This window comes from Micromonospora sp. NPDC048843 (genome assembly GCF_040649965.1).
Classification (GTDB): domain Bacteria; phylum Actinomycetota; class Actinomycetes; order Mycobacteriales; family Micromonosporaceae; genus Micromonospora; species Micromonospora hortensis.
This window is the reverse complement of record NZ_JBEZGJ010000015.1, coordinates 1-56,929: the sequence shown is the minus strand read 5'-3', so window position 1 is coordinate 56,929 and position 56,929 is coordinate 1. Positions and strand designations below refer to the sequence as shown.

Annotated in this window: 53 protein-coding genes, 1 tRNA gene and 1 other RNA gene (1 of these 55 cut by a window edge); 18 read left to right on the top strand and 37 right to left on the bottom strand. The window is 69.2% G+C overall.

Features of this window, described 5'->3' with window-relative positions:
* Both AB0C20_RS06210 and AB0C20_RS06205 read right to left on the bottom strand, forming a co-directional pair.
* A protein-coding gene (locus AB0C20_RS06210) for an epoxide hydrolase family protein (protein ID WP_357567493.1) crosses the window boundary here: on the bottom strand, nt 1–806 show its 5' portion. Its footprint begins 421 nt before the window's first position; the window shows 806 of its 1,227 coding nt (coding positions 1–806); it begins with the start codon at nt 804–806; its stop codon lies off the left edge, out of view.
* A gap of 155 nt (nt 807–961) precedes the next feature.
* Nucleotides 962–1,798 (bottom strand): SDR family oxidoreductase, encoded by an 837-nt coding sequence (locus AB0C20_RS06205; RefSeq protein ID WP_357181124.1) that lies wholly within the window; start codon nt 1,796–1,798, stop codon nt 962–964.
* A gap of 119 nt (nt 1,799–1,917) precedes the next feature.
* Here AB0C20_RS06205 and AB0C20_RS06200 point away from each other — a divergent pair, with 119 nt between their 5' ends.
* The gene (locus AB0C20_RS06200) at nt 1,918–2,556 is read left to right on the top strand and encodes a TetR/AcrR family transcriptional regulator (RefSeq protein WP_357181127.1); all 639 of its coding nucleotides are present in this window, start codon (nt 1,918–1,920) and stop codon (nt 2,554–2,556) included.
* A 40-nt stretch (nt 2,557–2,596) separates the two neighbouring features.
* On the opposite strand, the gene AB0C20_RS06195 is transcribed toward AB0C20_RS06200, so the two are convergent.
* Nucleotides 2,597–3,085, bottom strand: a complete 489-nt coding sequence (locus tag AB0C20_RS06195) for a hypothetical protein (protein ID WP_357181130.1) — start codon at nt 3,083–3,085, stop codon at nt 2,597–2,599.
* Nucleotides 3,086–3,262: 177 nt separating this feature from the next.
* Between AB0C20_RS06195 and AB0C20_RS06190 the strand changes: the two genes are divergently transcribed.
* Entirely contained in the window at nt 3,263–4,192 is a 930-nt protein-coding gene (locus tag AB0C20_RS06190; protein WP_357567492.1) for an expansin EXLX1 family cellulose-binding protein, read from the top strand.
* A gap of 52 nt (nt 4,193–4,244) precedes the next feature.
* Here AB0C20_RS06190 and AB0C20_RS06185 read toward each other — a convergent pair whose 3' ends face one another.
* Complete coding sequence (locus AB0C20_RS06185) at nt 4,245–5,795, bottom strand: hypothetical protein (RefSeq protein WP_357567491.1); 1,551 nt, start codon at nt 5,793–5,795, stop codon at nt 4,245–4,247.
* A gap of 6 nt (nt 5,796–5,801) precedes the next feature.
* Between AB0C20_RS06185 and AB0C20_RS06180 the strand changes: the two genes are divergently transcribed.
* Entirely contained in the window at nt 5,802–6,173 is a 372-nt protein-coding gene (locus AB0C20_RS06180) for a hypothetical protein (protein ID WP_357567490.1), read from the top strand.
* A 192-nt stretch (nt 6,174–6,365) separates the two neighbouring features.
* Nucleotides 6,366–9,161, top strand: coding sequence for a TIM-barrel domain-containing protein (locus AB0C20_RS06175; RefSeq protein ID WP_357567489.1), 2,796 nt, complete (start codon nt 6,366–6,368; stop codon nt 9,159–9,161).
* A 58-nt stretch (nt 9,162–9,219) separates the two neighbouring features.
* Here the strand turns inward: AB0C20_RS06175 and AB0C20_RS06170 are convergent, their stop codons facing one another.
* Together AB0C20_RS06170 and AB0C20_RS06165 are read right to left on the bottom strand one after the other, a co-directional pair.
* On the bottom strand, nt 9,220–9,483 hold the full coding sequence (locus AB0C20_RS06170; protein WP_357567488.1) for a hypothetical protein: 264 nt from the start codon (nt 9,481–9,483) through the stop codon (nt 9,220–9,222).
* Nucleotides 9,480–9,746 carry a hypothetical protein gene (locus tag AB0C20_RS06165; protein WP_357567504.1) on the bottom strand — a complete coding sequence of 89 codons (267 nt, stop codon included), beginning with the start codon at nt 9,744–9,746 and terminating at the stop codon, nt 9,480–9,482. Before AB0C20_RS06165 ends, AB0C20_RS06170 begins: the two co-directional genes overlap by 4 nt.
* Before the next feature lie 273 nt (nt 9,747–10,019).
* On the opposite strand from AB0C20_RS06165, the gene AB0C20_RS06160 reads away from it, so the two are divergent.
* Nucleotides 10,020–10,826: a helix-turn-helix transcriptional regulator gene (locus AB0C20_RS06160; RefSeq protein WP_357567487.1), complete on the top strand. Its 807-nt coding sequence runs from the start codon at nt 10,020–10,022 to the stop codon at nt 10,824–10,826.
* Nucleotides 10,813–11,004 (top strand): DUF397 domain-containing protein, encoded by a 192-nt coding sequence (locus AB0C20_RS06155; protein WP_357567486.1) that lies wholly within the window; start codon nt 10,813–10,815, stop codon nt 11,002–11,004. The genes AB0C20_RS06160 and AB0C20_RS06155 overlap by 14 nt, the downstream gene beginning before the upstream one ends.
* 281 nt (nt 11,005–11,285) lie before the next feature.
* On the opposite strand, the gene AB0C20_RS06150 is transcribed toward AB0C20_RS06155, so the two are convergent.
* Nucleotides 11,286–12,866: a hypothetical protein gene (locus AB0C20_RS06150; RefSeq protein WP_357567485.1), complete on the bottom strand. Its 1,581-nt coding sequence runs from the start codon at nt 12,864–12,866 to the stop codon at nt 11,286–11,288.
* Nucleotides 12,867–14,618: 1,752 nt separating this feature from the next.
* Nucleotides 14,619–14,780: a hypothetical protein gene (locus AB0C20_RS06145; RefSeq protein ID WP_357567484.1), complete on the bottom strand. Its 162-nt coding sequence runs from the start codon at nt 14,778–14,780 to the stop codon at nt 14,619–14,621.
* A 33-nt stretch (nt 14,781–14,813) separates the two neighbouring features.
* Here AB0C20_RS06145 and AB0C20_RS06140 point away from each other — a divergent pair, with 33 nt between their 5' ends.
* The 3 genes from AB0C20_RS06140 (at nt 14,814) to AB0C20_RS06130 (ending at nt 18,132) form a co-directional block, all read left to right on the top strand.
* Nucleotides 14,814–15,095: a hypothetical protein gene (locus AB0C20_RS06140; RefSeq protein WP_357567483.1), complete on the top strand. Its 282-nt coding sequence runs from the start codon at nt 14,814–14,816 to the stop codon at nt 15,093–15,095.
* A 223-nt stretch (nt 15,096–15,318) separates the two neighbouring features.
* Nucleotides 15,319–15,636, top strand: a complete 318-nt coding sequence (locus AB0C20_RS06135) for a hypothetical protein (RefSeq protein WP_357567482.1) — start codon at nt 15,319–15,321, stop codon at nt 15,634–15,636.
* 117 nt (nt 15,637–15,753) lie between these two features.
* Nucleotides 15,754–18,132, top strand: coding sequence for a restriction endonuclease (locus AB0C20_RS06130; protein ID WP_357567481.1), 2,379 nt, complete (start codon nt 15,754–15,756; stop codon nt 18,130–18,132).
* Between the two features lie 192 nt (nt 18,133–18,324).
* On the opposite strand, the gene AB0C20_RS06125 is transcribed toward AB0C20_RS06130, so the two are convergent.
* Together AB0C20_RS06125 and rnpB are read right to left on the bottom strand one after the other, a co-directional pair.
* Nucleotides 18,325–18,540, bottom strand: coding sequence for a hypothetical protein (locus tag AB0C20_RS06125; RefSeq protein WP_357567480.1), 216 nt, complete (start codon nt 18,538–18,540; stop codon nt 18,325–18,327).
* A gap of 407 nt (nt 18,541–18,947) precedes the next feature.
* Nucleotides 18,948–19,363, bottom strand: an RNA gene (gene rnpB / locus AB0C20_RS06120) — RNase P RNA component class A.
* 127 nt (nt 19,364–19,490) lie between these two features.
* On the opposite strand from rnpB, the gene AB0C20_RS06115 reads away from it, so the two are divergent.
* Nucleotides 19,491–20,252: a sulfite exporter TauE/SafE family protein gene (locus tag AB0C20_RS06115; protein ID WP_266304789.1), complete on the top strand. Its 762-nt coding sequence runs from the start codon at nt 19,491–19,493 to the stop codon at nt 20,250–20,252.
* Nucleotides 20,253–20,424: 172 nt separating this feature from the next.
* Here the strand turns inward: AB0C20_RS06115 and AB0C20_RS06110 are convergent, their stop codons facing one another.
* The gene (locus AB0C20_RS06110) at nt 20,425–21,657 is read right to left on the bottom strand and encodes an MFS transporter (protein ID WP_357181169.1); all 1,233 of its coding nucleotides are present in this window, start codon (nt 21,655–21,657) and stop codon (nt 20,425–20,427) included.
* Nucleotides 21,658–21,711: 54 nt separating this feature from the next.
* Here AB0C20_RS06110 and AB0C20_RS06105 point away from each other — a divergent pair, with 54 nt between their 5' ends.
* Nucleotides 21,712–22,173: a MarR family transcriptional regulator gene (locus AB0C20_RS06105; RefSeq protein WP_357181172.1), complete on the top strand. Its 462-nt coding sequence runs from the start codon at nt 21,712–21,714 to the stop codon at nt 22,171–22,173.
* Nucleotides 22,174–22,503: 330 nt separating this feature from the next.
* On the opposite strand, the gene mctP is transcribed toward AB0C20_RS06105, so the two are convergent.
* The 7 genes from mctP to AB0C20_RS06070 form a co-directional block, all read right to left on the bottom strand.
* Entirely contained in the window at nt 22,504–24,156 is a 1,653-nt protein-coding gene (gene mctP / locus AB0C20_RS06100) for a monocarboxylate uptake permease MctP (protein ID WP_357181176.1), read from the bottom strand.
* Nucleotides 24,156–24,398: a DUF3311 domain-containing protein gene (locus tag AB0C20_RS06095; protein ID WP_091409411.1), complete on the bottom strand. Its 243-nt coding sequence runs from the start codon at nt 24,396–24,398 to the stop codon at nt 24,156–24,158. Before AB0C20_RS06095 ends, mctP begins: the two co-directional genes overlap by 1 nt.
* Before the next feature lie 162 nt (nt 24,399–24,560).
* Nucleotides 24,561–25,730, bottom strand: coding sequence for a bifunctional RNase H/acid phosphatase (locus AB0C20_RS06090; RefSeq protein ID WP_357181180.1), 1,170 nt, complete (start codon nt 25,728–25,730; stop codon nt 24,561–24,563).
* Between the two features lie 3 nt (nt 25,731–25,733).
* A complete protein-coding gene (locus AB0C20_RS06085) occupies nt 25,734–26,471 on the bottom strand; it encodes a C4-type zinc ribbon domain-containing protein (protein WP_210783496.1) in 738 nt (245 codons plus the stop codon).
* The gene (locus AB0C20_RS06080; RefSeq protein WP_328652701.1) at nt 26,461–27,333 is read right to left on the bottom strand and encodes a Nif3-like dinuclear metal center hexameric protein; all 873 of its coding nucleotides are present in this window, start codon (nt 27,331–27,333) and stop codon (nt 26,461–26,463) included. The genes AB0C20_RS06085 and AB0C20_RS06080 overlap by 11 nt, the downstream gene beginning before the upstream one ends.
* Nucleotides 27,334–27,415: 82 nt before the next feature.
* Entirely contained in the window at nt 27,416–27,988 is a 573-nt protein-coding gene (locus AB0C20_RS06075; RefSeq protein WP_357181185.1) for a flavoprotein, read from the bottom strand.
* 16 nt (nt 27,989–28,004) lie between these two features.
* On the bottom strand, nt 28,005–29,234 hold the full coding sequence (locus tag AB0C20_RS06070) for a helix-turn-helix domain-containing protein (protein WP_091409394.1): 1,230 nt from the start codon (nt 29,232–29,234) through the stop codon (nt 28,005–28,007).
* A 248-nt stretch (nt 29,235–29,482) separates the two neighbouring features.
* Between AB0C20_RS06070 and AB0C20_RS06065 the strand changes: the two genes are divergently transcribed.
* A complete protein-coding gene (locus AB0C20_RS06065; protein ID WP_091409390.1) occupies nt 29,483–30,154 on the top strand; it encodes a bifunctional DNA primase/polymerase in 672 nt (223 codons plus the stop codon).
* Nucleotides 30,155–30,567: 413 nt separating this feature from the next.
* Here the strand turns inward: AB0C20_RS06065 and AB0C20_RS06060 are convergent, their stop codons facing one another.
* The 6 genes from AB0C20_RS06060 to AB0C20_RS06035 all read right to left on the bottom strand — a co-directional run bounded on the left by AB0C20_RS06060 (nt 30,568) and on the right by AB0C20_RS06035 (nt 37,145).
* A complete protein-coding gene (locus AB0C20_RS06060; protein ID WP_357567503.1) occupies nt 30,568–31,290 on the bottom strand; it encodes an FAD:protein FMN transferase in 723 nt (240 codons plus the stop codon).
* 49 nt (nt 31,291–31,339) lie between these two features.
* Entirely contained in the window at nt 31,340–31,957 is a 618-nt protein-coding gene (locus AB0C20_RS06055; protein ID WP_357181189.1) for an FMN-binding protein, read from the bottom strand.
* A gap of 13 nt (nt 31,958–31,970) precedes the next feature.
* Nucleotides 31,971–33,389 carry a ferredoxin reductase family protein gene (locus AB0C20_RS06050; protein ID WP_357567479.1) on the bottom strand — a complete coding sequence of 473 codons (1,419 nt, stop codon included), beginning with the start codon at nt 33,387–33,389 and terminating at the stop codon, nt 31,971–31,973.
* On the bottom strand, nt 33,386–34,768 hold the full coding sequence (locus AB0C20_RS06045; protein WP_357181195.1) for a DUF1501 domain-containing protein: 1,383 nt from the start codon (nt 34,766–34,768) through the stop codon (nt 33,386–33,388). The genes AB0C20_RS06050 and AB0C20_RS06045 overlap by 4 nt, the downstream gene beginning before the upstream one ends.
* 8 nt (nt 34,769–34,776) lie before the next feature.
* On the bottom strand, nt 34,777–36,858 hold the full coding sequence (locus tag AB0C20_RS06040) for a DUF1800 family protein (RefSeq protein WP_357181198.1): 2,082 nt from the start codon (nt 36,856–36,858) through the stop codon (nt 34,777–34,779).
* Between the two features lie 116 nt (nt 36,859–36,974).
* Nucleotides 36,975–37,145 (bottom strand): hypothetical protein, encoded by a 171-nt coding sequence (locus AB0C20_RS06035; RefSeq protein WP_357567478.1) that lies wholly within the window; start codon nt 37,143–37,145, stop codon nt 36,975–36,977.
* 144 nt (nt 37,146–37,289) lie between these two features.
* On the opposite strand from AB0C20_RS06035, the gene AB0C20_RS06030 reads away from it, so the two are divergent.
* A complete protein-coding gene (locus AB0C20_RS06030; RefSeq protein ID WP_091409372.1) occupies nt 37,290–37,547 on the top strand; it encodes a DUF3040 domain-containing protein in 258 nt (85 codons plus the stop codon).
* A gap of 46 nt (nt 37,548–37,593) precedes the next feature.
* On the opposite strand, the gene AB0C20_RS06025 is transcribed toward AB0C20_RS06030, so the two are convergent.
* From AB0C20_RS06025 to AB0C20_RS06015, 3 genes are all read right to left on the bottom strand, one after another.
* Nucleotides 37,594–38,502 carry an SWIM zinc finger family protein gene (locus AB0C20_RS06025; protein ID WP_357181201.1) on the bottom strand — a complete coding sequence of 303 codons (909 nt, stop codon included), beginning with the start codon at nt 38,500–38,502 and terminating at the stop codon, nt 37,594–37,596.
* Between the two features lie 34 nt (nt 38,503–38,536).
* Nucleotides 38,537–41,788 (bottom strand): DEAD/DEAH box helicase, encoded by a 3,252-nt coding sequence (locus tag AB0C20_RS06020; protein ID WP_357567477.1) that lies wholly within the window; start codon nt 41,786–41,788, stop codon nt 38,537–38,539.
* 512 nt (nt 41,789–42,300) lie between these two features.
* Nucleotides 42,301–42,819, bottom strand: a complete 519-nt coding sequence (locus AB0C20_RS06015; RefSeq protein WP_357181208.1) for a DinB family protein — start codon at nt 42,817–42,819, stop codon at nt 42,301–42,303.
* 82 nt (nt 42,820–42,901) lie between these two features.
* Between AB0C20_RS06015 and AB0C20_RS06010 the strand changes: the two genes are divergently transcribed.
* Nucleotides 42,902–43,108: a hypothetical protein gene (locus tag AB0C20_RS06010; protein ID WP_030488784.1), complete on the top strand. Its 207-nt coding sequence runs from the start codon at nt 42,902–42,904 to the stop codon at nt 43,106–43,108.
* A gap of 8 nt (nt 43,109–43,116) precedes the next feature.
* Here the strand turns inward: AB0C20_RS06010 and AB0C20_RS06005 are convergent, their stop codons facing one another.
* A complete protein-coding gene (locus tag AB0C20_RS06005) occupies nt 43,117–44,259 on the bottom strand; it encodes a polysaccharide pyruvyl transferase family protein (protein WP_238680330.1) in 1,143 nt (380 codons plus the stop codon).
* A gap of 93 nt (nt 44,260–44,352) precedes the next feature.
* Complete coding sequence (locus AB0C20_RS06000; protein ID WP_357181212.1) at nt 44,353–44,832, bottom strand: N-acetyltransferase; 480 nt, start codon at nt 44,830–44,832, stop codon at nt 44,353–44,355.
* A 122-nt stretch (nt 44,833–44,954) separates the two neighbouring features.
* On the opposite strand from AB0C20_RS06000, the gene AB0C20_RS05995 reads away from it, so the two are divergent.
* Together AB0C20_RS05995 and AB0C20_RS05990 are read left to right on the top strand one after the other, a co-directional pair.
* On the top strand, nt 44,955–46,220 hold the full coding sequence (locus AB0C20_RS05995) for a glycosyltransferase (RefSeq protein WP_357567476.1): 1,266 nt from the start codon (nt 44,955–44,957) through the stop codon (nt 46,218–46,220).
* Nucleotides 46,221–46,277: 57 nt separating this feature from the next.
* Nucleotides 46,278–46,871, top strand: coding sequence for a Pr6Pr family membrane protein (locus tag AB0C20_RS05990; RefSeq protein WP_357567475.1), 594 nt, complete (start codon nt 46,278–46,280; stop codon nt 46,869–46,871).
* A gap of 6 nt (nt 46,872–46,877) precedes the next feature.
* Here AB0C20_RS05990 and AB0C20_RS05985 read toward each other — a convergent pair whose 3' ends face one another.
* Nucleotides 46,878–47,510, bottom strand: a complete 633-nt coding sequence (locus AB0C20_RS05985; RefSeq protein WP_357567474.1) for an HAD-IA family hydrolase — start codon at nt 47,508–47,510, stop codon at nt 46,878–46,880.
* A 235-nt stretch (nt 47,511–47,745) separates the two neighbouring features.
* On the opposite strand from AB0C20_RS05985, the gene AB0C20_RS05980 reads away from it, so the two are divergent.
* Complete coding sequence (locus tag AB0C20_RS05980; protein ID WP_357567473.1) at nt 47,746–48,489, top strand: SDR family oxidoreductase; 744 nt, start codon at nt 47,746–47,748, stop codon at nt 48,487–48,489.
* 69 nt (nt 48,490–48,558) lie between these two features.
* Here AB0C20_RS05980 and AB0C20_RS05975 read toward each other — a convergent pair.
* From AB0C20_RS05975 to AB0C20_RS05945, 7 genes are all read right to left on the bottom strand, one after another.
* Nucleotides 48,559–48,630: transfer RNA gene (locus AB0C20_RS05975), tRNA-Val, on the bottom strand.
* A gap of 74 nt (nt 48,631–48,704) precedes the next feature.
* Nucleotides 48,705–49,169 carry a peroxiredoxin gene (locus tag AB0C20_RS05970; RefSeq protein ID WP_357567472.1) on the bottom strand — a complete coding sequence of 155 codons (465 nt, stop codon included), beginning with the start codon at nt 49,167–49,169 and terminating at the stop codon, nt 48,705–48,707.
* Nucleotides 49,170–49,256: 87 nt separating this feature from the next.
* Complete coding sequence (locus AB0C20_RS05965) at nt 49,257–49,694, bottom strand: DUF3052 domain-containing protein (protein ID WP_030330240.1); 438 nt, start codon at nt 49,692–49,694, stop codon at nt 49,257–49,259.
* A 112-nt stretch (nt 49,695–49,806) separates the two neighbouring features.
* Nucleotides 49,807–52,338 carry a thiamine pyrophosphate-dependent enzyme gene (locus tag AB0C20_RS05960; protein WP_357567471.1) on the bottom strand — a complete coding sequence of 844 codons (2,532 nt, stop codon included), beginning with the start codon at nt 52,336–52,338 and terminating at the stop codon, nt 49,807–49,809.
* Nucleotides 52,339–52,389: 51 nt separating this feature from the next.
* Nucleotides 52,390–52,794, bottom strand: a complete 405-nt coding sequence (locus AB0C20_RS05955; RefSeq protein ID WP_357567502.1) for a MarR family winged helix-turn-helix transcriptional regulator — start codon at nt 52,792–52,794, stop codon at nt 52,390–52,392.
* A 240-nt stretch (nt 52,795–53,034) separates the two neighbouring features.
* Nucleotides 53,035–53,439 carry a YjbQ family protein gene (locus tag AB0C20_RS05950; protein ID WP_167457620.1) on the bottom strand — a complete coding sequence of 135 codons (405 nt, stop codon included), beginning with the start codon at nt 53,437–53,439 and terminating at the stop codon, nt 53,035–53,037.
* Nucleotides 53,440–53,465: 26 nt separating this feature from the next.
* Nucleotides 53,466–53,939 (bottom strand): hypothetical protein, encoded by a 474-nt coding sequence (locus AB0C20_RS05945; protein ID WP_357181227.1) that lies wholly within the window; start codon nt 53,937–53,939, stop codon nt 53,466–53,468.
* A 178-nt stretch (nt 53,940–54,117) separates the two neighbouring features.
* Here AB0C20_RS05945 and aceE point away from each other — a divergent pair.
* Nucleotides 54,118–56,929 (top strand): pyruvate dehydrogenase (acetyl-transferring), homodimeric type (gene aceE, locus AB0C20_RS05940; protein ID WP_357567470.1); only part of this gene is annotated, 2,812 nt, incomplete at its 3' end.

Below are 56,929 nucleotides of genomic sequence, written 5' to 3'. Positions count from 1 at the left end.
CGTGTCGCCATCATGAGGGCGTAGGCGACGTGTTTCCAGACGAAGTTGACTTCCTCGGTGGCGCGCATTTCGTCGTCGGAGAGCCCGGATGGCAGCGAGCCCATGGCGTTGTTCGCGCCGGTGGTGTCGCCCTGGAACAACAGGTCGATCTCGGGTGGGACGGCACCGGGCATGTTGGTGTGGATGCCGAGCAGTTCCGGCGGCGCCTGGAGGCCCATCTGGTCGACGATGACAGCACCCCAGTCGCCGCCCTGCGCGACGAACCGGTTGTAGCCGAGCCGCTTCATCAGCTCTGTCCAGGCGGTCGCGATCTTCTGCGGGTTCCACCCCGACTCGGTCGGCTTGCCGGAGAAGCCGTGCCCGGGCAGCGACGGGATCACCAGGTGGAAGGCGTCCGCCGCGCTCCCGCCGTGCGCTGTCGGGTCGGTGAGCGGCTCAATGATCTTCATCTGCTCGATCACCGAGCCTGGCCACCCGTGGGTGACGATGAGCGGCAGCGCGTCCTCGTGCTTCGAGCGCACGTGGATGAAGTGGATGTCCACCCCGTCGATGGTGGTCATGAACTGCGGTACGGCGTTCAGCCGCGCCTCGACAGTGCGCCAGTCGTACTCTTTCTCCCAATAGCGGGCGACGGCCTGAATGGTCGCGAGTGGCACGCCCTGCGACTGGTCGTTCACCGTTTCCTTGTCCGGCCAGCGGGTGGCCTTGATGCGCCTCTTCAGGTCATCGAGGTCGGCCTGAGGAATGTCGACCGAGAACGGCCGAATCTCCGTGGTGCCCGGACGAGTCTTGGTTTTGACAGCCATGCGTGTTTCCTCTCCGTCTAGGTGTGCGCCTCGCGAGGAGAAATCATGGGTGAAAGGCTCTGCCCGGACTTATGTGCCAACGATGGGCACGCCGCCGCCATATCTCGGAGCCTAGAACGCCGCACCGGTTGCTCGTGGCGATACGAGCAGCCCTCTCATGTGTCAGCTCCGGGGGCCGCGACGGCGTGTTCGGCGGCGCGGCTGACCTGCTCCCAACCCGCCCAGGTGTCCATCCGCCGACGGGCGATGTCGAACGCCAGGTCGTACACCATGCTGCCGAGCAGGAGCCGCAGCGGCGGCTCGTCGCTGTCGACCAGTTGCAGCAGCGCCTCGGCGGCGAGCCGGGGCTCGCTGTCGATCGAGCCTTCCGCCCACTGGCGCTCCAGTTCGGCGCGCAGTGGCGCGTAGGCATCCATCGGCGTGGTGGCGCGCACGCTGGTGTAGAGGTCGGTCCAGTATCCGCCCGGCTGCACGATGCTGACGGTGATGTCGAAGGCCGCCGCCTCCATCGCCAGCGCCTCGCTCATGCCCTCCAGGGCGAACTTGCTCGCGCTGTACAGGCCGGTGCTCGGGAAGCCGCCGAGCGCGGCGATGCTGGAGACCTGCACGATGTGACCGGACCGCTGGGCGCGCAGGTGCGGCAGCACTGCCTGACTGACCCAGAGCGCGCCGAAGAGGTTGACCTCGAACTGGGCGCGCGCCTCGGCCTCGGTGAACTCTTCGATCATGCCCATGGACAGGGTTCCGGCGTTGTTGACGACGATGTCGAGCCGACCGAAGTGCTCGACGGCGGTGTCCACTGCCGCGATGACCGCCGCCCGGTCGGTCACGTCGAGGGTCAGGGCCAGCAGCCGGTCGGCGTACTTCTCGTCGAAGTCAGCAGCGGTGATGGTCCGGGCGGCGGCGACCACCCGGTCACCCCGGTCGAGTGCGGCGTCGGCGAAGGCGCGGCCCAGGCCGCGGCTGGCACCGGTGATGAACCAGGTACGCATGTGTTCTCCCAGCGCTTCAAGACGAGACGGTCCGTCTCGCGATGGACCGAGACTAGGCCCGTGACGTCGCCGCCGTCAAGACGAGACGGTTCGTCTCGTCCGCTGGTATGGTCGTGCTCATGACGCCCAACACGGCCCGCCGGAGAGAGACCTCCCGACGCGCCATCCTCACCGCGGCCTTCGACCTGCTCCAGGAAACGGGGTACGCGAAGCTCAGCATCGAGGGCATCGCCGCGCGGGCCGGCGTCGGCAAACAGACCATCTACCGCTGGTGGCCGTCGAAGGGCGCTGTCATCTTCGACGCCTTCCTCATGCTCAGCGAGGCCACCGAGGGTGGGCCGCCGGCGCTGCCGGACACCGGCGACCTGGCGGCGGACCTGACAGTGGTGCTGCGCGCGACGGTCGAGGAGATGAACGACCCCCGGTACGAGCAACCGATGCGCGCGCTGGCCACCGAGATCGCGCTCGACCCCGAGCTGGCCGCGGCGTACGCCGAACGGTTGGACGGGCCGTTGAAGGAGGCCAAGCGGCAACGCCTGCGCAGCGCCCAGCAGGCCGGTCAGATCGCCGACGACGTCGACCTCAACGTGGCGGTGGACATGATCTGGGGGCCGGTGCTCAACCGGTGGCTGCACCGCAGCGGGCCGCTCACCACCGAGTACGCCGACCTCGTCGTCGCCACCGCCCTCAACGGCCTACGCCCCCGTGGACAGGCCCGTTCCGCCCCGGTCAGCGTCAGCACGGTCAGGGATGCCTGATCCCAGGCGCTCCTGAACAGCGGGGGCATCGGCACCGATGTCAGGCGAACGGCTGCTCGGCGAAGCTGATCCCGGCGCGCTCGGCGGGGGTGAGAATCTGCTGGGGGACGTGCTGCGGCGGCATCCGAAGGAACTGGGTGTAGCCAGCAGCTCGAAGGCGGAGATCGAAGTTCTGACCCTCGATGTGCCACAACGGTTCCGGGCTGCTGTCCGGGGAGTCGAGCCGGTGCAGGTCGGCGATCTCCATAAGGTCGTGAAGCGGTCCGAGTTTGCCGTCGATGTTCCACGCGCCTTCGAACACCAGCGTCGCGGGCGCGATCCAGAAGGTGAAGTGGCGCTCCTCTCCCACGGGTTGCACCCACCGCACGATGTAGTCGAGGTCCAGCAGGAGCCTGGCGGGCGGAAGGGTCTCATCCACGCCGATGCTCACCGCATGGATCCGGCAGTCATGCCATCCCATGTTCGGGAAGTCGGCGTCGGTCCAGGTCGCCTTGGACAATCCTGAAGCGGCATGCGGCAAGCTGATCACCGGATCAGTATCCGGGACGACACGTTCGCGTCGGCGACCGCCAGACGCCACTCCTGCCGCCGACGCCGGTCTCGTCGCCACCAGCCTTCAACGGACTGCGCCCCCGCCGATCCGGCGAGTGACGATCGGTGGGACGGCTTTGCGCTGCCACAGCACGGTGCGGCAACATCAGGCGCCGTGACGGCACCAGGCACGGCTCCCGACAACGACATCCCGGCGGCCGACGACGGCACGCCTCGGTCGAGTCGGCGGGTCAGACACTGGCTGGCGGGTGCCGGGGTCACCGCCCTGGCCGCCGTCCTGGGCATCACCCTCGCCGTCCGGGGTGGCGCCACCCCGGCCTGTGCCGCGCCGCCGTCGGGCAACGCCATCCACAAGGGAACCGCCAGCTTCTACGACGCGGGCCGCTCGGGTGGCAACTGTTCCTTCCCGGGTCCGCCGGCGGACCGCCTCTACGTGGCCCTCGGCGCATCCCAGTACTCCGGATCGGCGGCCTGCGGCAGCTACCTGGAGGTGAGCGGCCCGAAGGGCAAGGTCCGGGTCATGGTGATGGACCAGTGCGGCGGCTGCGGACCCAGCAAGATCGACCTGTCCACCGAGGCGTTCACCAGGATCGCGGACCGGTCGCAGGGCATCGCACGCGTGACGTACCGGGCGGTGGTGAACCCGCCGCTCGACGGAGGGCTCACCTTCCGGATGAAGGGCGGCGCCTCGAAGTACTGGTTCGCGGTGCAGGTCGGCAATCACGGCAACCCGCTCCGCTCGGTCGAGGCGAAGGGACCGGGCGGCGGCTTCCGCAAGGCCGCCCGGCAGAGCGACAACCACTGGACCATCGAGGGCGGGATCGGCCCCGGGCCGTACAGCATCAGGGTCACCGACGTGTACGGACGCCAGGCGACCGCCACCGGCATCCGCATGGTCACCAAGCAGGTGCAACGCAGCACTGCCACCCTCGCCAGCGCCTCCCCCACGCCCAGCAACTCGCCCTCGGCCCCGCCGAGCCCCACCGTCGCGCCCGCACCGACGCCGGCGGAGTCGGTCGCGCCGACGGCGACAGTCGAGGCGCTCGCGGGTGCCGCCGCTCCACTCGACCGCCCCCGCTGCTGATCGAGCCGTGGCGGCACGATCGCCAGCCTTGCCGCGCGACGGGAAACCCGCCTCAGCGGAACACGCGCGCGACAAGCATCAGTAGCGCCCTGAGCAGCACCACTACGCGGTACACCGCGTAGACGATCCACACGACGAACATGCCGATGGCGCTGACGATCAGGGCGGGCCCCACGACTGTCGTTTCCTCGACCACCCAGCCGCCCGCGATCATCACTGTGACCACGACGCCGAGCAGCACGACAGCGCGTCCCACCCCCTTCGACGCCTGCCACAGGGCTGTCGCGTGCACGCGGGACGGCTGGGCTCCCGCTGATGGCCTGGCGGGCGAGGCGACGGATGTCGGTGCCTGCGACGCCAGTTCGTCGAGTTGCCGACCTGCGGCGCGGTCCCGTTCGTCGGCGGAGTCACGCAGGACCGCCTCCACGGCACGCAGGTCGTCCCGATCGCGAAGCAGTCCGGTACGCGGATCAGCGAGGAGCAGCAGGGGAACGGGAGGTTCCTCGTCTGCCGAGCGGGCCAGCACCCACGCTTCGCCGAAGCCCTTGAGCTGCCCCGGTTGCCGCACCGTGACGATCCCGGACACCAGGCTGATCCGGGGCGACTCCGGACCAGCACCGATGACGAGGTCAGTGCCGTCGATCCTCGCTTCGTCGTCGAGCAGGTCCCGGCAACTCTCGGTGAAGTGCCGAACGACAGTGGTGACGATGCCGACCACCACCAGGGACACGACCAACACGATGCCGCCGAGCAGCTCGTTGTGCTGTGTCGCCACGATGGTGAGCGACAGCAACGGAACGAGGACGAGCAGGTACCAGCCGACGAACAGCAGGGCCCTGCGCCGGTCCAGCCACCGCTTGAGCCGGGCACGGTCGGTCTGGTCCGGAAAGTGCCGCAGGGGAACACCGCTGGTCGGCGGGATCGGTGGCCGGAACAGGGGGTGGAAGCGCTCACCCGCCAGCAGCGCCAGGTCCCGCGTGAACTGGTCCTCCTTGTAGGCCACCTCACCGAGTTCGAACAGTTCGACGGCCGCCTGGCCGTCCACCGGGCTCTTCTCGGTCAGCGGGACGCCCAGGCTCACCCCGGCCGCAGGCACCAGGAGCAGACGTGGACCCCGCAGCATGCGTCGGACGGCGGTCGCGGGCGCGTCGGCGGTCCCGGGCGCGTCGGCGGTCGCGGGCGCGTCGGCGGTCGCGGGCGCGTCGGCGGTCCCGGGCGCGTCGGCGAGCACGACCGCGGCAACCTCGTCCCACAGCAGATGGCGGTTGAGCTTCGGAATCCGCACCGACAAGCCGTGCGAGTCGACGTCGACGCGGAACGGCAACACCGCGTCGCGCACCAGCCGGCCACCTGTCGCCAGGCCGAGCGCCACAGCCGCCGCGCTCAGGAACAGGCCGACCCAGGCGATGTCCATTAGTCCGTACGCGATACCGACAGCTCCGGCGAGCAGCAGCATCCCGAACACCAGGAGGGCGAAACGGTCGAAGTACGGTCGCCGTACCTTCACCAGCTCATCGTCCAGCACGAGGTCAAGCCGGCGTCGCGCTCGTACGCGCACCTGCGCCGCCACCGCCGCCTTCGGCCCTCGGACCCGCCGTACCATCCGACGATGATTTCGGAGACCTTCGATGCGCGCGGCGGGCTCACCTACGTTGACCGCCTCGACGTCACCCGAGGCAACCCCCTCAGGGCCGTTCGACGAATGGCCTGGCCGACAGTGACGCTGCACGCCGACGACAGGACGCTGACCTTCACGTCGCGTTCCGGATCGGACACCCTGGAGCAGTTCAACGTGGCGGCGCTGGCGCACCATCCGTTCTACCGACGGTTCCCGCTGCCGGCGACCGCCGTCTCTTTCGACGTCGAGGGACGCGACCAGATCCTGCTCTTCTGGACTCCCCGCGCGGGCGCGGTCCTGCGTGCACTCGACAGGCTGGGCTGGGACGCCGAACAACCCGAGCCCTGGAACCCGTACGTCTGAGCCGGTGGTCGTGCGGTAGCCCACGGCCCTGGCGACCCGCCTTCGTCACCGTGCGGAGCGACGCCTGTCGGACGAGTACGGACTGTCACGAAAGAGAGAAGGGACACCCTCCGAGGCCCGTTGACATGCGTTTCGAGCGAGTGACAGCGTTGTCATCGACTCATTTCCTCCATTTGAGACGAGGAGCGCATCTTGCTCTATCGGAACTCACCCCGCCGCAGCGCGACAGCAGCCGCCGCCGTCGGCATTCTCATCACGGGGCTGGCGCTCGCTCCGTCCGCGCCGGCCCAGGCGAGCCGCCACCGGGCGCAAGACGGAGCCGTACGGTCGGGTGACGCACGCTTCGAAGTGCTGTCCCCGACCCTGATCCGCACCGAGTACCAGAAGGACGGCAGGTTCACCGACGCCGCCACGTTCAACGCCATCGGGCGCGACGATTTCCCCCGCACGCGTTTCACGAAACACGTCGACAACGGCTGGCTCACCATCGACACCGGCACGATGACGCTGCGTTACCGGGTCGGCTCGGGCGCGTTCACCGCCGACAACCTCACCGTGCAGCTCAAGACCGGCAAGCAGGTCGTGCAGGGCCAACCCTGGGCCGGCCACACCGCCCCGACCTGCGCGTTCGGCGCGCTCTGCGAGGCCGAATCGCTGCAGTTGAACGGCCCCGGCGTGGCCACCGACCACCAGGGATTCACCGGACGCGGCTTCGCGGCCGGCTTCGCCTCGTCCGGCGACTCGATCACATTCGCGCTGGACGCTCCCGAGGGCGGCACGAAGCAGCTCGCCGTCCGCTACGCCAACAGCACCGGCGGCGACGGCCAGAACGTGGACCGCACCCTGACTGTCCAGGTCGACGGCGACGCCGGCCACACGCTGACGCTGCCGCCCACCGCGAACTGGGACACCTGGGGCCTGGCCACCGTGCCGGTCGACCTCACCGCGGGCCGGCACGAGATCAGCGTTGTGCGGGGTCCCAACGACTCCGGCAACGTGAACGTCGACAGCCTCGCGGTGGTCAACCCGGGTGATTCGTTCCCGGTGCCGACCCCGCCCCAGCCGCAGCCCCTGCGGTTCGGCACGCTGGGAGAGGCCGAGACCGGCGCGCTGACCGGCGGCGCGAGGCCCGCGAACGACCACAACGGCGCCTCCGGTACGGGATTTCTCGCCGGCCTGGAAAGCACCACGTCCGCCGACACGCTCACAGTGACTGATGTTCCGTCCGCCGGTGACTACCAGGTGCAGATCCGCTATGCCAACGGCCAGGCCGGCGCCCAGCCGAGCCAGACGCGCACCATGTCGGTCACCGCGGGAACGGCGGCGCCGGTCACGGCGACCCTTCCGCCGACCAGCGGATGGGACTACTGGAACACCGTCTCCGTCCCGGTCCACCTCAACAAGGGCACCAACACCGTGACGCTGGGGTGCCCCACGGATGCCAGTTGCAACGTCAACGTGGACACGGTCGCCGTCACGAGCAAGGGCTCCCCGCTGCTCGCCCCGCACGCGCCGCTTGGCGGCTACCGCCGGGGCCTGGACGGCGTGACCGGTTCCGCCCTCACCGCTCCGGGCCTGCTCTACCAGGACGGCTGGTACCTGCTCGACGACTCGGCCTCGGCCCTGAGCACCACCAAGCCCCGGCCCGCCGCCGAGCAGGACGGCTACGTCTTCGCGTACGGGCAGGACTTCACCCGCGCCCTAAAGGACCTGTCGACCCTCACCGGGCCCACGAAGCTGCTGCCGAAGTGGGCGTACGGGGTGTGGTACTCCGAGTACTACGACCGCACCGCCGCCGAGTTCCAGAACCTGGTGACCCGGGCCAAGGCCGAGGGTGTCCCGCTGGACGTGCTCGTCCTCGACACCGACGTCAAGGCGCCGGACAAGTGGAACGGCTGGAGCATCGACCCCACCCGCATCCCCGACCCGAAGGCGTTCTTCGACTGGGCCAGGAAGCAGGGCCTGCACACCGGCATCAACATCCACCCGAGCATCCTCGGCTCGGACCCGAAGTTCGCGCAGGCGCAGGCCACCGCGAAGGGCAAGCTCCAGCGCGTCGGCTGCAACGGCGGCCCCGACTGCTACGCGTTCGACTTCGGCGACCCGGACCAGCTCACTGCGTACATGCAGCTCCACGACGGGATGATCCCGAAGGGCAGCAAGGGCCCGGACCTCTGGTGGCTGGACTGGTGCTGCGACAACACGAAGTCCTCCCTCGCCGGGGTGACCGCTGACGCGTGGATCAACCAGCAGTACGCCGACAAGACCGGCTTCGCGTTCTCCCGGGCGTACGGCTCGTTGCAGGCCGGCGGCTACAGCAGCCCGACCCCGGTGTCGACCGGCCCGTGGGCCGACAAGCGCACCACGCTGCACTTCACCGGCGACACCACCTCCGACTGGTCAACGCTGCAGATGGAGGTCGGCTACACGCCGGGCGAGTCGGCCGCGACCGGGCTGGCCGCGGTCAGCCACGATATCGGCGGGCACACCGGCGGCCTCCAGGAGCCGGGCAGCGAACCGGGCAGCACCAAGCTGCCCGACGACCTCTACGCCCGGTGGGTGCAGTTCGGCACGTTCCAGCCGATCGACCGGCTGCACTCCAACCACAGCGACCGGCTGCCCTGGCAGTACGGCGCGGCAGCGAACGCGTCGGCCAAGAAGTTCCTGAACCTGCGGGAGAAGCTGCTGCCGTACACCTACGCCGCCGCCAAGGAGGCCACCCGCACGGGTACGCCCATCGTCCGCTCGATGTACCTGGCGTACCCGAACGAGCAGGCCGCGTACGCCACCGCCGGTTCGCAGTACCTCTACGGCCCGGACTACCTGGTGGCACCGGTGACGACGCCCGGCACCACCGCCACGACGTCGGTGTGGTTCCCGCCGGGCAACAGCTGGACCGACATCTTCACCGGGAAGACGTACCGGGGCGGCACCACGCAGAACATCACCACCACGCTGGACACCATGCCGGTGTTCAAGAAGCACTGAGACGGCGTTCCTGAGACCGGCCGGGTGGGGCGACCCACCCGGCCGGTTCGTCTGCCGGCTATCGGTGTGGCCGGCGGGCCAGCGACAGCCAGCCGAGGAACCTGGTGTGCAGCGCCGGCAGGTCCGGGCACAGCCCCAGGCCGTACGCGTCGTCGATCGCCTCTTGCATCGACGCGGCCAGGTAGAACGCCAGCGCGATCGAATGACCGTAGAACTCGGCCACGAGGGCGAGCTGCGCCGGGCTACACGGCCAGGGCGCGGCGCAGTTGCGGCACAGCCACGCCGGGCGCATCGGCAGGTGCGGGCAAGGGCGCGCGGTCATCCGACCCGCACCGGACGTCGCGGACGCTTGGTTGGCCTGGTCGCTCTGACGGGCAGGGGTTGCACCCGCACGCCCGCGCGCATCACGAACAACTCGCGCCGCGCCACAGCGTCGCCGGCCGCGTTCAGCTGGTAGCCCTCAATCCAGACCCACCCGTCGTACGTGTGCCGCTCGGGCAGCTCGCGAATGACGCGTACGAAGATCGGGCGCAGGAACTGCACGCTCGCCGCGGCGGTCAGGTGGACCACGTCACCGGCCTTCATCTTCCCGATCTTCTCGGGTTTGTCGTCGGGCACGGTATTCCCCTTGGTGCCGTTGGAAGGGGCCGCTCCCGTGAGTGCTCGCCCGTCGGGAGCGGCCCCGCTACGAACGCGACCGCCGGATTCCGTGGGCCTGCCAGCCGCGCCGCTTGGTGACACTCTGCTGTGGAGACCACTACGCTTGGAAGGCGTTCCAGGTGTCTGGGCCGGAGCTGGCAGACAGGCTCCAGACGTGTGGCACCTCGGGTAGTCGATCTCCGATTTGAGGAGAGATGTATGGCTGACGTGCCAAGCCCTCTCGCGGACTTCATCGTGAGCGAGATCCGCCGTGCTCGCGGAGCGTCAGGGATGACGCAAGAGTCGTTCGGCCGCGCTGCGGGCTTCAGCGCCTCACACGTCAGCGCCGTGGAAAGCGGCACCCGCGCCTTGACGATGGACTTCATCCGGGGAGCGGACCGCGCCTTCAGTAACGACGGGTTGTTCGGTCGCCTAGTGGTGAAACTCGGCGCACCGTCGTGGTTCCTGCCGTGGCTGGACGCCGAGCGTGGCGCACGACAGCTTCGTCTCTTCGAGCCACTACTGATCCCGGGCCTACTCCAGACCGAGAACTACGCCCGCGTCGTGATGCGCCTGAACGACCTCATGTCCGCCACCGAGGTAGACCAGCAGGTAAGCGCCCGGATGAGCCGACACAAGATCCTGACCGGCGACAGCCCGCCGCAGGTGGTGGCCGTGCTGGATGAATCCACGCTTCGCCGCGCCGGCGACGAACACGCCGGCATCATGGCCGAGCAGGTCGCCCACCTCATCACGGTCGCCGAGCTGCCACACGTCCACATCCACGTGATCCCGGCTGGCGCTGGCCTCCACATCGGGCTGTCCGGGCCGTTCGCGCTGGCGCGGGCCGGCGATGGAGCCTGGGTCGGGCACCTCGAAAATCAGCTAGGCGGGATCGTGGTCGATAACGAAGATGGGCTACATACTCTTCAGACGAGGTGGGAGAACGTGAGAAACGAGGCACTCCCGCGCCGACAGTCCAACGAGCTGATGAAGGAAGTGCACAGCCATCATGGACCTCACTAATGCCATCTGGCGCAAGTCCCGGCGCAGCGGTTCGTCTGGGGGCAACTGCGTCGAGGTCGCCGACAACCTGCCCGGCGTCATCGGTGTCCGGGACAGCAAGGACCCTGTCGGCCCGACCCTGACCTTTGGTCCGGCGGCCTGGCGGGCGTTCGTCACCCAGGTCGCCGTGCGGCGCTAACCGATGCCAGGCCGCGCGCAAGGGCTTCGCACCAGGCCAGAGTGCGTAGTTCGCCGGCGCCCCAAAGCGCTCATCTCCGACTTTGAGGCGAATGCAAGGAGTGGCTTGGCCCGGTATGCGTCGACGGGATAGCCGTGGGAATGCTTACCTCCCGCCGGGATCGTTTCGTCGCAACCCGCGGCCAGACTGACCGATTGACCGAACGCCTAGCGCCTGTCCTAAAGACCACGGATGCGAACGCCGCCCAAGACGCGCACGACGACTTGCCGGGTGGCATGCCTTCATACTGCCGATACAGTTGTTGCCGCGCTGCTCGCCTTGGCCACAACGGAAGGCGGGATCCAAACCAGCCTGGAGGCGCGTGGCGCTACTACCTCAACGTCGAAGTAACGGTAGACGTTCACGCCTACACTGGCGCGCAGATCCTCCTCGCTCATGTGAAGTTCAGGGTCGTACCGCTTACGTCTTTTCCATCCAGCCAGAATCTCGGCCGCCCTCGCCTTATCAATCGCTTCGACCTCACAGACGACATCCGAGCCTTCCGCCTCAGTGACCTCACAAACCTTTAGGAACGCCGCAAAATCTAGCACGCATATTCGGTTCGCCTCAAACCTTCTCGCCTCCACGACCGTGAGGCCGAGGAATTCTCCAGCGATAGAGCGCTCGAAGCCGTTAGTTTGAAAGCGTCGCCGCCACTCGGGAGCTAACCCCAGAGCGATTAACATCCTGTGATCCCGAGGAACGATCATGACTGAGGGGGAATAACCCTCTGCGGATATCTGCTCGATCGCCTGAGACACCCTGTCGCGAACTCCGCCCTTCCCCCTTAACTTCGGCGACGCTTCCTGAATTTTGGAGATTACCGCGCTAAATTCCGAGTGCGCCAAACGGCGCCCGTAATCCCTTGCATGATGGTCCAATCCGACCATCTTCGAGGGCGTAACGAACAACGACTTGTTCTCGAAGTGAGGGCCGAAGCCGAACCTCATGCCAGCCCAGCTCGCGATGGGACGAGAGGATAAGGAGAGGCCTCCCACTTCCAAGAATTCTGGTAGGACACGCGTTGCAGCCCACCCCTTCAACACCTGCGCCTTGAACTCTTCGACCTTTGCCGGATCGAGCGGTTGATCGATAAGCTCCGCCCGCTCTATCGCCGCTTGGGCGACAAGTGACTGATCTAGGGCGGCACCAAGACGGATTACCAGTTCCGCCGACTTCTGGCCGTCAATTCCTGCCGTCGCCAGGAGTTCCTCGTTCTGAGCCAAAACCTTTAGGGCATTCTTTAAGCGCTCGACCCGCTGCTCGAACAGCCACGGGGCCGGCGGGATGATTGCCGCTCTCGGGGAGAGGAAAAGCGCTAAGGCAACCGCAAGAAAGAGAGGGCCTTCGCCATCGATAGCGTGAACCTCATGTTGGGGCAACGAAGACATGACCCAGTCGTCCAATCGGCCTCGCCTCTGCTGCAGGGCAGCATCGACAATCCGGACCAAGTCTTCGGGCTCCGTGAACGTCCGGGCAACTCGGAGAAGCGGCTTCAAGGTCTTCTCCTCCAGTGGTTCTTGGGCAGCAGTGTGTAGTGCCCAGCCCAGGAGAGAGAGCCGCAGCATGGACCGGAAGTCCACCAGTTCACGTTGAATTGAATAAAGCTCAAGGCCATCTCGAGCCTGATCTTCGGTAATCGAAAATCGCTCAGCAAGCGACGAATCTTCTAGCGCTTGCTTGGACAAGTACTCGTCCGGCTCAATCTGCCAAAACTCCAGCAGTCGACAGAACTCCTTGTCAAATTCATCGAAGAGAACGCCGTCGCGGTTATCTAGTGAAATCTTCAAGCACTCGGCAATGGCCCCGAAGAGCACGGTCATGCACTCTGCTGCCTGCCGCGTCTCCGAAACACCACGGCGGTTGTCCTCGAGCCTTGGAACTGCGCGGTACCTACATAGGTCGACCTGCAAACGGATTAAACGGTCATTCGTAATCTTCAAGAACGGCGAGCCCGACCCACCCGTGGGACGCAGCTGAGATCTCGCAAGTCCGGTTATGCCATCCAAAATGTCCGGCGCGTCAAGCTCGATTGCCTCGCTCCCGACGCGGTAGGCAATTCCGATCAGCGCATTCGTCTGCTCACGAAGTCCGCGCTCAATAGCGGTGTCAAGCAACGACCAAAGATCAGACCTCAATTCGTCCAAGGGGGTCCACCGAAACAAGTGTCCTTGGTTAATGAAGCCACCCGCAAGTCGCTGCCCATACGCGGCCCAAGCGCGTGGCCATGCTAGCCATAATTCCGTGTACGAGTCAGCGACGGCTGCGATGGCTGAAGCAGACTCTGAACGTAAGGATTCAAGGCCTTCCTCCTTAACTTGCGAAAGGAGCTTGCCCATTCGTTCGTCTCGTCTACCTTGGGAAAGTATAAACATTGGCAGCGACCGGGCATCCCCTGCAGACCCTTCGGATACCAGCAAGGGGGCATCTTGAGTTACCGCGTCACCGATTACAGCGCGGATTGTAAGCTTTGACTTGCTCTGCTCCGCAGCCAATTCTAGCCGGCGTAGATCAATGTCATATACCGTCGCCGTAGAGGCTGACTTTTGACAGACATATCCGTCATCACGCGGGAGCAAGCTTCGAACTTCAACGCCTAAATCCTTGATCCGCGTGTGAAGTTCGTTGAGCGCCACACGCTCGATGGCCTCCTCACGAACTAGCTGAGCGACTGTCAGATGGACGTCCGCTAGACGTTGGCTTCGCAGCCAATTTGCATCGATGAGACGCATTGCCCGGTACACAAGAAATGGCAGCGCGACTATTCCTAACGCGCTCACTATAGCTGCAAAATGAGCAGCCGCCAGCGGCGGAGTTTCACTCCGCCAAAACAGAGTTATAGGAATAGCGGAAAGACCCGCCCCTCCGAGCATCAAATATTGCGCCAAGCCTGATCGGCCCGCGTACTCCCAAATTGGAACTCCCGGCCGTGAGCGCGTTAAACCTTCGAAAGCAAACAGGACCACCGCCGTCACGAGGGCCAGGATTGATCCTTCCACCTGCCAAAGGAGACCCAAGAAGTCGCGTGAAGTTTCAGCCTTTGAAAATACTGGGAGCGGCGATGCAATCTGCCATCGTTGTCCCAAGACAGGCTCGAGCAGTGCAATGGCTACAGCCACCAGTGGCGCAAAGACAGGCAGAAAGTAGGGCAAAGCGCATGTTTCCCACAATTGGTTTAACTTGCTCCGCCTATGGGTCCTCAAGCCCAGTTCGCGTTGCGCCTCTGTGATCTTGTGAGCGGCTACGCGCCTTAAGGAACGCCCCAGCCTCAAGGTACTCACAGCACGTGCTTTCCAAGGCCGGACTGGAACGACTACCCGCGCTTCTGTCACGGCACCCCCGAAACTATGAGAGCGGTAGATTACCTACAGCACTATGCCGGCTCCCGTTTCGCTCTGGTCGCTCGACTGCCGTGTTCGCGCACGGGGCAGCGACCACACCCAAATCAACGAGTTCCACCCGGACGAGTCTTGCCGTCAGGGCAGCGCTGTCACGGGCGCCGTCTCGGAACCCCAGCCGCAGGCCCGGAACAAGCTGTCGATTGCCTCCAGGTGCGCGCTCCTCGCTGGCCTGCATCAGGTGTGTGTAGACCGGAGGGTGAATCCCGGGTCGGCGTGGCCGAAATACGACACGAGCGCCTTGATGCTCTCCCCCGCGTCGAGCAGCGACGAGGCGTAGAAGTGGCATAGCGCGTGCTTCCCGGTGGCGTGGGCCGGCGTGATCCCGGCCGCCAGCACGGATCGCCAACTCTTGTGTCGAAGGTGCGCCGGTTGATCGCACCCCGCCGGGTGGTGGTGAACAGCAGCGGCGCCATGACCCGCTCGTCGTCGGCCGGGTACGGCCGCGGAACCTACGCAGACGTCCGTCGGCACCAGGACGGGCCGGACAAGAGTTCTGGTCCGGCGACCCGCCAGCGCCAAGTAGCCACCGACCGGGAGCTTGCTGCCTTGTTTGCCGTCGAGGTGGGCACGACCCTGATCGAACAAGAGAAGATCGTCTGGACGAATGGCGTCGTCGGAGAAGTCGTCAGGATTTACCGGCTACTCGGATGAGGCAGCAAGCGCTAGCCCGCGACGCTCCACGTCCGTTCTCACTACAGCACAAGGGCCCCTGCCAGGCACTCCAGGCCGCCGCTTGGGCAGAACTAGTCATCCAGCCAGCGTTACCAACGGTGAAGGCCTTGCCACGCGGTGATCAGATGCTTAGTGTGCTGGTACATCTCCTCCGCGAACGCTAGAGCCTAAAGCCTGGCGCAGACAGCAATAGGGGGCAGGCGTGACAGTCAATCCATTCGAGGCCACTGCTTCCGCACTCGGGTACGCATATCAGTTCCGCTACTCGCCAGCGCGTGCACTGGAGCTCTTTAAAGAAGGCCCGGATTGGCGGATTGCTATCGAGCCCGGCGACGATGCAGAAAAGTTGGCTGCCTCCAACCGCGAGCTGGCTCAACTGAAGCAGCGTGCTCCTGGAACGAGGCTTACAGACGCGAGCGTTAACCTTTGGAAGACGCTGCGCATTGGTCTAAGGGATTACGAGCAGGAACATTCGACCCTTCTACAACGCCACTCTTCCTTATTGCCACTTCTGACGTAGCCGAGGGCTCAGCCGCGCATTTCCTGCTATCGGGGCGAAGTCGTGATGCGCAGAGCGCGCTTTCGCTTCTTTCGGCTGAGAAGACAGTTACGAAAGCCAGCAACCAGAGGATAAGAAGTGACGGACGGTTTCGATAATCTGTCGGACTACGACTTCGAACGGCTTGTCGCTGACCTCCTAACCGCCGAGTGGTCTGCCCGTGTGGAATCTTTTCCGAGAGGCAGAGACGGTGGTGTCGATCTGCGTGTTCTAGGACCAACGAATGCGCCGCTTGGGCTAGCCTCCGGGGAAGAGCTGGTAGTGCAGTGCAAGCACCATCCACTCGCCTCATACGACGAGATCAAAGGCAAATTGGCCCAAGAGGCAAAGAAGGCCATTGTCGATGAAGCCTCTAGATATGTGCTTGCAACGTCGGCCAGATTGACCCGACACAACAAGAAGAGCATCGTGCAGATTTTCTCTAACCGAATCAGGGAGGTTGATATATTTGGTCGAGAAGACATTGCCGCGCTCGTCCGACAGTATCCGGCAGTCGAGCGGGCTACACCTAAGCTATGGATGCTGAGCGGTTCTGTCTTTCAATCGCTGTTGCACCAGTTGGAAAACCTAAGATCGGCGAATCTACGGGAAGAGCTTAAGAGACTTCAGAAAACGTTCGTTGAAACTAAGTTCATCTCGAAAGCCAGAGATGTCATAGACGATCTCGGCATTTGCATCCTTGCTGGGCCCCCTGGTGTCGGAAAGACCACCACCGCACATATTCTTTTACTACAGATGATGGCGGAAGGGTGGGAGCCAATTACAGCCATCGGTGATGTGCGAGAGCTTGAGGCGCAGCTGAGCACGGGCACCAAACAGGTGCTCTTCTTCGACGACTTTCTCGGTCAAAACAGCTTGGACGCGAAGCTGAAGGTAGGCGGCGATGCGGAGCTGGTCAGACTACTGCGCCTAGTCGAGACTGACCCAACCAAGATTTTCCTCATGACCACTCGTGATTACGTGCTCCGGCAGGCCCAACAGAGTTACGAACGATTGAATCATGACATCTTTGACGCTACCCGCGTCTCTGTGATGTCCGAATCTCTTTCCTTGTACGAGAAGGCCCACATTCTTTATAACCAACTATACTTCTCTCCGCTTCGCGGCCTCGCACGCCAGTCCGCCGCAGCAGACTACGTAGACGTTGCACGACATCCGAAATTCAACCCGCGTTTGACGGAAGCAGCCATCGCTTTGATGGCTAGAGCAAATGGCCTTCGGCGCCGTACGGTGAATGCAAGCAGGAGCCAGAAGAACATTGTGTTGGACAGCTCCGGCGTGAGCGTTCCTGCACAACTAGTCGAAGCACTCGAACGCCCGGACGGGCTATGGCACCACGTCCTGCACCATCAGCTGACCGAATTGCAGCGCGACATTCTTTTGGTCCGCTTCTCATTCGGAAGTACGATGATTCGGTCGGAAGAGCTCTATGAAGCAACGAGGGAACTTAACAAGCTGAGTCAACGGCGCTGCCTAGGGGTCGACTTGGATTCGGCCATCTCAGTGCTGGACGGCGATCTGTTGCGGCTAATCTCCGAGGGTCACGGTGACATAACCGTAGCAGCGCTAAATCCCGGACTAGCAGATGCAGTCGGCAACTTTCTCTTGCGCTATCCAGAACAGATCCAAGCTTTGGCCCGCTCTGCCCCGTTCTATGATCAAGTACGGACGGTCGGAGGTTTGTGCGGCTACTTCGAAAGGAGTGAGTCGATCAGCGGGATTCTCAGCCCGAGGCTGAAGGACTTGAAGCAAGATATTCTTGCCGGCGTCGAACGCACTCTTTTCACACCTGGGACCAGCACGGCTGCGACCGGCTTGTTCCCTCTTAGCACTCGATACCAGTGGTACGAGCGGATTGGGGAGCGCTTAGGGCTCTACATAAACCTGTGCCACCAAACAGGCGCAGTTCCGAAGTCGCCAATAATCGAAGCTATCGTCGACGGAGTATTGGAGAACGCCAAGAAGATTGGGGGAGGTGACCTATTGTCACTCGCCCAAGTTCTCCGCTCGTCCATTCCGATCGCTTGGCGACCAACGCGAACACGGTTCGAATATGGCCTGCTGAAGCGGATGAGCGAGCCTGAAGATTTGGAGGAATGGTCCATACTGCGGGACATAGTGAATGTCGTACCAGTTACCTCCGATTTTCGTCGTGACATGGAAGACGAGTTTGAGGAGTATGCCGGCGAATTGGTCCGTGAGATCGTGTATCAACTTGAAGACGAGCCCAGTGGCGATGAAGAGGCCTCGCTGGACGAGATCAGATCGGTCGCTCGACAATGGGGTTGGTCTGTTGATACCTGGGAGGCTGACGCTCTCTTGGAGGAGCAGCGCGACGATGGGCAAGGCAAGGGCTTCGCCCCGGAGGAGGACACAGCTGTTGTTCCGCCAAGCCAATCGCAATCCAGGTCTCGTGTCGACGACATCAACCCGGTACGTCTCTTCAATCGACTGTAAGCGCACAACTGCCCCGTTGATAAACGCTACCGGCGATCCGGCTTTGCTGCCTACCGGGCGACAATGGATCGACAGTTGTCCGTGTGACAGTGTCCGCGCTGCTGCCGATTTCCTCTCTTCTGGATCACCGCACCGCGCTCCGCGCGGTGCGGTGATGCAAGCCCGGCCGGGACACCGCCCTACAGTCGGATCTCAGCACAGCGCGAGTTCGTCTGGGAAGCGCTCGTGAAGCGCGGCGACCACATGCCGTAGGCAGTAATCGAGGCTGTGGCCGTCGACCCTGATCGCCGCACCATCGAGCCGCTGACCCGAGATCACCACGGTCCAGGGCTTGCGCTCCCGCTCGCCGTCAATCTTGACCAGCCCGACCAGACCCATCTCCCCCAGGTGCTCCAGCAGCTCCGGCACGCACTCATCCCACCTCATCCACGAATGGGACCACCAAGACCGCTACGGAAGCCAGCGGGGTCGGCCTGGTCGTGCGTCGGGGCTTCCGTCTGCCGCGCCAGTCCAACCCCGGGACTGGCTTGCCACCGGATCACTCGGTCTCGGCAGCAGGCTCACCACCAGGGCGTGCCAAACACACACAGCCCCCGGCCCCAGCCGGAACGGTCGGGCGTGGACCGGAGACGGTCCAACGGCACTGCCAGCCCGACCCGAGAGGAGGTCAACTGAGCCAGCACTCAGGGCGTCTCCAGGGCGTCAGGGCGTCGTCGGGGCGTCAAACGCCGCCCAATGTTGACCATGAACGACCATCGACACCCGAGCATAGAACCAGCTCAGAGCCTTGATCAGGGCTCTGAGCTGATAGGCGACGGACGAGTCGACCTGTACGCCGGATTCTGTGCGCGGCGCGTACCCCGAGGGGTTTGCGCCGGCGGCGGCCATCCATCTGGGCCTGCCGTTGCCGGCAGGCTCTAGCGGCCTACCCGCAGACATCGGGCGGGCAGCCCTCAAGCGTCTGCGCCGGGTCGTCATCTTGCGGTGACGGCCCTTGCTTGGCCTTGCTCCGGGTGGGGTTTACCGAGCCACCCCGGTCACCCGGGGTGCTGGTGGGCTCTTACCCCACCGTTTCACCCTTACCGTCCCCGTTGGGGTCGGCGGTCTGTTTTCTGTGGCACTTTCCCGCGGGTCGCCCCGGGTTGCCGTTAACAACCACCCTGCCCTGTGGAGTCCGGACGTTCCTCGGCGGCGGGCCGAAGCCCGCCGACGCGGCCGCCCGGTCGACTCGTCCGTCGCGCTCTCATCCTAACGACGAGCGTGCTGCGGGTATTGCCGCCCCGCCCGGGCAAGATCGCGCTGCTCACGGACGATCCGGCGAATGCTTGTCGTAGGGCGACGGCTAGCCTCGTGGGGCTATGGATCTCTCCCACGCCGCGCTGCTGCTCGCCGCCGGTCTCGCCGCTGGCACTGTCAACGCGGTGGCCGGTGGCGGTTCGTTGATCACCTTCCCGGCGATGATCGCGATCGGGTTGCCCCCGGTGCCGGCGAACGTCAGCAACTCCGTCGCCGTCTTCCCCGGGTATCTGGCCAGCGTGGCGGGCAGCCGGCAGGACCTGCCGCGTCCCCGCGCGCTGGCCACGCTGGTGCCTACCACCATCGTGGGCACGATTCTCGGGGCGTTGCTGCTGCTGGCCACTCCCGCCCGCGCGTTCGAGCTGGTCGTACCCTTTCTGGTCCTCGGCGCGACAGCGGTCCTGGCCTTCCAGGACCCGCTGCGCCGCCTGGTCGGTCACCCCCGGGACCTGTCGCCGCGTCGGCGGACTGTCGCGGTGCAGACGATGGTCGCGCTCGGCGCGGTGTACGGCGGGTACTTCGGCGCGGCGCTCGGGGTGATGCTGGTGGCCGGGCTGGCCCTGGTGCTGGACGCGACATTGGCCCGGGTGAGCGCGATCAAGAATCTGCTCTCGGCGGTGGTGGGGTTGACGACGCTCGTGGTGTTCGCCCTGTTCGGCCCCTTGAACTGGGCGGCCGTCGCGGTGGTCGCGCCGGCCACCCTCATTGGGGGGTACGCGGGCGCCCGGCTCGTCCGCCGGCTGCCGGCGGTGGTGCTCAAGACGGTGATCGTGGTGTTCGGTACGACGATCGGCCTCTACCTGCTCTGGCGCGCCCTGAACTAAACCGCCCGCCCGCACCCCGACCGGCCCCCGGCGCCCGGCGCCCGCTCAAGATCCACGCAACTTCAGGGATAGTGCTGGCTCAATTGGCGCCGAGGCAGCAGTTTCCCCGAAACTGCGCGGATCTTGGCCGGCACGGCGCGGCGCGGAGCGGCAGAGCGCAAAAGAAACGCGGTCAGTACGCCTCGCCTACCGGCTCCTCGGCGGTGTTCTCGGCACTCGCGGCGGCGCGGTTCCAGCGGGACCAGAGGACCCGCTCGCCGTAGCCGGCGGCCATCAGGTGCGCGAAGGCCAGGTAGACGAGCACGCCGACGGCGAGCACCCCGAAGCCGACCCAGAACGGCAGCGCCAGCGACTGCTCGGCGAGCTTGCCGGAGATGATCGGTGCCGGCGCGGCGGCACCCCAGCGGACCAGGTTGAACGCGCCGGTGGCGACGCGCCGGTCGCTGGAGCCGAGGCCGAGCGCCAGGTCGGTGAGGTTGGCGTTGGCCAGCCCCATGCAGAGTCCGGCGAGTACCAGCACCACGAGCGCCTCGGCGGTGCTGGTGGAGGTGGCGAAGAGGACCATGCAGACCAGCAGCCCGGCGATGGCCACGCCGACGGTCTGTACCGCGCCGATTCGGTGGGCCAGCCGGTGACCGATGACCATGATGCCGGCGGCCAGGCCGAGCCCCCAGCCGGTGAACGCGAGCCCCAGCGGGATGACGTCCAGGCCGAGAAAGAGCGGCGTGTAGCCGAGCACCACGAAGAACACGAAGTTGTACGCGGCGGTGACCACGCAGAGGGCGATGAACGCCGGCCGGCGGTAGGTGGCGAAGATCTGGCCGACGCGTACCGGGGCCTGACGGTTGGTGGGCTCGCGGAGTTTGCGGGACGCCACGCCGAGGGCGAGGACCATGAAGACGCCGCAGACGAAGAACGGCAGCCGCCAGCTGACCTCGCCGAGCAGGCCACCGATCAGCGGTCCGACGGCGAAGCCCAGGCCCAGGGCGGTCTCGAAGAGGCCCACCACCCATTCCCGGTCGACGGCCAGGTTGACAAGCACCACCATGGCGGTGGCGAAGAACATCGCGTTGCCCAGCCCCCAGACGCCGCGCAGTACTGACAGCTGCACGATGTTGTCGCTGAACGAGGCGAGGATCGCGGCGAGGCCGACCACCGAGACGCCGGTGATGAGCACCGGCTTGAAGCCGAACCGGCCGCTGGCCAGCGTCGCCGGGATCATCCCAAGGGCCATGACCGCGATGTACGCGGTGAAGAGCAGCTCGACCTGCCAGGCGGTGACCCCGATCGCCTCGCCGATGGCGGGCAGGATCGGGTCGACGACGGCGATGCCGGCGATGGCGAGGAAGGCCACCAGCGTGGTGGCGTAGATGGCACTGCGGTTCGGTTCGGAACGCCGATCCACCTCGACTCCTCAGATAGCTGTATCATGCAGGTACTTATTCTGTATCATACAGCTATGAGCGACGACCATGACGAGAGCACCCTCGGCCGGATCGAGACCGAGGTGGCCCTGCTGATGCGCTTCGGTGAGGCCACCCGGCGGGCCACCGGCACCGCCGAGCACCGGGTGCTGGACCGCGCGGCGTACGTCATCCTGCGCCACCTGGCCGACGCCGGCCCGCAGAACGTCTCGGCTCTCGCCGCCCGGCTCAACCTGGACGGCTCGACAGTCACCCGGCAGGTGTCCGCACTTCAGCGCGACGGCCTGATCATCCGTGCCCCGGACCCGTCCGACGGCCGCGGCACTGTCATCTCCCCCACCCCGGCCGGCCTGCAACGGATGGCCGCCGTCCAGGCCGCCCGCACCCGGCTCTACGGCGACATGCTGGCCGACTGGACCCCCGAGGACCGCTCCACGCTGGCTGCCCTACTGGGCCGCCTCAACCAGGCCCTGATCAACCGCAACCGCCCTCGCTAACCCCGCCCACTCCCACTCCCACTCCACACCGCACCCCCGCCCACCCCACCCCACCCCACCCCACGCCTCGCCCCGCCCAGCCCAGCCCAGCCCAGCCGCCCTGCCCAGCCCAGCCCAGCCCAGCCCCGTCGATCTTGCACTTATGGTGGGGGATAAACGGCCTGAATCACCACCTACCGGGCACCATAACTGCAAGATCGACGCGGGAGACGCGGAAGACGCGGGGCGCGAGGACACGGGCGCGGGAGACACGGGGCACGAGAACACGCGCACGGGACAGGTACGCCCGGGCACCGACACGCGTCGGCGCCCGGGCGTTCGTGTCTGAGGTCAGGCGACCGGTTCGCGGGCCGAGTCGGCGTCGCGGTCGGGGCCCGGGGTGATGCGGGGGTCGCCCTCGTCGGCGAAGTAGTCGTCCGGCTCGGTGCCGTCGACTCCTTCCTCGACCTTGGCGGCCCGCAGCGCGAGCGTCACCAGTGCCGCCACGGCCAGGTTGACCGCCACCGCCACGATGCCGACGTAGATCGTCCGAGTGGTGTCGAACCCGAACTCCGACAGCGGGAACGCCGAGCCGCCGAAGTGCTTCCGGGTCGGGCTGGCCACCTGGTAGAGCATCCACATGCCCAACCCCATGCCGGCCACCCAGCCGACGATCAGGCCGGTGCGGTGGAACCAGCGGGTGTAGAGACCCAGCGCCACCGCCGGCAGCGTCTGCAGGATGATCACGCCACCGATCAACTGGAGGTCGATGGAGAACTGCGGGTCGAGGAAGACGATGCAGGCCACCGCACCGACCTTCACCACCAGTGAGGTGATCTTCGAGACGTTCGCCTCCTGGGCCGGGGAGGCGTCCCGCTTCAGGTACTCCTTGTAGATGTTGCGGGTGAACAGGTTCGCCGCCGCGATCGACATGATCGCCGCGGGCACCAGCGCGCCGATGCCGATCGCCGCGTACGCAACGCCGGCGAACCAGTCCGGGAACTGCTGGTCGAACAGCACCGGCACGACGGTGTTGTTGTCGACAGTGCCTTCCTTGGCGCCGGGCAGTGGCTTCACCCCGGACGCGATGGCCATGTAGCCGAGCAGCGCGATCAATCCGAGGATCAGGCTGTACGCGGGCAGCGCCGACATGTTCCGCTTGATCACGTCGCGGTTCCTGCTGGCCAGCACGCCGGTGATGCTGTGCGGGTAGAGGAAGAGCGCCAACGCCGAGCCGAACGCCAGGGTGACGTACTGGAGCTGATTGTTGGCGTTGAGCAGGATCCCGTCGTTCGGGTTCTGCGCCGTGGCCTGGAACTTCGCCTCGGCGGCGTCGAAGATGCTGCCCCAGCCGCCCAGCTTCTGCGGTAGCCAGATCACCGCGACCAGGATCACCACGTAGATCAGGGCGTCCTTGACGAACGCGATCAGCGCGGGCGCGCGCAGCCCCGACTGGTACGTGTACGCCGCCAGGATCGCAAACGCGATGATGATCGGCAGGTGCCGGGCCAGCGCGCTATCGCCTGTCACCCCCATCGTCTTGAGCACCGCCTCGATGCCGACGAGCTGCAATGCGATGTACGGCATGGTGGCGACGATGCCGGTGATCGCGACGAGCAGCGCCAGCACCGGCGAGTCGAACCGGCTGCGGACGAAGTCCGCCGGGGTGACGAAGCCGTGCCGGTGCGAGACCGACCAGAGCCGACAGAGCACCAGGAACACCAACGGGTAGATCACGATGGTGTACGGCACCGCGAAGAAGCCCATCGCGCCCGCGCCGAACACCAGCGCCGGCACCGCCACGAAGGTGTACGCGGTGTAGAGGTCGCCGCCGACCAGGAACCAGGTGATCCAGCCGCCGAAGCTGCGCCCGCCCAGCCCCCACTCGTCCAGGTGCGCCATGTCCTTCGGTGCCCGCCACCGGGCGGCCACGAAGCCCATCACGCTGACCAGGAGGAACAGCAGGGAGAAGACGATGATCTCGGTGAGATGGTCGCGCCACATCAGCGGCCTCCCCGCTTCTTCGTCATCTGGTAGACCAACGTGGTGGTACCGACGCCGAGCAGGATGAAGGCCAGCTGCAGCCAGTAGAAGCGCGGGAAACCGAAGACCCGGGGCGAGTCGCCATTGAAGAACGCCGGGATCAGCGGCACCACGATGGGGATGAAGAGCAACCAGTTCCAGGGGCTGTGGTCCTTCGCCCTGGTCGGCGCCGTGGGCGGCGCCTCCGGTTCGGGTGCAGCCATCTGACACACCTCCGGGGAGTCGTGGCTCTCGATGTAACGGCCGGAGGCTACGACTCTGTGACGGCGGTCACCTGACCCGTTCGGAAGGTGCTGCGCCGAACGGCCGGTCGGCTGCGCCGAACGGCGCGGCCGACCGGCCCTACCAACGAAGGGTGCGGCGGCTCAGTCGAGGCTGGCGAGGTGGGCGGTGTCGTTGACAGTGCGCACTGCCACGCCGCCGTCGGGCCACATGTCGAGCACCGAGATGCCGGCCGCGTCCAGGAAGAGCCGGTGCAGGAAACCGTCGCCGGCCGCGAGGGCGTCGCGCAGCATCAGCTTGATCGGCGAGACGTGCGAGACGACCACCACTGTCTCACCGGGGTACGCGGTGAGCAGCCCGCTGATGACGCGGTGCGCGCGTTCGGCGACCTGGGTGAACGACTCCCCGCCCGGCGGCGCGATCCGGGGTGAGGCGAGCCAGGCGTCCATCTCCCCCGGCCACTGCTGGCGTACCTCGGCGAAGGTGCGCCCCTCCCACTGGCCGAAGTCGCACTCGATCAGGTCGTCCTCGGTGCGGACCGGCACGTCGCCGCCGAGCGCCTCGGCGATCGACGCCGCGGTGGCCGTACACCGGGACAACGGTGAGCTGAGCACGGCCGCGACGGACGGGGCCAGCTCGGCGACCCGGGTGCCGGTGGCGCGGGCCTGGGCCCGGCCACGCTCGGAGAGCGGAACGTCGCCGCGCCCGGAGTAGCGCCGCTGCTCGGTGTACGCGGTCTCGCCGTGCCGGACCAGGATCAGCCGGGTGGCGGTGAAGGTCGGCCGTGGCTCCCAGGAGGCCGGCGCGGTCGCCGGGTCGCTGCCGATGATCGGGGTCGAGGGCTGGCCGGCGGACGGCGTCGTCGCGGGACGGGCGGGGGCCGCAGTCGCCGACGGACGACCCGCGGCGGCGTCCATCGCGGCGTTGGCGAGGGCGTCGGCGTGCCGGTTCTGCTCGCGTGGAATCCAGCTGAACCGGACCGCTGTGAACCGGCCCACCAGCGCGGCGGCCTGGGCGGCGAGAGGGCGCAGGCCGGGGTGCTTTATCTGCCACCGGCCGCACATCTGCTCGACCACCAGCTTGGAGTCCATCCGGACGTCCACCTCGGCGGCGCCCAGCTCGGCGGCGGCGGTCAGCCCGGCGATCAGGCCCTGGTACTCGGCGACGTTGTTGGTGGCGGTGCCGAGCGACTCGGAGCGCTCGGCGAGCACCTCGCCGGTCTCCGGGTCGCGGACCACCGCGCCGTAGCCGGCGGGGCCGGGGTTGCCCCGGGACCCACCGTCGGCCTCCATGGAGACCACGCGCGGCGCCACGACCTACAGGCCCGACTCGTTGGTGCGGACCATGATCCGTCGGCAGTCCTCACAGCGGACCACGTCGTCGGGGGCGGCCTTGCGGATCCGGGCCAGGTCGGCGCCGGACAGGTCCAGGCGGCACCCGCCGCAGCGGCCGCCGGTGAGCAGCGCGGCACCCAACCCGGTGTCCTCGCGGATCTTGTCGTAGAGGTTGACCAGCTCGCTGGGGAGGTCGGCGGCGAGCGGCTGACGGGCGCCCCGCTTGAACTCCTCCTCCTTGGCGATCTCGGCCAGCGCCTCGTCGCGGCGCTGCTCGGTAGCGGCCCGCTTGTCCCGGGTCTCGGCCAGCCGCTGCTCCACGCCGTCCAGTACGCCCTGCGCGGTCTCCCGCTGCTCCATCAGCTCCAGCTCGGCGTCCTCAAGGTCGCCCTGGCGGCGCTTGAGCGAGACCAGCTCGTGCTGGAGCGCCTCCAGCTCGCGGGCCGGGCCGGTGCCGGCGGCCAGCCGGTTCTCGTCCTTCTCCTTGCGGGCCCGGACCTGCTCGACGTCCTTCTCCAACCGGGCGATGTCCCGGTCCAGGTCGTCCACCGCCACCTGGGCGCGGACCCGCTCGTCCTCCATCGACGACAGCTCCCGGGCCAGCGACTCCAGTTCGGCCCGCTCGGCAAGCGTCCGCCTGCGGTGGGCGAGCTGGGCGAGGTTGGTGTCGATCGCCTGGAGGTCGAGCAGGCGGCGCTGCACCTTGGGGTCAGCCTTCACGGTCGGGCTCCTTGTCGTCCACAGCGGGTGCGGCGGCGTGCACGGTCCACGGGTCGGTGTCCAGGTCGGACACCAGCGTCTCGACGTCCAGCGCCTCCCGGAGGAAGGCGGCCAGGTCGTCCAGCCACGGTCGTTCGGTCGCCCAGTGGGCGGCGTCGATCAGGGCGGGACCATCGGCGGCGAGGTGCTCGCCGGCCGGGTGGTGCCGCAGGTCGGCGGTGAGGAACGCGTCCACCCCGGCGGCGGTAGCGGCGCCGAGGAAGCTGTCCCCCGACCCGCCGCTGACGGCGAGGGTACGAACCATACGCCCGGGATCCCCCGCCGCGCGAACTCCCCAGGACGTGACGGGGAGCACCGCTGCCGCGTGCCGGGTCAGCTCGGCGAGGGTCATCGGCTGGGGCAGTTCGCCGATCCGGCCGAAACCCCTGTCGTCGCCGTGGGCGGGCGAGCCGGGCGCGGGTCGTTGAAGTGGGCGCAGACCGGTGAGCCCGAAGCGGGCGGCGAGGGCGTCGGAGACACCCGGCGAGGCCACGTCGGCGTTGGTGTGCGCCGCGTAGAGCGCCACCCCGGCCCGGATCAACTGGTGGATGATCCGCCCCTTGAAGGTCGTCGCGGCGACCGACGACACCCCGCGCAGCAGCAGCGGGTGATGCGCCACGATCATGTCCGCGTCGGCGGCGAGGGCTTCGTCGACAGTTTCGGGCACCACGTCGACCACGCAGAGCACCCGGCGGACCGGGGCGGCCGGCTCACCGAGCACCAGGCCCACCCGGTCCCACTCCTCCGCCCAGACCGGCGGAAAGCGCCGTTCCAGCGCGGCCACCACGTCGCTGACTGTGGGGGCGGATCCGCTTGTGCTCACGGCGGGCCAGCTTACCGGCGTCGGGGCCGCCGGGCGGTGACACCTGGCCCGGCCGCGTCGGGTGGAAGATCTGCCGGATGCGCTAGGCGGCGCTCCAGGAGACGGTCTGCAATGCCGCCAGCGGCATCGCCCAGGGGAAGGCGTGCAGGTGCTGTTCCCCCGTCCCCGGCGGATGCAGAGCGATCACATCGTCGCCGAAGAGCACAGTGACGCCCCACTCGGCCAGCCGGGCCACCCCGGCCCGAAACGCCGGGTGGCAGGCCATCGCCGCGTTTGTGTACGGCACCGCCACGATGGGGACGCCCTTTCCCTGGGCTTCGACCAACAGCCCGAGCGCCAGGGTGTCGGTGATCCCGGCGGCCCACTTGTTGACGGTGTTGACGGTGGCCGGGCAGACGATCATGGCGTCGGCGGGCGGCAGCACGTCCGGGTCACCGGGGTTCTTGTAGTGCGTCCGGACCGGGTGGCCGGTCTGCCGAATCAGGGCCGACTGGTCGACGAACTTCGCGCCGTCCGGCGTGCTGACCACGCAGACGTCCCAACCGTCCTGTTGGGCGAGGTCGACCAGACGACCGACGTGCCGGGCCAGCGGCGAACCGCAGGCGATGACGTAGAGCACCTCGCGGTGCCCGCTGCTGTGCGCTGCACCGGCCATCAGACCGGCTCCGCGCTCATACCCCTACTCCCATGTGCTCAGCCAACTCCGCTACCGGAGAAGGCGGCGCACCACGTGTGCGACGGAGGATGTCGGACATCACCTCGTGCGCGATCGGCCGGCAGCGGATCTCCGACGGGGCGAGCCGGTCACCGAGCAGCAGCATCTCGCCGGCGTTCGCCACGTCACCTATCTGGGCGTACCCGCGGGCGATGTCGAGCAGGTGGTGGGCGCGGCGCTCGGGCAGCAGCGCGTTGAAGGCGGGCTCCGCGATGCGCAGCTGGTGCACCTCCACGGCCCGCCCCCCGTCGCCCAGCTCCACGGCGGCGGCGGCCCGGTGCAGCTCGACGTTTGTCGGGCCGAACGACGTCCAGTAGTGGTTGTGGTCGCCGCCGAGCAGGGTCGCGGCCTCCTGCGCGCAGTTGATCAGGTCGTCGACGCTGGCCGAGTCACCGATGCGGGACGCGGCCATCGCGCCCTGGAGCAGCAGCATCCCGTAGACGGACAGGCGGGCCGGTGAGACCTCGTTGCTGCCACCCGGCGCCAGCCGGTTGGCGATCTGGACGTTCAGCTCCAGCGCGGGGCGGGCCCGGCCCATCGCTACCAGGGCGTTGCACACCCGGGTGGTGGCGATCCCGGCGAGCAGCGGATCGTCGGCCCGCTGGGCCACCGCCATCGACCGGTCGGCGGCCAGCCAGGCGAGCTCGCACTCGCCGAGCTTGCGCAGCACCGAGGAGGCGATCTGGTAGACCTGGCCGAGCAGGTGGGCCGCCTCGGCGGCCTGCTCACCACCGTAGGCGGCGTCGGCCGCCTGGGCGTCGCGCAGCAGCTTCGGCAGCGCCCGGGTGAGCATCCCGTAGCGGCCGTACTGGTAGGTGAGCCAGGCGTGGTTGACGGCCTTGCGCATGTCGTCCATCGGGGGCGGGTACGGCGCCGCGTCGAAGTACGCGCTCATCGAGTCGTAGCGTTCCAGCGCCGCCCGGATCTCCTGCACCTCGACCTGGTCGATGCAGTTGAGGGCGTCGGCGCGCCGCTCCGGGTCCTTGCCCATGAGCAGCTGCACGTCCATCTGAAGGATGTCGGCGATCTCGTAGAGGACGGAGAACTTGTCCAACCGTCGGACGCCGCGTTCGACCTTGTCCACCCAGCTCTTGGACTTGCCCAGCCGGTCCGCGAAGACCTGCTGCGACATCTTGCGTCGCCCCCGCCAGTAGGCCACTCGCCGTCCTATGGGTAGCTCGTCCATCTCCCCATCCTCCCCTGCCACCGACGACCAATCGAGTCGGGGCGATGTCCCCGGGTGCGGCGACTGCCGTTCATTTTCAGGTTTTCGCTGGTCGCACAGGATGTACGTCAGCCGTACAGGTAGTCCTCGTACTTTTCGTGCAAGTTGCACGAGCCGTTCGTCAACCTCAACGATCGTGGGTTACGGCAGTGACGGTGCTCGACATGCGACCTGGCGAACGCCGGGCCCGACGAGAGGAGTTGGCACACATGTGGGGGAATGTCGTACCGCGCGTTGCCGAACTGTCGCCGCTGGAACGGGTCCGGCTGCGCCGGGTCGCCATCCGGTACGCGGTACACGGCTGGGAAGTCACCCCTGGTGCCTGTCTGGCCCGCAGCCGCTTCGTCTGCGGGCGGGCCGGCTGTCCCACAGTGGGCTGCCACCCCGCCCTGGAGAACTGGGAACTGGCCGCCAGCGCCGACCCGGCCCGGGTGGCGACCTGGTGGCGGAGCCGACCACACGGGGTGCTGCTGCCCACCGGCCGAGCCTTCGACGTGCTGGAGGTGCCCGCCCACCTCGGCCGACACGTGCTCGACGCGGTCCAGATCCACCCGGCCGGCACCGGCGTACGCGGACCGGTGCTGGTCACGCCCACCGGGCGGTGGATGTTCCTGGTCCGTCCCGGCGACCCGCTCCGGCCGGAGTTGGAGCACTGCTTCCACGTGGTCCGGCACGGGCCGGGCTCGTGGATCCCCGCGCCGCCCACCCGGCTGCCGGAGGGCACGGTCCGCTGGGCGGTCGCCCCGGAACAGGCGCGCTGGCAGCTTCCGGATTCGTACCTCGTGCAGAACACGTTGATCGGGGCGCTGCGCGCCGCCGGGGTGACGCTCGCCCCCGACCTGCTCCCCGGTCACCTGCCGCTGCCCCGACGAGGCATGTGAAACCGGCCGGTCGGCGATTCGATCCGGTGCCCGACAGCGTCGCCGAGGCGTCGGTCCTCGTTGACAGGGGGACGGTGCGAACGCGCGCCACGAACGGGGGAACGATGTCCACAAACGACAGAGCGCCTCACCCCGGCGGCACCGAGCCGCCCCGGCGCAGCCACCCGGGGCGCCGCTGGGCCGGCACCCGCCCGTCCGGCTCCCGCCCCGGCCGCCCACGCCCCACTGGCTCCCGCCCAGCAGGCACCCACCGCCCCCTCCGCTAGTCGGGTCGCCGCGACCCCCACCCCAAACTCCCGTCGATCTTGCACTTTCTGTCCCGACAATCTCTACATAACGGGACAAGCCAGCAACCGAAACTGCAAGATCGCGGGGAGCGGAGGGGTGCGCGGGGGTGCGCGGGGGTGCGGGGGCTAGTCGGTTAGGGGGAGGTCGGCGGAGTGGTACTGGCGGGCGTTGTCGGTTATCGCCGCGTGGGTGTGGCCGTCCAGGCGGGCCAGCCAGTTGAGGCCGGGGGTGCCCATGGCGAGGGCGGCGGTGGCGTACGCGTCGGCCACCCCGAGATCGGTGCCGACCACAGTCACCGAGCGCAGCCCACTGGCCGGTGTGCCCCGGCGCGGGTCCAGCACGTGCCGGCCCCGCTCGTACACGCCGGATGTCGCCACGGCCAGGTCGGTCCCGCTGAGCACCAGGCAGGCCGCCATCGCGTCCCACGGGTGCCGGATGCCGATACGCCACGGCTCCCCGGACGGTGACAGGCCCCGCACCCGTACGTCGCCGCCGGCGTTCACGCAGTGGTTGACGGCCCCGGCCGCGACGAGGCGGTCCGAGGCGACCTGAGCGGCCCAGCCCTTGACGTAGCCGGACGGGTCGAGCCGACCGGTGGCGTACGCGTCGAAGAACCCGTCGGTGGCACCCCACAGGTCGGCGCAGGTCTCCAGCACGTACCGCAGGTCCGCTGACGCCTCGGAGAGCAGCACCTCGCCCCTGTCGAAGCGGCACACCTCGCTGTCCGGCTTGTAGGTGCTGAACCGCGTGTCCACCTCGTGCATCCAGGCGAAGACCTCGTCCGCCAGCTCGCGCGCTGTCGCCGGTGGCAGATCGTCGGCGAGGTCCAGGGTGATCGTCGTACCCATGATCTGTTCGACCCGGCACAGCCCGGGTCGGGTCAGCGTGGCCCGCACGTCAGAATGCCTTCTCGATGGCGGACCGCAGGGACTTCTTGTAGGCGTCGCTGGTGGCTGTGGCACCGGAGACGGTGTTGAGGTTGGCGCTCTGCTTCTGCACCACCTCGGCGCCGCTGCCGTCGTAGGCGGTACGGACGTCGCCGCTGTGGATGTCGGATTCACCCCCGCTGGGCAGCGACAGCGCGACGGCGTCGACGATCCGGTTGCCGGAGACCACGATCTGCACCGTCACGAACCCGTACTTCTGGCTGCTGTCAACCGCGTCGAAGCCGGTTCCGGTGACCCGGCGGGTGGTCGACTGGGGTGCCTTGGTGGTGGTCCGCGGCGCGCTGGGGGCCTTCGTCGTCTTGGTGCCCGACGGGCGGGCGGTGGTCTTGCCGGGCTTGGGCGACGTCGACGGCTTGGCGCTTTCCGATGACGTCGGCGTGCCGCCGGCCGGGTCGGTGCCCGGCGCACCCGCGGCGGCGCCGGGGTCGGTGCCCGGCCCGGAGGGGTTGACCGGCTGCGCGGTAGGCAGGTTCTGGGCGACCTGGCTGGTGCCTGGCGAGCCCTTGAACACCACGAGCGCGGTGGTGCTGGCGGCCAGGCCGGTGATCGCGAGGAGCGCGCGACGCATGGGGATGCCCTTCCTACAGCTCGAACGTGGCCAGATGGATCTGCCGTCGGGGCACGCCGGCCCGCCGCAGCGCCCGCACCGACTGTTCCACCAAACCGGGTGGCCCGCACAGGTAGACGTCGCGGCGGGCCACGTCGGGCACCAGTTGCCGCAGCCCGTCGGGGCTCATCAACTGGCGGGGGCCGGGGTCGTCGCGGGAGCCGATGACGTACCAGACGGAGGTGTGGCGTTCCTGGGCCAGCCAGTCCAACTCGCGGCTGAGCAGCACGTCGGCCGGTGTGCGGGCGCGGTAGATCAGCGCCGCGCCCGGCGGCAGCTCCTCCAGCATGGCCCGGATCGGCGTGATGCCGCTGCCACCGGCGATCAGCAGCGCCCGCTCGCCAAGCCGGTGCGCGGCGGTGAAGGTGCCCGACGGGCCTTCGGCCCAGACCCGGGTGCCCGGTTCCAGGTCGCGCAGGTCGGCGGTGTGGGTACCGACCACCTTGACGGTGACCCGCAGCCAGCGGCCGTTGGCGGCGGCGGAGACGGAGAACGGGTGCGACTGCCACCAGCAGCCCCGGGTGAGGAACCGCCAGCGGAAGTGTTGGCCGCCGAGCATCGCCAGCCGGCCGAGCCGCTCCCCGGTGAGGTAGATGGAGATGGTGTCGGGGCTCTCGGCGACCACGTCGGCGACCCGCAGCTTGTATCGCAGGTTGAACGCCAGCGGCGCGATCACGCGGCCCCAGAGCAGGGCGGCGACCACCAGCACGTAGAGCGCGATCCAGCCGGTGCGCACCGGGCCGGGCCGGTACAGCTGCGCGCCGTGGGTGAACTGGTGGCCGAAGCCGAGCAGCAGGACCAGGTAGCTGGACAGGTGCAGCAGGTGCCACATCTCGTAGGGCAGCGCCCGCCGGATGGTGCGAATGCTGCTGAAGCCGACAAGCATCATGATGCCGGCCGCGACGAACGCCGAGACCATGTCCTCGTAGTCGCCGAGCAACGTGCCGACCTCGGCGAGGACCGACTGCTTACGCAGGTCGGCGTAGCCGACCAGGATCAGCGACATGTGCGCCAGCACGGCGACCAGCAGTGTGGCGCCGATGTCCCGGTGCCAGCGGGCCATGTGCTCGCCGCCGATCCACCGTTCCAGCACCGGCAGTCGGCTCATCATCAGCACCTGCACCAGCAGCAGGTAGCCGGCGACCAGGCCGGTGATCCGGCCGGCCGAGGTGACGGTGGCCGCGGTGGTCCGCAACGATCCGGCCGGGGTGCCCAGCCACCAGGGCAGCACGCTGGCGAGCAGGCCGACCAGGAGCAGCACGCCCAACAGCCGTCGGCCGCCGGGCCCGCGCCGGTCCGGGATCTGCGGGGGTACGGGCGCAGCCGACCGGCCGCCGTGCCGGGACGATGTCCCGATACGACGGCCGGCGGCGTGGGTGTGCGAATGCGTCACGCGTACAGCTTCATCGGGGCGTACTTCTGGCGGGGGAAGACCTTGTCGACCTCCGCGTTGGTGAGCCCGAACCGGCCCTGCGCCACGGCGCCGTAGACGTTGAACATGTTGTTGTACTCCGGCACGTCGCCGGAGTCCAGCTTGTCCAGACCGTTCCAGGTGCCCAGCAGCGAACCGGCCAGCTTCTTGCCGGACAGCAGGGTGATCACGCCGCCGTGCCCGTGGTCGGTGCCGTTGTTGTTGGAGCCGACCCGACGGCCGAACTCGCTGGACACCATGATCGTCACGTCGGCGGCCTTCGGGCCGAGGTCGGTGAAGAAGGCGGCCATCGCGCTGGCCAGCTCGTTGAGCCGGCGGTGCAGTTGGCCACCCTCGCGGGTGCCCTGGTTCTCGTGGGTGTCGTAGCCGCCCATGCCGACAGTGGCGACCCGGACGTTGGCGCCGCCCTTGATCAACTGGGCGAGTTGCTGGAACGCGTTGCCGACGCCCTCGTACTTGACGCCCTCGGCGGGCTGGTACGGCTTGGCGGCGAGCTTCTGGGCGGTGGCCAGCGCGCCCATGCCCTCCTGCACGGCTTCCTCGACCGGGTGGTTGATCCCGGTGAAGAGGCCCTTGATGGCCTTCTCGGTGGCGGCCCGGAACCGCTCGTCACCGTTGAGCCGCAGCGAGCCGACGTTGTTCAGCGACAGCGCGCCGTTGTTGCCGACCAGCGAACGCGGCAGGGTGCTGCCGATGCCGACGCTGCGGAACGCGGTGCCCTTGCCCAGGTTGTCGACCAGACCGTCGAGCCAACCCCGGCCGCCGGTCTCGTTGGGCAGCCCGCCCAGGTTGCAGGCGTCGGCGGCCTGGAAGTGGCTGCGGGACAGCCGCTCGTCGGAGACCGCCGGGATGAAGCCGAGCTGACCGGCCGTGAGCCACTTCTCCAGCGGCTTGAACGCGCTGGTCAGCTTGAAGCCGCGGCCCAGGGCCAGCGAGTCGTTGCCGAGCAGCAGGTCGGGCCGGGCCTTGTTGAGCACCGCGTCGTTGTCCGGCGCGATCAGGCTCAGGCCGTCCAGCCCGCCATAGAGGAAGACGTGGATCAGGGTGCCGGTCTTGGTCGCCGCGAACGATGCCGAGGTGGTGACGAACTGGGCGGTGGCCAGCGCGGTGGCGGTGGCCGCGGCACCGGCGACGAAGGTCCGCCGGGTCACGCCGCGACCGTCCTGCTGAGCCTCCTCCAGGTCCTCCAGGGTGCGGTACCTGTCGAACTCGGCGGCGTTCTCGGCGGCGACGATGTCCGCCTCGGCGCGCAGCAACGCCTCGGCCGGGTTGTCGGCCAGCCGTCGCACGTCGGGGCATTCGGGGTGCAGGGGGAAAGAGTTGTACACAGTCTTCTCCATCGGGTGCCTCACCGGAGGTGGTGCTGGGGGGAAGCGAGGATCGCCCGCGCGACGGCGGTGATGGCCCCGTTGAACGTGGCGTCGACCTTGGTGGTCGCCGCCACACCGGCCACGCCGAGGATGAGGTTCTTCTCCCGCGTGCTCAACTTCTGGCCCACGAGCCGCAGGGAGAGCGCGTCCACGAACGCCCCGGCCGTCGCCGGTGGCTTGGCGACCAGCTTCTCCGGCGCCGTGTACGTGAAGGTGGTGCGGTAGCCGGCGAGGATCTCGCCCGCCTCGTTCCAGCCGTTGACCATCGTGCCGGCCGAGGTCCACGCGACGTAGACGTCCGGGTAGCCGTCCGGGGTCGGATGACCCATCGGGGACTGGCCCAGCTCGCGCATCTTGTCGTGGATCTGGCGCAGCCCCCGGGCGTACGCGGTGCGCTTGCTGTCGCCGTTGTTGTGCTTCGGCGACGCCTCCGGCGAGACACCCAGGGTGCGGTACGTGGCGACCAGGTACTCCATCGGCCGGCGCACCTTCTGACCCACACCGGCCCAGAACTCCGACGAGCAGAACAGCGTCATCAGGACCGGCTTGATCATGCCCTTGTTCGTGGTGTACGTCTTCGCCAGCCGGTCCACGAGGGACTTCGGCGGGGTGTCCGAGACGAACCGGGTGGCCAGGCTCTGCGCCACGTACTTCGCTGTCGACGGGTGCGTCGCGATGTAGGTGATGTACGCGTCGATCGCCGCTTCGGCCTTCTTCGGGTCGGCCGAGTTGTTCGCGTGGGTGAAGCCGAGGATCTTCACCTTGCCGACGTAGTGCTGCTCGGGGCGGAAGACGTACTTGCCCTTGTCGTCGACACCGCGGCCGGTCTGCAACATGGCGGCCTGCCGGACGTCGGGCTCCTTGTAACCGCCGTCGACGCCGACCGAGTAGAGCTCGAGGTTCTCCCGGGCGAGGTTCTCGTTGATCGCGTCCTTACGGGAGTCCTTCTGGTTCAGGTAGATCAGCAGCGCCGGGTGCTTGTTCGCGGCGACCAGCATCTCCGGGTAGCTGCCCAGCGCGTGCTTGCGCACGACGTCCTGGTCGAACGAGTTGCGGTACACCTCGCCGCCGTCGAAGTCCGCGGCGACGTGCAGGAAGTCGTTCCAGAAGTCGACCATCACCTCGAACAGCTGGCGCTTGGACCAGATCTGCCGGGCGATGGTGGCGTCGACCATCTCCCGCTCCGGGTGGGCGTCCTGCTCGTTGAGCTTGTCCCGCTGGTCGCGCAACTGCTGCACGGAGAGCTTCTGGGTCGGCAGCTCGGCGAGCTTCAGCTCACCCTTGCTCGGCTCCAACTTCTCCGGGTCCAGCTGGGCGCGGATCCAGGCGTCCATGCCCTCGCGCTTGATGTCGGCGACCACAGCGGGCGTCACGCCGAAGGTGGTGCGCCGGGCCAGGTGCAGGATCGGGTCCTTGGCCAGCACCGTCTTCACTGTCACCTTGGTCGCCGCAGCGGCAGCGGCCGGGCCGGAGAAGGTCCGCCCACCGGCCGGCGCGTTCTTCTTCAGCGCCTCGCCGGCCCGGGAACCCATGTAGCTTTCGTTCTGCTCGGTGTAGGTACGCACGGTGCTGGGCTGCTGGCCGCTGGGCCGCGCCGCGGTGCCGTCGGTCACCGTGCTGCCGGTCGCGTCGCCGGCCGCCGCTTCGTCGCCGAAGAGGCCACGGATCTGCGGGGTCATGGCGAGCGCCGCGCCACCGGCGACGACGGCGGCGGTGCCGCCGAGGGCCACCATCGCCTTCCGTCGGCCGACCTTGCGACCCGGCTCGTTGTCATCGTCGAGGGTGGGCAGTCCGGTGCCGGCCGGTCGTGCCGGAGCCGGACGGCCAAGGCCCTCCGGGCCGACCCACTGCGGACCGCGCGGGGCGGGCGCGGGCTGCCCGGCGTACTGCTCACGCGGGTCGGCCTGCGCGGCGTAGCCGCCCTGGTAGGGGTGGGGCGAGTCGTAGCCGTAGGGCGCTGGCGTGTGGGGGTCGCCGTAGCCGTCAGCGTTGGGGTGCTGATGTCCGTCCCAACCGCGGTCGTCCCGCGGTCGACGTGGTGGCACATTCTGGTCGGCCATGTACCAATCCCGATTTCTGATGAGCGCCGGAAGCTGCTACCGGGCAGGTGCGGCAGGTGCGGCGACTGTTGCCTGAGGGGGTTGCTACGGCAAGGTAACCAAGGCCCCAGGGGCCTTCAAGGTGGCCGGAACCCACTCGTGAGGGCACTTAAGACAGCGCTCAGCGCGACCTCGGTGGTGGGCGGTGGGGTGCGCCTGCCCGCAGACCTTCCCAGCAGGGCGTACGCGCGGCAGCCGAGCACGGATCGGACCACGCCGCCGTACGCGACAGTTTCGGCGTCGTTCACCACCAAAGGCAAACTTAAGGTTCAGGTAAGCCGGACATGAAGCGCGCTCGCGTGGAGGAAAAGTAGCAGCAGCGGGTGAGCGTGAGCCGCCACCGCAGCGGGTATGCCGCCGAACCGCTGAACGCGTGAGGGGAAGGCAGCGCCATGCTCAGCAAAGAGGATCAGCGCAGATTCGACCAGATCACCCGTCAGCTCCGGGAAAGTGACCCGGCCTTCTTCAACCGGCTTGACCACCGGGCCCGAGCCCGCAGGGGCCGCTACCTGATGTTGTTGACCATCGTGCTGTGGGCGTCGCTGCCGGCGATAGCCGTGTTCGCCGGTCGACTCACCGGCGCGATCTGCGCGGTGGTGCTGGTGGCCAACGCCGCGATCATGTGGCGGTTCCGCCGCCGCTGGACGTGACTGTTCAACAGCTCAACGGGACGGCTCAACCGGTGGACGTGACAGCTCACCTGTCGGCCGGACCGAACGCCCGGTACGCGCGGCGCAACCGTTCGAGCAGTCCCGGCCCACCGATGGCCGGGGCCGGTGCTCCGAGCTGGCGCAGCAGCAGGTCGGTGCCGGTCACCAGTCGGGGCGGCCGATCCGGCAGCGGCACCGGCGGCGACCAGAAGCGGTCCGCCGCCTCCGCCAGCGGCGTAGCCGACAGCCCGGCGAGCGCCCGAGCGGCACCGACCGGCGCCACCGTGTCCACCGTCGACACCTCGCCGTCCGGTTCGGACGGTGAGTCGACCGGCGGGGGCGGTGGGGTGGCACCGGTGGTCGCGGCCCGCCGGGCGCGGAGTTCGTCGAGCAACTCCGCCCGGGACCGACCGCGCCAGTGCAGCAGCTCGAACGGGTCCGCGTCGAACGCCTCGGCCAGCAGGTAGAACGTCGCCGCGAGGTGCTTGCACGGCACCGCGAAGTCGGGGCAGTTGCAGCGCTGGGTCAACTCGTCCACGGCCGCCGGGAAGAGCGGCGCGCCGGCGGCGGCGAACAGCTCCTCCAACTCCTCGGGAAGGTCCCCGGCGAGCAGCCGGGCGCTGAAGAACGCCTGCCCGGCCAGCTCGTCCTCGATGCGGGACCAGAGCGCAGCCGGGAACGGCTTCAGCGCGATCGACACCTGGTACGGCTGCGGTCGGGAGCCCTGCACCACCGCGCTGACCCGCCCGGGTGTGATGTCGAGCGTGAGCACCTGACCGGCCCGCGCGTACGACCGGCCCCGGGTCAGCCGGGTGCCGAGCGCGAACGACTCCAGCACCTCCAGGAAACGCCGCGACCACCAGGACCTGCCGATCGCGCCCCGGGCACTGCGTGCCCGCAGACCCCCGTCGACCCGACGCGGGCGCCCGTAGTCGGCGAACCGGTCGGTGCTCACGTCGACGCTCCGCTCATGTCGGCGCTTCGCTCGCTCACTCGACCACCGCGCCGGCTTCCAGGGCGAACAGGTCCCGCAACTGGCCGGTGGACAACTCGGTGATCCACTGCTCGCCGGTGCCGACCACCCGTTGTGCGAGGCTGCGCTTGTCGGCGATCATCGCGGCCACCTTCTCCTCGACAGTGCCGGCGCACACGAACTTGCGCACCTGCACCCGTCGGCGCTGCCCGATCCGGAACGCCCGGTCGGTGGCCTGGTCCTCGACCGCCGGGTTCCACCACCGGTCCACATGCACCACGTGGTTCGCGGCGGTCAGGGTCAGCCCGGTGCCACCGGCCTTGAGGGAGAGGACGAACAGCGGCGGACCCTCCGCCGACTGGAAACGCTGCACCAGGGCGTCCCGCTCGGCCTTGCCGAGGCCACCGTGCAGGAACAGCACCTCCCGGCCGAACCGCGCCGACAGGTGACCCCGCAACATCGCACCGAACTCGGCGTACTGGGTGAAGAGCAGTGCCCGCTCCCCCGCCGCCAGCACCTCCTCCAGGATCTCGGTGAGCCGAGCCAGCTTGCCGGAGCGGCCCTCCAGCGGTGAGCCGTCGCGCAGCAACTGGGCGGGGTGGTTGCAGACCTGCTTGAGGCGGGTCATGGTGGCCAACACCAGGCCGCGTCGTTCGATGCCGTCGCTGGTCTCGATCCGGGCGAGCATGTCGTCGACCACCACCCGGTACAGCGCTGCCTGCTCGGCGGTGAGGTTGCAGAGCACCTCCATCTCCAGCTTCTCCGGCAGGTCGGAGATGATCGACGAGTCGGTCTTGAGCCGGCGCAACACGAACGGGCCGGTGATCCGGCGGAGCCGCTCGGCGGCCTCGGCGTCGCCGTGCCGCTCGATCGGCTCGGCGAACCGTTTGCGGAACGTCGCGGCCGGCCCAAGCAGACCCGGGTTGGCGAACTGCATGATCGACCAGAGGTCGGCGAGGCGGTTCTCCACCGGCGTACCGGTCACCGCCACCCGCTGCCGGGCGGGCAGCGCGCGAACCGCCTCGGCCTGCCGGGTCGACGCATTCTTGATCGCCTGCGCCTCGTCCACCACCACCCGGTGCCAGTCGATGCCGGCCAGGTCAGCGGCGTCGCGGGCGGCCACCGAGTAGGTGGTCAGGACCAGGTCCGCGCCGTGCGCGGCCGCTGTGAACTCCGCCCCCCGCGCCCGCTCAGCACCATGGTGTACGTGTACCCGCAGCTCCGGGGTGAAGCGTGCCGCCTCCCGCTGCCAGTTGCCGACCAGCGACATCGGACAGACAAGCAGGGTCGGCCCGACCTCCGGTGGGTCCCCGGCGAGCAGCGCGAGCAGTTGCACAGTCTTGCCCAGCCCCATGTCGTCGGCGAGCACACCGCCCAGGCCGAGTGAGCGCAGGAAGGCAAGCCAGGCCAGCCCTCGCTGCTGGTACGGCCGCAGCGTCCCCCTAAAGCCCGGTGGCGGGTCCAGCGGAGTGAGCCGCCGCTCGACCGCGCCAGCGAGCAGGTCGCCCAGCGCCCCGTCGGCGGTCACCTCCAGCACCGGCAGCTCACCGGTGGCCTCGCCGTCGGCCAGCCCGAGGCGGAGCAGGTCGGCGACTGTCAGCTCGCCCGCTGAGCGGAGCAGGCGCAGCCCGGCCGCGAGCCGCCCCGGGTCCAGCTCCACCCACCGGCCGCGGAGCCGTACCAGCGGGATCTTCGTCTCGGCCAGCGCCGCCAACTCCTCCGCGGAGAGCGGCTGGTCTCCGAGCGCGATCTCCCAGCGGTAGTCGACCAGGGCGTCCAGACCGACACCGGCATCGGCGCCACCCACGGTGCCCGGCGCGGTGCGGCTGCGCGCTCGCAACCGGGCGCCCAGTCGCGCCGACGGACGCTGCCACCAGGACGGCAGTAGCACCCCGAAACCCGCCGCGTGCAGCACCGGAGCGCCCGCACTGAGGAACCGGTGCGCCCCCTCGACGTCGAGTTCCATCGCCTCCGGGGCGGCGGTACGCAGCGCGGCGTCCAGGTCCGGCCAGAGCCGACTGGCCCGGCCCAGCTCGGCGAGGAGTGTCTCCTGTGGGCTGGTCGTCCGACCAACCAGGCCGCCGAGGGTCTGCGGCGCTCGCCAGATGTCCCCGGCGTCGACGTGCAGGCCAGGCTCGTCCGCGGCCTGCAACCCGAACTCCAACCGCCAGCGCCCGGCACCAAGCGGCCCGGCTAACACCGGCGCGCTGTCGGCGGGCACCGGCACCGGCGCGCTGCCGGCGGGCACCGCTCGGGTGGCCAGGATCGGTTCGGTGACCTCGTCGGGGGCTGGTTCCACAAGGCGGAAACTGGCCCGTACCGGGCCACCGGCGGCGTCGCGCTGCCAGGCGTCCAGTTCGGTGGAGAGGGTGGCCAGCCCGGCCGGGTCGATGGTGAAGTCCCGCTGTGGGCCGGCGAGCGCAGCCAGCCAGGCCGGCGCCGGACCACCCGGGCGCAGCCCCCGGGCCAGCGTGGTGGTCGCCAGCGCAGCCCGCGCGGCGGCATCTGTCAACGCGTCCAGCGCGTCCGCGACCAGCACGGCAGCGGTCAGCTCGGCAGCGGTCAGCTCGGCAGCGGTCAGCTCGGCAGCGGACGGCAGGACGGCGGCGCGGGCGGCCGGTGGCAGGGCCAGCGCCAGCGAGCGCGCCCAGGCCGCGTCGGTCCCGGTCAGCAGCGGACGCCAGACCGCCTGCGCCGGCACCTGCCCGGCGCCGCCCGACGCCGTCTTCCTGCCAGCGCCGGGCATCTGGTCGACCGTCGTCGCGCCAGCAACGCGCGTCTGGTCGACCATCGTCGTCTGCACGCCGGGGAGGACGCGGCCACGGGTCACCAGGTCGGCGGCGAAGTCGGCCAGCTCGGCGAGGTGCCGCACTGTGGCTCCGGCCACCGCCGGGACGTCGTCCAGGGCTCGCAGCAGCGACAGCGCGTCGTCCGGGGCGTACACCAATGTGGGGACCCGCCACCCGGCCAGCGTGAGCCGGCCGCGGGCCGCAGGTGCGACGGTGGTCCGGATCAGCTCGGGTGAGTCGGTCGGCGCGCCCGCCAGGGTGGGCAGGGTGAGGAGCGCGGTGTCCGGCCGGCTCGGCTCGGCGGCGTCGGCGATGACGGCGGCCAGGTCGCTGTGCCCGGCGGCGAAGGGATGTGGGCGTTCCCGGGCCGGCCGGCCCGAACGCGCAGCGGGGATCGGCGCGGCGCTGTCCTCGGCCCAGATGGCGAGGCCGCCGGTCGAGCTGCCGCCGGGCAACCACAGCCCGTGGATGACCAGCACCCGCTCCCCCTACTCGCCGCCCGCCCCCAGAATAGGCGGCCCGCCCGACCAGGCGTCCGCACCCACCGGCCCACCTGCGCGATCTTGCGCTTTGTGTCGCCGTTCTGCGACCAGTGCACCTTTTGTCGCAACCGAAAGCGCAAGATCGCGGGGAGCTGGAGGTGGGAGCTGCGGATCGGCAACACCGGTGCCGGGGTGGCGTTGGCCGCCCGGGCGCTCGGCCTGCGCGTACTGGTGGTCGACACCCTCGGTGCCGATCCGGCCGGTGAGCTGGTCCGGGCGGCGTTGACCCGGGCCGAGGCGCACCCCGCTCAGCAGAACCAGGTCGGCGACCTGCGCGAACGGCGGTTGGGCGACCGGGCCGCATCGCTCGCCGGCACGCTGGCGCCCCGGTCGGTGGTGGTGACCCGCGGCGCGGGTTGCCGCTGCGGCCTGTACGCACGACGGGATGGAGTACCCGTCGGGCCTGTTGCCCACCGGTTGACGGCCGACGGCGTGCGACGACCCGGGGCTCAGAGCGCGCCGGCCTCGCCGTCGGTCAGCTCGCGCAGGATGTCGGCGTGGCCCGCGTGCCGGGCGGTCTCTTCGATCATGTGCACCAGAATCCAGCGCAGCGACACCTCACCGAGCTGTGGGTGCGGCACCACGTGGTCGAGGTCGATGCTCGCGGCGGCCGCCCGCGAGCGGGCGCAGGCCCGCTCGTACGCCTCGGTGAGCCCGACGATGCTTTCCTGGTCGCTCAGCGTGAAGCTGGCGACCGCGTCCTCCTCGGAGGTCAGGTAGACGTCGCCGGGCTCGGGGGCCAACAGGGTCGGGAACCAGTTCCGCTCGACCATTGTCAGGTGCTTGACCAGCCCGGCGAGCGTGGTAGCCGACGGCACCAGCCGGCGTCGGGCGTCGGCGTCGGAGAGACCGCGCAGTTTGCGCAGCAGCACGGCCCTGTGGAAGTCGAGGAACGAGGTCAGGACGGCGCGTTCGTCGCCGGTGCGGGCGAGCACCGGACCGAGCGTGGGATCGATCGTCTGCTCCATCCGCCGACCCTAGCCACGGGCCGGGCGCCCCGCTGCCCCGCTATCCGCTGCGGGCGGGCGCTGGGCCGGGCAGGATGGGCGCATGGCTTCATCCGTGCAGATCCTTCTCGTCGGCGGCACGGCGGACGGGCAGACCATCACCGTCGAACTGGACAGCAACGGCCGTCCGCCGCTGACCCACCATCACCTCGGCTCCGGTGGGCTGGCCGACGCGCAGATCTACGAGTTGGAGACCGCCCGCGAGGAGGCCCGCGAGTGGCGCTACAGGTGGACCGGCCCGGCGGTGTGACCGCCCGCTCAGACCCGGGTGAGGGTCTGGCTTCGCAGGCTCTCCAACACGCCGCGGGTGACCTCCGAGGTGCCCCGGGCCTGATCGCACACCTCCGCCACCCGTCGTGCCGTGGCCTCGGCGCGTTGCTCCCGCTCGTCCCAGAGCCGGTCGACCTCGGCCAGCAGCGGCCCTTCGACCTCGCGCTCCACGCCGCGTAGCGCCGGCACGCCGAGTCGTTGGGCCAGGTCGAAGACCTTGCCGGCGTACGGCAGGGGCAGGAACGGCGTACCGACCATCGCCGCGAAGATCAGGAAGTGCAGGCGCATGCCGACGGCCAGGTCGAAGTGCCGCATCAGCCCCAGCACCTGCTGCGGAGAGTAGGTGCCGTGCAGGATTCGACCTCGCTCGGCGGCGACCATGTGCGACAGCACCCCGTGGGAGTGCCGGATGTCGTCGCGCTCCATCGGCACGAACAGCACGTACGCGTCGATCCGGTGCACCAGGAAGTCACCGATCTGGGCCAGCAGCCGGTGGTAGCCGTCCACGTCGAGGCGTTCGGCGGCCCGGCCCGGCTCCCGCACGCTGATCCCGACGAGGCGCTTGCCGACCGGCACACCCTCCTCGGCCAGCAGGTGGGCCGGGAACTCCTCAGGTTGCAAAAGGAACGCCGGGTCCGCGGTGACAGTGATCGGGTTGAGCAGGCCAGCCTCCTCCAGCACCATCCGGGACTCCTGGTCCCGGACCGTCACCTGGGTCGCGCTGGAGAGCGTCTCCCGGACCATCCCGGTGTCGACGCCGTCGCTGAGCGGCCCGACCCCCACCGCGTACGTGATCAGCGGCAGGCCACGTTCCTGGGCCACCCGGACCACCCGTAGGTAACGGCGGGCCTCCCTGTCGTACAGGATGCCGCCGCCGCCCAGGATGAGCAGGTCGAGCTGGGCCAGGACCAGTGCCGAGTCGGTGCGGCTGACGCCCTCCCAGGGCACCGCTTCGACATCCGGGTGTGCGGCCCGGGTGTGCTCCGGGTTCCGAGAGAAGACGATGATCCGGGCGTTCGGTTCCTGTGTACGCAGATCGGTGAGCAGGCCGGTGAGGATCGCCTCGTCACCGAGGTTTCGCCCACCGTACGAGCCGAGCACACCGATGGTCAGTCCGGCGCCGTGCGTCATCCGTCGCTCCTCCCCAGGTGCGGTCCGCGCCGGTTTCCCGCTGGGCAGGTGAACAGTCCTGCCGAAGGGACCAGTCCCTGGGCCGCCGCCGGCTCAGCTCCCCGCGGTGAGGCGCTTCGCCATCTGCTGCGAGGTGACCTCGAAGCCCAGACTGCGGTAGAGGCCGATCGCCACGGCGTTCGTACCGAAGACGTTCAAGCCCAGCTCGGGCACGCCGAGTTGGGCGAGTTCGGCCTCGATGAGCTGGATCATCCGTCGCGCGTGCCCGCGTCCTCGGTGCTCCTCGTGCACCTCGATGTTGTGGATCCAGGCCTGGTCCGGGGCGGCGGCCGTCGGCAGTGTCACCCAGATCCAGCCGACCTCGGTGTCGCCGACCCGGCCCACCCGCAGCAGAGCCCCCTCGGTGGCCGCGCCCGCGGGCAGCGACTCCCGGATCTGGGTGACGGACCGATCGAGGGCCGCCTCCGGGGTCATCCCCCGGTGCGCCACCAGATCATCGGCGTACCCCTGTTCCAGTGATCCGAGCAGGCGGGCCAACTCCTGTGCCGTCATCGGCGTCAACGTCAACTCCACAGCGTCTCCCCTTCGTCGTCGCGAGCGGGTAGTGCAGCAGAACCGGTCCGGCCACGCCAACTGTTTCCCCCGCCGGGGCGGACGGGACGGCCGGGGGTGCGCGGGCGGGCGACGATGGCAACGTGCGGATCGCCCACGTCAGCGACAGCCACCTCACCAACCCGGAGGGGGTGGCCACCTCGGTCGGCACCACAGTGGCGCTGCTGCGCGCCGCCGGGCACCGGGTCGTGCTGCACTGCCCCGGCCCACTGTCCCGGTGTCGCCGCCGACCGGGCGAGGTGCCCTCGCTGTCGGTACCGACCCGGCCGTACCGGTTGGCGCTGCCCCGGCCGCCCAGCGCACCGGTCGACGTGGTGCACGTGCACACCACCGGCCCGCTCGGCGTCGCCGGCCTGCGGTGGGCCGCCACCCGGGGCGTACCGACAGTGCTGACCTGGCACACCGACCTCGTCGCGTACGCCGCGCACTACCCGGAGATCCCGATCGGGGCCGCGTACGCCGGCCTACGGCTGGGCCTGCGCTGGCGGGCGGCCGACCTGTGGGCGCTCGCCCACCCCGGGCCGGGTCGACAGGCCCGACTGGCGGCGCTCGGGCGAACTCTCCTGTCCCACACCACTGTTCTGATCGCTCCCTCGGCGAAGACCGCGGCGATGATGACGACGATGGCGGGGCGTACCCCGATCGTGGTCCTGCCGACCCCGGCGGCCGCACCGCGCGTCGACGCCGACGACCGGCGGCGGCTGCGGGCCCGGCTCGGCATCCCGGCGGACGCGCCTGTGCTGCTCGCTGTGGGACGGGCCACGCCGGAGAAGAATCCCGAGCTGCTGCTGGCGGCGTTCGCCCAGGTCCGCCGCGAGCTGCCGGCCGCCCGGCTGGTGCTGCTCGGGGCCCGGCGACACCGGCTCGCGGTCCGCCGGATCGCCCGTCGGTACGGCGTCAGCGGCGCGCTGCACCTGCTCCGTCCGGTGCCACGCCACCGGGTCGGCGCCCACTACCGGGCGGCGGACGTGCTGGCGTTCACCTCCACCACCGACACGCAGGGCCTGGTGCTCGCCGAGGCCGAGGCGTACGGACTGCCGGTGGCCATGGTGGACACTTTGCTCGCCGAGCGACCCGGCACCGGCACCACCCGACCGGTCGCCGAGCCCAGCCCGGCAGCGCTCGGGGCGTTGCTCACCCGGCTGCTGACCGAGCGGGAGTTGCGCGGGGCCGTGATCCGGGACGGCCTGGCGGCGGCGACGGACTGGTCCGCCCAGCGCTACCTGGCCGAGCTGGTCAAGCTGTACGCGTCGCTGCCGCCCGTCGGCCCGTTGGGAGCTGCCATTCCCAAGGCGCGGCGAGGTGACGCGGGGGCCAGGTCGGAACGACCAGTCGACCCGGCGCCGTGAACCGGGCGCCGCTGCTCATCGTGGCGTTCATCGATGTGACGGTGGTAGCGTCCGCCGGTGGCCGACCGGGTCCTGCGGATGAGCACCGCGCTGGTGCTCGCCGTCGGGCTGGTGCTCGCCGGAATCGCCGCCCGCGAGGAGCCCGTCGAGCTGCTCTTCTACTTCACAGTGCAGGTCGACCTGGCCTACCTGGTGGTGTTGCTGGTCGGGTGCGGTGACCGGGTGCGTACCGCGCTCACCGTCTATCTCGTCGGCACCGCAGTGGTCTTCGTCGGCGTACTGGCCAACCCGTGGAGCGGCTACGCCATGGTGGCGACCCCCGAGGCTCGGGGGCTGGTCTCCGACGCCGCCAACCTGCTGCTGCACGCCGTGGTGCCGCCGCTGGCCGCCGCGCAGTGGCTCAACCGCCGACCTCGGGCCGCGCTGCGCCCCGCGTACGCGGTCAGCCTGCTCGGCTACCCGCTGCTGTGGCTGACGGTGACCCTGGTCCGGGGGGCCGTCGGCGGGGCCGAGGGCCGCTACCTCTACCCGTTCCTCGACGTACCCCGACTCGGGTACCCCACGGTCGCCCTCAACGCCCTGCTCTTCGGCGTCACACTGCTGCTGATCGCCCTGGCCGCGGTTCGCCTGACCAGGCAGCGCACCGGTTGACAGTGGTCAGGGTGCCGACGGCGTCGACTCCAGTTGGTGCGCCAGTTGCGCCAGGTCACGTAGACGCAGGTCGCCGTCGAGGCCCTTCAGCGCGGCTGTCATCGCTCCGGCCGCCCGGCCGGCCCGCAGGCCGACCTCGGCGTCCTCGACGACCAGGCACCGCGCCACTGGTACGCCCAGCAGCGCCGCGCCCCGCAGGTAGCCCTCCGGGTCCGGCTTGCCGACGCTGACGTCTTCCACAGTGACGAGCACCGGCGCCTTGATGCCGGCGGCACCGAGCCGGGCCTCGGCGAGCCGTGCGTCGGCGCTGGTCACCACCGCCCAGGGCAACCCCAGCCGGGCCAGCGTGTTCAGCAGCTCGTGCGCCCCGGGCGTGGCGGTCACGTCGGACAGGTCGTCGTACTGCAACGCGAGCTGTCGCGCCGCAGCCACGGCTACCGCGCTGTCGTCGAGCGTGGGCAGCAGCCGGCGGATGGTCCGCTCGGCCGGGCTGCCGTGCGCGATCGCCAGCGCCGCAGCAGGGTCGACGGCGTACTCGGCGGCCCACCGTTCCCAGGCCCGCTCCACTGCGGCGTCGGAGTCGACAAGGGTGCCGTCCATGTCGAACAGCACCGCGCCAATGCCCGCCAGTTCCACCACCCACGCTCCCCGAATCGCTCGCCCCACCCTCCCCCACCTCGCAAGATCCGCGCAACTTCGGTGATCCTGCTGTCTCGTCGCCGGGTGAGGCAGCAGGATCCGTGACGTTGCGCGGATCATGGCGGCCCGCCGGGTCGGCAGGCCGTCGAGGATCGCGGGAATCGGACCTTGAGGTCGGAGCGAGACGTCCGATGGCCGCCAGACGGGAGGGCTGCGCGGACAGATGATCGTTTGCATGACGACGACACTCAACGACAAGGTCGCCTTGGTGACCGGCGGTTCCCGGGGCATCGGAGCCGGCATCGCGCTGCGCCTGGCACAGGACGGGGCCGACGTGGCGCTGACCTACCGGCAGGACGCCGAGCGGGCCGCGATCGTGGTGAAGCAGATCGAGGCGCTGGGCCGCAGAGCGCTGGCGATCCAGGCGGACGGCGCCGACCCGGTCGCCGTGCGGGGCGCGGTCGACCGGGCGGCCGCCGAACTGGGCCGGTTGGACATCCTTGTGAACAACGCCGCGGTGTTCCTGGTCGGCGCCCTGGACGAGCTCGGCTCGGCAGAGATGGAGCAGACGATCGCGGTCAACATCCGGGCACCGTACGTCGCCGCGCGGGCGGCCCTGCGGCACCTGGGCGACGGCGGACGGATCATCAGCATCGGCAGCAACGTCGGTGAACGGGCGGTCTTTCCCGGGCTGACGCTCTACGCGATGAGCAAGACCGCTCTGGTCGGGCTGACCCGGGGTCTGGCCCGTGAACTGGGCCCACGAGCCATCACCGTCAACCTGGTCAACCCCGGGCCGACGGACACCGACGCCAACCCGGCAGACGGCCCGAACGCGGCGGCGATCAGCGGATTCACCGCCGTCGGCCGGTACGCTCGCCCCGCCGACATCGCGGCCACCGTCGCGCACCTGGCCAGCCCCGAGGCCGGCTACGTGACCGGAGCGGTGGTCAACGTCGACGGTGGCTTCACCAGCTGACCCGTCGACCCTCGCCTGACTGCTCGTGCCGGGGCGGGTCCTCGCGGGCGGCTACGTCGTACTGAAAGGTGGGCGCGGCAGGTTTCGAACCTGCGACCCCTCGCTTGTAAGGCGAGTGCTCTCCCACTGAGCTACGCGCCCGGATCGCCCGTGGCGGGCCGGTGGCTGGCAAGCTTACCTGCCCGCCACCGACCCGGGCGCACGGCGTACCCCGGTCAGTTTGTCGCTTCGGCGATGGCCTTGCGCCAGCCCTGCTGGTCGCGGGCCTCGCCCGGGCCGTTCATCTCGGCGAAGCGGGCCACGCCGGTCTTGTCGATGACGAAGGTGCCCCGGTTGGCGAAGCCGGCCACGTCGTTGAAGACCCCGTACGCCTGGGCGACGGCGCCGTGCGGCCAGAAGTCGGCGAGCATCGGGAACTGGTAGCCCTCACGGTCGGCCCAGATCTTGTGGCTGTAGGCCGAGTCGACGCTGACGGTCAGCACCTGGACGTCGTCGTTCACGTACTCGCCGAGGTTGTCGCGCACCTCGCCCAACTCGCCCTGGCAGGTGCCGGTGAAGGCGAGCGGGTAGAAGACCAGCAGCACGGCGCGCCTGCCCCGGAAGTCAGAGAGGCGGACCTCCTGGTTGTTCTGGTCCTTGAGCACGAAGTCGGGTGCTTCGGCACCAACCTCGATGGGCATGCGAACTCCCCTCGCGTCGAGTCGGGTGACGGCGTCAGCCTGCTACCCGGCGGTGGGCGGACCGTCGGGCGAGCGGAGCGGCGCTGGCTACTTCTTGGCCTTGGCCCCTCGACGCAGCACCAGACGGGCGCCGCTCCAGTCCCGGCCGGCGTTGACGGTCGAGGTCTGCTGAAGGCCGGCGGTGGGCGCGGACTCCGCGACCTCACTCGGCTCGACGTGCCCCTCGCGCCCCGCCTTCGGGGTGAGCAGCCACACGACGCCGTTGTCGGCCAGCGGGCCGAGGGCATCGACGAGCAGCTCGAAAAGGTCACCGTCGCCGTCCCGGTACCAGACCAGCACCGCGTCGACCACCTCGTCGGTGTCCTCGTCGACCAGATCTCCACAGCGGTCGGTCAGGGCGTCTCGGAGATCCTGGTCGACGTCGTCGTCGTACCCCATCTCCATGACGACCATCCCCGGTTCGATTCCGAACCGGTCCGCCAGGCTGCGTACCCCGTCGGCGGCCTGACCAGCGGTCGCGCTCACTGTCGCGTGCCTCCTCATCTCGTCCCTGCTCGCGGCGTCGGTGCGACGCCGTCAGGCAAAGTCCACACAGTTGTTGGGCTGCGCGCAAGTGGCGCACCGGGTGGAACGGAATTTACCGTGCCAGCAGCGTACGGGCACCGTCGGTAATGGCTTCAGCGGAGACCAGTACGTGGCGTGCTGCCGGACCTAATGGTACAAACGAGTCAACTCCCGCCACTCGACGTGCGGCGCCCACATATCCGGCGTCGACCAGCGCGGCGATCACGCCCTCGCCGACCCCGCCGGAGCGGCGCGTCTCGTCCACCACCAGCACCCGGCCGGTCGCCGAGGATTCCCTGATGATGTCGGCCACCGGCAGCGGAGCCAGCCAGCGCAGGTCCACCACGCGGGTGCCCACCCCCTCCTCGGCGAGGACGGCAGCGGCCCGCAGCGACATCCGTACCCCGTTACCGAAGGTGATGATGGTGAGGTCGTCCGCCGAGCCGACCCGGTAGACCCGGGCCCGCCCGATCGGCACGTGACCGGCCACCCACCCGCCCGGCTCGGGATAGCCGGCCAACCACTCCCCGTCACCATCCGTGTACAGATCGCGGGTGTGGTAGAGCGCGATCGGTTCCAGGAACACGCAGACGCTGCCGTCCACCGCCGCGCTCGCCAGACAGGTCCGCAGCATGGGCGCGGCATCGTCCGGCCGCGCCGGCACCGCGACCACCAGACCGGGCACATCCCGGAGTACGGCCACCGAGTTGTCGTTGTGGAAGTGCCCGCCGAATCCCTCCTGGTACGCCAGGCCCGCCACCCGCACCACCATCGGGTTGCGGAACGCCCCCTGCGAGAAGAACCGCATGGTGGCCGCCTCACCGCGCAACTGGTCCTCGGCGTTGTGCAGGTACGCCAGGTACTGGATCTCCGGCACCGGCAGCATCCCGGCCAGCCCGGCACCGAGGCCCAGCCCGAGCACCGACGTCTCGTCGAGCAGTGTGTCGAAGACCCGGGCCGCCCCGAACCGGTCGCGCAGCCCCTTCGTCACCCCGTACACGCCGCCCTTGGCGGCCACGTCCTCACCGAAGAGCGCCATCTGCGGGTGGTCGAGCATCCCGTCGGCGAGCGCGGCGTTGATGCTCTGCGCCAGGGTCATCGGCCCGGCCAGCTCCGGCGGCTTCCCGCCGAACGCCTCCGCCCGGGCGCCCGCGCCCGGCCCGCTGGCCCGCGCCGCGGCGTCGGCCACCGCCCGCGCCACCCGCACCGGACGACGTGGGGCCAGCGCCGACACCACGTCGGCAGCGGAGGCCAACTTCGGCTCGCCCAGCACCTCCTCGGCCAGCCGGCGTACCTGCCAGCCGGTCTCGTCGTACCGGGCCAGCAGCTCCTCGCCGGTCGCCACGCCAGCGTCGACAAGTAGCCGCGCGGTGGCGGCCACCGGGTCCCGGTCCAGGTCCTCGGCCAGCTCGGCCGGACTCCGGTACGCCGACTCCGAGTCCGCCCCGGCGTGCCCCATCAGCCGTACGGTGCGCAGGTGCAGCACCGCCGGCCGCCGGTTGCGGCGTACCCAGGCCGCGGCCTCCGCCGCCACCTCGTACGTCCGCACCGGGTCGACTCCGTCAGCGCTGAAGTAGCGGATGCCCGGCTTGGCCCGCAGGGTCGCCTCGACCCAGCCCTCCGGCGAGCGGACGCTGATGCCCAGCCCGTTGTCCTCGCAGACGAAGAGCACCGGAATCCGCAGCCCCGCGTGGTCGTACCAGCCGGCGGTGTTGAAGGCGGCGGTGGCGCTGGCGTGGTTGACCGAGGCGTCGCCGAAGGAACAGACCACTATGGCGTCCGGTGGCCAGGGGGCGTGCGTGGCCCCCGCGCCGCTGCCGACCCGCACCCCGGCCCCGGTACGCCGTCCGGCGCTGTCCAGCCGACGCAGCCGCTCCACTGCCAGTCCCATTCCGACAGCGCGGGGCAGGTGCGAGGCGATGGTCGAGGTCGTCGGCACGATGGCCAGGTCGGCCCGGCCGAACACCTTGTGCCGGCCCCCGGCGATCGGTTCGAGGCTGGACGCGACCATCCCGCGCAGCACGTCCCGGGCCGCTTCGGCGTACGCCGCGAACCCGTTGGCGGCCCCGCTCGGTTCGGTCCCGTCCCGCTCCGACTCGGACACCTGCGGGTCGGCGGTCGGCTCGGGTGCGCGGGTCGATGCGCCGTCGACTGTCGACCCACTGTCGGCGGACCGCTCGGCGCCAACGGCCCGCACTCGGTCGTCGTCCTGGTCCGGGTCGGCGGACGGCTGGGAGTCGGTGACCAGCGTCGGGTCGGCGGCGACCTGGGCGGCGCGCAGGCAGTAGAAGGCGCCCGAGCGGTAGTGCAGCAGCGCCGGATCGGTGGGACGCAGCGCGGCGGCGACAGCGGCGTTGCCCTCGTGCCCGGCCGAGCCGATGGTGTAGAAACCCTCCCCGAAGCTGCGCAACCAGCGGCCGGCCAGATCGAGCTGCCGGCTGGTCACCTGCGCGTCGAACAGGTCAAGCACCTGCGCGCCGGTCAGCGGGGCGTCGTCGGTGACCGGGTCGGCGGGGTCACGCCGCCGCTCGGCGGCAGGCAGCGCCGCCAGCGTCTCCCGGAACCGGTCGTCGAGATCTTGCGGGGTGGTCACGTCGGACAGCATTACCGACGGAAGGCCTGCTCGCCCAGTGGGACACGGCCGGCAGGGGTGCGCTCACTCCGGCCCGAGGGACTCCGGACAGCCGCCGTCGGACACCTTCCAGACCAGGTCACGAAGGGTGCTCAGCTCCTGGTCGCTCAGCCCGGACAGGAGTCGGGAGTCGGACATCACCTCGATCACCCGGGCTCGCACGACGCGGCCCTCCTCGGTCACCACCAGCGTCTTCTGCCGCCGGTCCGTCGAGTCGGTGCGGCGCTCGACCAGCCCGGCCTGCTCCAGCTTGTCGACAAGCACCGTCACGTTCGACCGGTCACAACCCAACTGACCGGCGAGATCCCGGGCCGGCAGCGGGTGGTCCGGGTCCAACTCCCGCAGCGCCCGGGCCGCCGCCGGGGTGAGCCCCAACTCGGCGAACGCGGAACCCTGCCGGTGTCGCAACGCGGCGGTGACGTGCGCCATCCGCCGCACCACATCGACGGCGACACCGGCCCGATCCACCGGACCGCCCACCGCTGAACCCACCTGCCGCGTCACGACCACATCGTACGCAACAGCCCGTCACCGCCAGCTCACCGATCAGGCCAGGACGGGCCACCCCGCGCACCCGCTGCGCCGATCTTGCAGTTTCGGTTGTCCAGATGAGTGGGATGTCCCTTGTGTCGGGACAGTAAGTGCAAGATCGCCGGGAGAGGGGCGGGATTAGGCGGGGAGGAAGGAGAAGCGGACCTGGCGGGTCGGGTTGTCGCCGTTGGTGTCGACGAGGCAGATCGACTGCCAGGTGCCGAGCGCCAGTCGACCGCCGAGCACCGGCAGCGTGGCGTACGGCGGGATGAACGCCGGCAGCACGTGGTCGCGGCCGTGGCCGGGCGAGCCGTGTCGGTGCCGCCAGCGGTCCTCGGTGGGGAGCAGGTCGTCAACGGCGCTGAGCAGGTCGTCGTCGGAACCCGAGCCGGTCTCGATGATCGCCAGGCCGGCGGTGGCGTGCGGCACGAAGACGTGCAGCAGGCCGTCGCCCTCGCCCGAGACGAACTGCTGGGCCTCCGCGGTGATGTCCCGGACCGTCGGCCGGGACCCGGTCTGGACGGTGATCACGTCGCTGCGCATACGTCGCATTCTGCCGCAGGGTGCGGTCAGGAACTGCCGCCACCGCCGCCGGAGTCGCCGCCGCCGGACCAGCCGCCACCGGAGTCGCCGCCGGACCAGCCGCCACCGGAGTCGCCGCTGGACCAGCCCCAGCCGGACCAGCCTCCCCCGGAGTCGCCGCTGCCGCCGGCCGGCTCCGTACCGTCGGAGCTGTCGTGGTCACCGTCGCGCTGACGGCCGACGTGCCCGCTCCCGGCGTCCCCGGCGGGCATCGGGTAGAAGCCGTACCCGGCGCCGTCCGGGTCCGGACGGCGGCGGCGGCGGCCATCCTGGCCGCCCAGACGGGCCGCGCGGATCGCGTCGCGCAGCAGGCCCGCGCCGAGCACTGCCACCAGGGCGCCGAGGGCCACCAGTCCGACCATCGGCAGGTTGCCGGAGGCGAGGGCGACAGCGCCGATGACCAGGCCAACCACCCCGACAACGATCATGCTCGCGGCGACCGCGACACGGCGTCCGTTCATGGCGGTAACGGTAGGACCGGCGGTCAAACCGCTCAGGTTTCCCACGGTCGTCGCGTTAAGTTACCGGCGAGTACCTGTGTTCAGCATCGCGTCGGGGGGACCTAGACGTGACGACGGGTGCCACCAGGGGGCAGGATGGCGCTAGAGACCTATCCCACACACAACCGAGGGAACGCCTGTGGCTACGGAACGCAAGCGCCCGGTGATCAGCGACGGCCTACCGAGCCAGCTTCCGGACATCGACCCTGAAGAGACAAGCGAATGGGTCGAGTCGCTTGACGGTGTCATCGACGAACGCGGGGCCAAACGCGCCCGCTACGTCATGCTGCGCCTGCTGGAGCGGGCCCGTGAGCGCCAGGTCGGGGTTCCGCCCCTGACCACCACCGATTACATCAACACCATCCCGTCGGAGCGCGAGCCCTGGTTCCCGGGTGACGAGCACGTCGAGCGGAGGATCCGGGCATACGTCCGGTGGAACGCCGCCATGCTGGTGCACCGGGCGCAGCGCCCGGAGATCGGCGTCGGCGGGCACATCTCCACCTTCGCCAGCTCGGCCTCGCTCTACGAGGTGGGCTTCAACCACTTCTTCCGGGGCAAGAACCACCCGGGCGGTGGCGACCAGATCTTCTACCAGGGCCACGCCTCCCCCGGCATGTACGCGCGGGCGTTCCTGGAGGGGCGGCTCAGCGAGCACCAGCTCGACGGGTTCCGCCAGGAGCTGTCGCACCCCGGTGGTGGGCTGCCCTCGTACCCGCACCCTCGGCTGATGCCGGACTTCTGGGAGTTCCCCACCGTCTCGATGGGTCTCGGCGGTCTGAACGCGATCTACCAGGCCCGGTTCAACAGGTACCTGCAGCACCGCGGCATCAAGGACACCTCCCAGCAGCACGTCTGGGCGTTCCTCGGCGACGGCGAGATGGACGAGCCGGAGACGCTCGGCGCCATCGGCGTCGCGGCCCGCGAGGAGCTGGACAACCTCACCTTCGTGATCAACTGCAACCTGCAGCGGCTGGACGGCCCGGTCCGGGGCAACGGCAAGGTCATGCAGGAGCTCGAGGCGTTCTTCCGGGGTGCCGGCTGGAACGTGATCAAGGTCGTCTGGGGTCGTGAGTGGGACCCGCTGCTCGCCGCGGACACCGACGGCGCGTTGGTCAACCTGATGAACACGACGACCGACGGCGACTACCAGACCTACAAGGCGGAGTCCGGCGCGTACGTGCGAGAGCACTTCTTCGGCCGTGACGCACGGACCCGCAAGATGGTCGAGCCGCTCAGCGACGACGAGATCTGGAACCTCAAGCGGGGTGGGCACGACTACCGCAAGCTCTACGCGGCCTACAAGGCGGCCACCGAGCACACCGGTCAGCCCACTGTCATCCTGGCGAAGACGATCAAGGGCTGGACCCTCGGCTCGCACTTCGAGGGCCGCAACGCGACCCACCAGATGAAGAAGCTGACGCTGGAGGACCTGAAGACCTTCCGTGACCGGCTCTACCTGGACATCCCGGACTCGGCGCTGGAGGACAACCCCTACCTGCCGCCGTACTACCACCCGGGCGAGAAGTCCGAGGAGCTGGCGTACCTCAAGGAGCGGCGCGAGCAGCTCGGCGGGTACCTGCCGTCCCGGCGGACCAGCACGAAGCGGCTGGCCATCCCCGGGCCGGAGCGGTTCGCCGACATCAAGCGCGGCTCTGGCAAGCAGAAGGTGGCCACCACGCAGGCCTTCGTCCGTCTGCTCAAGGACGTGATGAAGGACAAGGAGTTCGGCAAGCGTTGGGTGCCGATCATCCCGGACGAGGCCCGCACCTTCGGTCTGGACTCGATCTTCCCGACCGCGAAGATCTACTCGCCGCACGGCCAGCGTTACACCTCGGTCGACCGCGAGCTGTTCCTGTCGTACAAGGAGTCGACCTCCGGGCAGATCCTGCACGAGGGGATCAACGAGGCCGGTTCGGTGGCCTCGTTCACCGCTGCCGGTTCGGCGTACGCCACGCACGACGAGCCGATGATCCCGATGTACATCTTCTACTCGATGTTCGGGTTCCAGCGGACCGCCGACGGGTTGTGGGCAGCGGCCGACCAGATGGCCCGGGGCTTCCTGCTCGGCGCCACGGCGGGTCGGACCACGCTCAACGGTGAGGGCCTTCAGCACGAGGACGGGCACTCGCTGCTGATCGCCGCGACCAACCCGGCAGTGGTGGCGTACGACCCGGCGTTCGCGTACGAGATCGCGCACATCCTGGAGCAGGGTCTGCACCGGATGTACGGGGACGCGCAGGAGAACGTCTTCTACTACCTGACTGTCTACAACGAGCCGACCCTCCAGCCGGCCGAGCCGGCCGACGTGGACGTGGAGGGCCTGCTCAAGGGCATCTACCGCTACTCGCCGGCACCGCAGGTCGACGGTCCGAAGGCCAACTTGCTCGCCTCGGGCACCGGGATGCAGTGGGCGCTCAAGGCCCAGCAGCTCCTCGCCCAGGACTGGGGGGTGGGCGCCGACGTCTGGTCGGTGACCTCCTGGACCGAGCTGCGCCGCGACGCGGTGGAGACCGAGGAGTACAACCTCCTCAACCCGGGCGCCGAGGCGAAGGTTCCGTACATCCAGCAGAAGCTGGCCGAGGCGGACGGGCCGAAGATCGCGGTCAGCGACTTCATGCGCGCGGTACCGGATCTGATCGCCCGGTGGGTACCCGGCGACTACACGTCGCTCGGCACCGACGGTTTCGGCATGTCGGACACCCGGCACGCGCTGCGCCGGCACTTCCACGTCGACGCGGAGTCGATCGTGGTGGCCACGCTGCGGCAGCTCGCCCGCAGCGGCGCGGTGGCGACCACGGTGCCGGCCGAGGCCGCCAAGAAGTACGCGATCGACGACGTCAACGCCGCCCCGGTCGGCACCGTGCACCGCCAACGCGGTCAGCGCGAGGGGACGCCGTTCGTGTGCCGCTGTCACCACCGCGTCGGTAGCCGTGGCGTAGTCGGTGGCGTCG

Coding starts and splice junctions, on each gene's coding strand:
- AB0C20_RS06205 (WP_357181124.1), bottom strand. CDS start 1,798: ATGCGTACCTGGTTCATCACCGGTGCCAGCCGCGGCCTGGGCCGCGCC.
- AB0C20_RS06200 (WP_357181127.1), top strand. CDS start 1,918: ATGACGCCCAACACGGCCCGCCGGAGAGAGACCTCCCGACGCGCCATC.
- AB0C20_RS06185 (WP_357567491.1), bottom strand. CDS start 5,795: ATGGTACGGCGGGTCCGAGGGCCGAAGGCGGCGGTGGCGGCGCAGGTG.
- AB0C20_RS06180 (WP_357567490.1), top strand. CDS start 5,802: ATGATTTCGGAGACCTTCGATGCGCGCGGCGGGCTCACCTACGTTGAC.
- AB0C20_RS06170 (WP_357567488.1), bottom strand. CDS start 9,483: ATGACCGCGCGCCCTTGCCCGCACCTGCCGATGCGCCCGGCGTGGCTG.
- AB0C20_RS06165 (WP_357567504.1), bottom strand. CDS start 9,746: ATGAAGGCCGGTGACGTGGTCCACCTGACCGCCGCGGCGAGCGTGCAG.
- AB0C20_RS06160 (WP_357567487.1), top strand. CDS start 10,020: ATGGCTGACGTGCCAAGCCCTCTCGCGGACTTCATCGTGAGCGAGATC.
- AB0C20_RS06155 (WP_357567486.1), top strand. CDS start 10,813: ATGGACCTCACTAATGCCATCTGGCGCAAGTCCCGGCGCAGCGGTTCG.
- AB0C20_RS06150 (WP_357567485.1), bottom strand. CDS start 12,866: ATGACCGTGCTCTTCGGGGCCATTGCCGAGTGCTTGAAGATTTCACTA.
- AB0C20_RS06115 (WP_266304789.1), top strand. CDS start 19,491: ATGGATCTCTCCCACGCCGCGCTGCTGCTCGCCGCCGGTCTCGCCGCT.
- AB0C20_RS06105 (WP_357181172.1), top strand. CDS start 21,712: ATGAGCGACGACCATGACGAGAGCACCCTCGGCCGGATCGAGACCGAG.
- mctP (WP_357181176.1), bottom strand. CDS start 24,156: ATGTGGCGCGACCATCTCACCGAGATCATCGTCTTCTCCCTGCTGTTC.
- AB0C20_RS06095 (WP_091409411.1), bottom strand. CDS start 24,398: ATGGCTGCACCCGAACCGGAGGCGCCGCCCACGGCGCCGACCAGGGCG.
- AB0C20_RS06075 (WP_357181185.1), bottom strand. CDS start 27,988: ATGGCCGGTGCAGCGCACAGCAGCGGGCACCGCGAGGTGCTCTACGTC.
- AB0C20_RS06070 (WP_091409394.1), bottom strand. CDS start 29,234: ATGGACGAGCTACCCATAGGACGGCGAGTGGCCTACTGGCGGGGGCGA.
- AB0C20_RS06065 (WP_091409390.1), top strand. CDS start 29,483: ATGTGGGGGAATGTCGTACCGCGCGTTGCCGAACTGTCGCCGCTGGAA.
- AB0C20_RS06060 (WP_357567503.1), bottom strand. CDS start 31,290: ATGGGTACGACGATCACCCTGGACCTCGCCGACGATCTGCCACCGGCG.
- AB0C20_RS06055 (WP_357181189.1), bottom strand. CDS start 31,957: ATGCGTCGCGCGCTCCTCGCGATCACCGGCCTGGCCGCCAGCACCACC.
- AB0C20_RS06045 (WP_357181195.1), bottom strand. CDS start 34,768: ATGGAGAAGACTGTGTACAACTCTTTCCCCCTGCACCCCGAATGCCCC.
- AB0C20_RS06040 (WP_357181198.1), bottom strand. CDS start 36,858: ATGGCCGACCAGAATGTGCCACCACGTCGACCGCGGGACGACCGCGGT.
- AB0C20_RS06030 (WP_091409372.1), top strand. CDS start 37,290: ATGCTCAGCAAAGAGGATCAGCGCAGATTCGACCAGATCACCCGTCAG.
- AB0C20_RS06015 (WP_357181208.1), bottom strand. CDS start 42,819: ATGGAGCAGACGATCGATCCCACGCTCGGTCCGGTGCTCGCCCGCACC.
- AB0C20_RS06010 (WP_030488784.1), top strand. CDS start 42,902: ATGGCTTCATCCGTGCAGATCCTTCTCGTCGGCGGCACGGCGGACGGG.
- AB0C20_RS06005 (WP_238680330.1), bottom strand. CDS start 44,259: ATGACGCACGGCGCCGGACTGACCATCGGTGTGCTCGGCTCGTACGGT.
- AB0C20_RS05980 (WP_357567473.1), top strand. CDS start 47,746: ATGACGACGACACTCAACGACAAGGTCGCCTTGGTGACCGGCGGTTCC.
- AB0C20_RS05970 (WP_357567472.1), bottom strand. CDS start 49,169: ATGCCCATCGAGGTTGGTGCCGAAGCACCCGACTTCGTGCTCAAGGAC.
- AB0C20_RS05960 (WP_357567471.1), bottom strand. CDS start 52,338: ATGCTGTCCGACGTGACCACCCCGCAAGATCTCGACGACCGGTTCCGG.
- AB0C20_RS05955 (WP_357567502.1), bottom strand. CDS start 52,794: ATGGCGCACGTCACCGCCGCGTTGCGACACCGGCAGGGTTCCGCGTTC.
- AB0C20_RS05950 (WP_167457620.1), bottom strand. CDS start 53,439: ATGCGCAGCGACGTGATCACCGTCCAGACCGGGTCCCGGCCGACGGTC.
- AB0C20_RS05945 (WP_357181227.1), bottom strand. CDS start 53,939: ATGAACGGACGCCGTGTCGCGGTCGCCGCGAGCATGATCGTTGTCGGG.